A 57,671-nucleotide genomic window follows, 5' to 3' on the forward strand; every position below is an offset into this window, starting at 1 on the left:
GGAGGGAGGGAGGGAGGGAGGGAGGGAGGGAGGAAGGAAGAGATGTAGGAACGAAGGAAGAGAGGGAGGGAGGAAGAAAGGAAGAGCGAGGGCATCGGGGCAGAGGGAGGCGATCGGGGGAGGCGAGGCGCGAGTGCGGGTGGCGCGATAAGGCAGAATAAGACGTATGACTCTCGAGAGCGGCAGCATCACGATCGGCGTCATCGGAGGCGGCCAGCTCGCCCGCATGATGGTGCCCCCGGCGATCCACCTCGGGCTGCGCATCAGCGTGCTCGCCGAGGCCGAGGGATCGAGCGCGGCCCGCGCCGCCGACGCGATGGGCGATTACCGGGATCCCGAGACCGTCTACGCGTTCGCCGAGACCGTCGACGTGGTCACGTTCGATCACGAGCACGTGCCCGGCGAGATCCTGCGCGAACTCGAGCGGCGCGGCGTCGCCGTGCACCCCCGTCCCGACGCGCTGCAGTACGCGCAGGACAAGATCCTGATGCGCGAGAAACTCGGCGAGCTGGGTGTGCCCGTTCCCGCGTGGGCCGCGGTCGAGGACGAGGGCGAGCTGCAGGCATTCATCGACGCGCACGGCGGTCGCGCCGTCGTGAAGACCGCCCGCGGCGGCTACGACGGTAAGGGCGTGCGGGTCGTGAGCGACGCGGTCGAGGTGCGCGACTGGTTCACGGCGCTCGCCGAAGACGGGCGGGGCGGCCGGCTGCTCGTCGAGGAGCTCGTCGATTTCACCCGCGAGCTGTCGCAGCTGGTGGCGCGCAGGCCGGGCGGCGAGACCCGCACCTGGCCGGTCGTCGAGACGATCCAGCGCGACGGCGTCTGCACCGAGGTGCTCGCCCCCGCCCCGGTGCAGCGCCACGAGACGCTCGACGAGGCCGCGCGCATCGGCAGTGCGGTCGCCGAGGGCGTCGGCGTGACCGGTGTGCTCGCCGTCGAGATGTTCGAGACCCGCGACGGCCGTGTGCTCGTCAACGAGCTGGCGATGCGCCCCCACAACTCGGGCCACTTCTCGATCGAGGGATCCGTCACCAGCCAGTTCGAGCAGCATCTGCGCGCGGTGGCCGACCTGCCGCTCGGCGATACCTCGATGACAGCGCCCGCCGCGGTGATGGTCAACGTGCTCGGCGGCCCGGCGGATGGGCCGATGCCCGTGCGCTACGCCGAGGCGTTCGCGGCGCATCCGCGCGCGAAGATCCACAGCTACGACAAGCAGCCCCGGCCGGGCCGCAAGGTGGGCCACGTCACGGTGACCGGGGAGTCCCTCGACGCCGCGCTCGCCGAGGCGCGAGCCGCTGCGGCCGCGTTCGCCTGAGCCGGTTCCGCCCGCCCCGCGTCACGCCGTTCCCTCCCGAGGCGCCTTCGCTCACGGCGAGCCCGTCGAGCGGTGGATCGCCGGAGGATCGCGCAGCCGCGCTGGAAGCTGATTCGTTCGACGCTGGGTCCACCGCGCGACGGGCGGGCTCTCGGGCGACCTGGCAGAGCCTGCTGGATCCGGCGGGCGGGCCGCTTGCAGGCCGGGAGCCGGCTGATCCGGCGGAGCGGACAGGATAGGGCGGATCCGGCTGAGCGGGCAGGATGGGACGGGCCCGGCGGAGCGAGCAGGATCCGGCGGAGCCGGCAGCAGAACCCGGCGCGCCGCGGCGATACGATGGAACCCATGAGCGATACCTCGGCAGCGCCCCTCGTCGGCGTGATCATGGGCAGCGACAGCGACTACTCGGTCATGGGCGACGCGGTGCAGGTGCTGCGAGACTTCGGCGTCCCGAACGAGGTCGAGGTGGTGAGCGCTCACCGCACCCCCGACAAGATGGTGAATTACGCGCGCGAGGCGGCTGCCCGCGGCCTGCGGGTCATCATCGCCGGCGCCGGCGGTGCGGCGCACCTGCCCGGCATGGTGGCGTCGATGACGACGCTGCCGGTCGTCGGAGTTCCGGTGCCGCTCGCGAAACTCGACGGTCTCGACTCGCTGCTGTCGATCGTGCAGATGCCCGGCGGCATTCCCGTGGCCACGGTGAGCATCGGCGGGGCGAAGAACGCCGGGCTGCTCGCGGCCCGCATCCTCGGCGCGACCGATCCTGCGATCGCGCAGCAGCTCGCCGACTACGCGCAAGAGCTGACCGACATGGTCGAGACGAAGAACGCGGCGCTGCAGGCGCGCATCGCCTCCGAGTAGTCGGCGCGGGTGCGGAGATCGTGGCGCAGGGGTCGGACGCCGGAGCGTCTTCCGGCGACCGCGATCCCCGCGACGGCGACGGCCCCGCGAGTCCCTCCGACCCGCGAGCGGAGGTCGGCACGCCCCGCTACCGGCGGGCGCTGATCGCGCTGTTCTGCGCGGGCGTCGCGACGTTCGCGCAGATGTATTCCCCGCAGGGCATACTGCCGGATCTCGCGCAGGACTTCGGCGTCACCGCCGGGGAGTCGTCGTGGGCGGTGGGCGCCGCCACTATCGGAGTCGCACTCGGTGTGCTGCCCTGGGCGAGGCTCTCCGACCGGATCGGCCGCGTGCGCGCCATGCGCATCGCGATGTCCGCGGCGATGGTGGTGGGCCTTGTGACCCCCTTCATCCCGCATTTCGCGTGGTTCGTCGCGGCCCGCTTCGTCGAGGGGCTGCTGCTCGCCGGGCTCGCGGCGATCGCGGTCACCGCCATCGCCGAGACGGTGCACCCGCGAGCGCTCGGCACCGCGGTCGGCACCTACATCGCGGGCACGACGATCGGCGGCCTCGTCGGTCGCATCCTCGCCGCCACGGCGGCCGAGCCGAGCGACTGGCGGTGGGGGATGGGCGCCGTCGCACTGCTCGCCGCCGCGTCGACGCTCGTGTTCCTGGTGCGCATCCCGCCCACGGCGGTGCCGCCGAGGGGAGGCCTTCGGATCCTGCCCGCCACCCTCGCGAATCTGCGGACGCCCGGCGTCATGGTGCTCGTGGCCCAGGCGTTCCTGCTGATGGGCGGCTTCGTGGCCTCCTACAACTACCTCGCCTTCCGGCTGCAGCACGAGCCGTTCGGGCTCTCGCTGGCGCAGGCCTCGTGGATCTTCCTCGCCTATCTCGCCGGCGCGGCCTCGTCGCGCTGGGTGTGGTTTTCGAAGAGCTTTTAGAGCGGCTCATNCGGGCGACCCGCCGGATCCCGCCGACGGGCACCCTGCTCGGCTGCGCAGCCATCATGGTGGCGGGGCTCGCGCTGACGGTGGCCGCCTGGCTGCCCGCCGTGATCCTCGGACTCGTGCTCTTCACCGGCGCCTTCTTCGCGGCGCACACCGTCGCGAGCGGTCTCATCGACCGGCGGGCGGGGGCGGGGCGCAGTCTCGCGCCGCCGCTCTACAACCTCGGGTACTACGCCGGATCGAGTGTGCTCGGCTGGCTCGGCGGCGTCGCGTTCGGCGCGGGCGGCTGGTGGGCCACCGCGGGCTTCGTCGCCTCTGCGACGCTGCTGTCGGCGCTGATCGCGTGGCTCTACGCGCGCTCTCGCGGCGGCATCGCGGCCGTGGACGCGCGCTGAGCGAGTCTTCAGAGGTTGGCGTGGGTCTCCCACAGCTGCCACGCGGCGCTGCGCCAGCTGAAGCCGCGCCCGCGGTCGCAGGCGAGCACCGAGAGCTGCGCGAGCGCGTCGGTGTCGCGGAAGAGACGGCTGTACTCTGCGGCGAACGGCCCGGAGGCGTCGGCTGCGACGCCGGCGTCGAGCACCAGCTCGGCGGTGGCCTCCTGATCGGCGTGCAGCACCGGCACTCCGGCGCCGAGCGCGCCGAGCACGGTGTAACCCGTGCCCGAGTAGGTCTGGGGCTGCAGCAGCAGCGAGGCGCCGGCCAGGACGGCGCCCACGTCGGCGAGCTCGCGGGGGCGCACCACCACGACGCGGTCGCGCAGCTCGTCGGGCACGGCCGGCTCTCCGGCGCCGTTCTCGTCGCGATGCTCCTTCGACGGCGGTCGCGGGTCGAGGCCATCGAGCACGACGAGGTGGGGCAGCGAAGGATCGGTGCGCAGCGCGTCGAACAGCCACTCGAGGCGGCCGAACTCGCCGGGCATCGCGGTGGTGAGGGCGTAGCGCTCGGGCAGTTCGAGTGCCGTGCGGCGCTCAGCAGCGTCGTCGCCGGCGACGTACTCGGAGGGCGGGGCGAGGGGGAGCACCTGCACGCGCAGATGCTCTCCGTACTGCCGCTGGAGCACTCGGGCGGTGGCGTGGGTGGGCGTGAGCAGCACGTCGGCCAGCTTGACGGCGCGGCGGGCGAACGCGCGGAAGAGGCGCGCCTGCGCCCCGCCGAGCAGTGCGGGGGCCTCCCATGCGAGGCTGTGGGGGATGGTGACCGAGGTCTGCGAGCCGTCGTCTTCGCCGCGCGAGCGCAGCGGCAGCATCGGGGTGAGCGAGTGCACGAACTCGCCGTCGAGCGGTCGCGCGGTGGTGCCGCTCTGCCAGACGTAGGGGAGCACGCTCGCGCGCATGGGGAGCTGCTCGACGCGGATCACCGGCGAGCTGAACTCGGGCTTCTCGGTGCCCCGGGCGATGAGGTAGCGCGCACTGCAGCTGCGTGGCGCGGTCGCGGCGACCGCGTTCGCGAGATCGCGAGCGGCGGCGGTCTGGGCGGCGGCCTCCCAGTCGGGGAACGGCTCGGCGATGAGGGTGAGCATGGCCATGCGTTCTCCCCTCGGTGTAGCCGGTTCGCCGCCGTTCGGCGCGCGCCTGCGACACATTGTATTTGAGTGCTCCCCGGGAAAAGCCGGGAGAGCGTCGATGAGTTGCGCTTCAGGCGTCGCCGTAATCGAAATGTGACCTTCCCGGGTGCCTGACGGCTTCCCGCCGTTCCGGCCCAGTACCCTAGTGGGCATGCGAGTATTGCTGACCGGCGGCGCCGGATATATCGGGTCGCACACCGCCCTGGTGCTGGTGGAGCGGGGGCACGAGGTCGTCGTGCTCGACGATTTCTCGAACAGCAGCCCCGAGGCCGTGCGTCGTGTGGAGCAGCTCGCGGGGCGCGAGATTCCCGTCATCCAGGCGGATCTCGCCGATCGCGCGGCGGCCGCCGCTGCGCTCGACGGCGTCGACTTCGACGCCGTCATCCACTTCGCCGGGCTCAAAGCCGTCGGCGAGTCGGTGGCCCAGCCCACCCGCTACTACCGGGTGAACATCGACTCGACGCTCGTGCTGCTCGACCTGATGCGCGAGCGGGGGGTCGAGAAGCTGGTGTTCAGCTCGTCGGCCACCGTGTACGGCGATCCCGACGTGGCCCCCATCGACGAGTCGCACCGCGCGGGCGTGGGCCTCACCAACCCCTACGGGTGGTCGAAATTCATGAACGAGCAGATCATCCGGGACACCCACCGGGCCTGGCCCGAGCTGGGTGCGGTGCTGCTGCGCTACTTCAACCCGGTCGGCGCGCACCCCTCGGGGCGCATCGGCGAGGATCCGTCGGGCATCCCGAACAATCTCATGCCGTTCATCGCCCAGGTCGCCGTCGGCAAGCGCGAGCGCCTCAGCGTGTTCGGCGACGGCTACCCGACCCCCGACGGCACGGGCGTGCGCGACTACATCCACGTGATGGATCTCGCCGAGGGGCACGTGGCGGCGCTCGAGCGCATCGGCGCGGGCGTCGAGACCTACAACCTCGGCTCCGGCGTCGGGTCGAGCGTGCTCGAGGTGGTGCACGCGTTCGAGCAGGCCTCGGGCCGGCCGGTGCCGTACGAGGTGGCGCCGCCGCGACCGGGCGACGTCGCCGAGGTGGTGGCCGATCCCCGTCGCGCGAACGAGCGCCTCGGGTGGAGCACGACTCGCAGCCTCGCAGAGGCCTGCCGGGACGCGTGGGCGTGGCAGTCTGCGAATCCGGGCGGCTACGGCGCATGACCCTCGATCTCGAACGGCCGCTGCGCCACCCCGACGTCGCCGAGGGTCCGCTGATGAGCAAGCGGGCGCGGTGGCTCGTGGTGCTCGGGTTCCTGCTGCCGGGCAGCGCGCAGGTGCTCGCGGGCAATCGCAGGCTGGGGCGGCTCGGCCTCGTCGCCACGTTCCTGCTCATCGCGGGAGGCGTCGCGGCGCTGCTCGGCCTGATGCTGGCGCGGGTGCCGACGCTGTCGTTCTTCACGAACGGCGTCGTGCTGCTCGTGGTGCAGGTGCTGCTGTTCGCGTACGCGGTGCTGTGGCTGGTGCTCGGCTTCGACACGCTTCGGCTGACCCGGCTCGTGCGCGTGCCCGGCAACTGGCGGGTGCCGGTGGCGGCGCTCTCGGTGCTGCTCACGATCGTGCCGGTCGCCGGTGCGGCGTGGGCCGGCACGGCGGTGGGCGCCGGGCGGAGCCTGCTGGGCGACCTCTTCCAGGGCGCGCCGGCGGTCGAACCGGTCGACGGCCGCTACAACATCCTGCTGCTCGGCGCCGACGCGGGCGCCGACAGAGAGGGTCTGCGCCCCGACAGCATCTCGCTCGTGAGCGTCGACGCGAAGACGGGGCAGTCGGTGATCATCGGCCTGCCGCGCGAGCTCAAAGGCGCCCCGTTCCCCGAGACGTCGCCGCTCGCCGAGATCTACCCGTACGGCTATTGCGACGAGGTGAACAATTACGAGGTCGTCGACGGCGGCGGCTACTACTGCTTCACCACGGGCAATCTGAACTCGCTCATCACCGAGCTCGAGGATTCGGGATCGCCGTCGTACGACGGCATGTACGCGAGCGCGGTGTCGCAGGGCTCGTCGCCCGGCATCGAGGCCACGAAGGACGCGGTCACGGGGATCACCGGTTTGCAGGTGCAGTTCTACGTGCTCGTCAACATGGACGGCTTCTCGGCCATGATCGACGCCCTCGGCGGCGTGACGATGAACGTGCAGGAGCCGTTGCCCATCGGCGGGCAGATCGACGAGTACTCGGGCGAGCTCGTGAACGTCGACGCGTGGATCGAGCCGGGCGAGCAGCGGCTCGACGGCTACCACGCGCAGTGGTACGCCCGTTCGCGCTATGGCTCGGCGAACGGCGACTACGACCGCATGGCGCGACAGCGTGAACTGCAGGCCGCGATCCTCGCGCAGATGAACCCGGCGAACGTGCTGCTGCGCTTCCAGGAGGTGGCAGCGGCGGGCACGCAGCTCGTCGAGACCGACATCCCCGAGTCGATGCTGGGCCGCTTCGTCGACCTGGCGGCGAAGGCCCGCGAGCACACGCCGGTGAACGTGGAGCTCGTGCCGCCGGCCGTCGATCCCGAGCTGCCCGAGTACGGCATCATCCACCAGCTCGTCGCCGAGGGCGTGGCCGCGGCCTCGCCGCAGGAGGAGCCAGCGGAGTAGCGGGTGCTGGTCTGAGCCCGGCCGGTGCGGCCGGGTTCAGACGCCCGCGGCGAGCCGCCGCACGACCGCCGCGGCGGGTCCCTCCGCCGCGCGGCGGTAGCCCGTTCCCGCCCACAGGTGCAGGCGGTCGGTGTCGCCGGCGCGGCCCGCCGCCGCTCTCAGCTCGCGGGTGAGATGGTGCACGGCGGGGTACGCGTCCGGTGCGGCGCTCCCGTGGCGGTCGATGAATCCGTTGCGCAGCGCGCGGGCGGGACGGCCCGTGAACGCCCGAGTGACGACGGTTTCGGCGAAGGCCGGATCGGCGAGGGCCGCGCGGTGGGCCTGCGATGTGCCGGCCTCGTCGGTGCGCAGCAGCAGGGTGCCGACCGCGACGCCCTCGGCGCCCGCGGCGAGCAGGCGGCGCACGGCGTCCGGGCCGTGAACGCCTCCGGCGGCGACCACGGGTAACCCGCTCTCATGCGCCACGAGGCGCACGAGTTCTGCGGTGCCGACCTGCGAAGGGCTCCCGGAGGGGTCGAAGACGGCGCTGTGCCCCCCGGCGTCGGTGCCCTGCACGACCAGCCCGTCGACGCCGGCGGCGCGCGCGAGTTCGGCCTCGCCCGCAGACGTCACGCTCGCGAGCACCCGCGTGCCGACCCTCCGCAGTGCGGCGATGTCGGTCGCGTCGGGCAGGCCGAAGGTCAGCGAGACCGTCGGCACGGGGCGTTCGATCAGCAGTCTCAGCTTCTGATCCCAGTGATCGTCGTCGAGCACGGGTTCGGGATCCAGTTGCACGCCGTGGACCTCGGCCTCGCCGCGCAGCTCATCCGCGTAGGCGGCGAACGAGGCCCGATCGGGGATGAGACGCGACGGGACGAACAGGTTCACGCCGAAGCCGCCCACCCGGGGTCGCAGCTGCTCGATCTCGGTCGCGAGCGCTTCGGGAGCCTTGTAGCCGCCGGCGAGGAACGGGTACGCTCCCGCCGACCCGACCGCCTCGGCCAGCGCGACGGTCGTCGGCCCGCCGGCCATGGGTGCGGCCACGATCGGCAGTGGGGAATCCAGTAATCGCATCGCAGCTCCAACCCGCACGGGCGGTGCGGCGCACCGCCTCTGCTCACCATCATTCCACGCGCTCCCGGGAGCGCCCGAGGTCGATCCCGACGGGGCGGCGCCCCGCGCGAAGTGAACTCCGGGTGAACTCTCGTAAACGGGACGTAGACTCGTGACACTGTGACGAGAGAAGACCGTGATGCTGTTCTGTCGACGGCCGAGGCTCGAACCGGTGAGGCCCGGGCGGTGAAGCGCCGCCCGCGTCTCCTGTGGGGCGCGGCCATCGTGGGGTTCTGGCTGCTCCTGCTGATCGGCGCGGTGCTCGTCGGCGCGGCGCTCTGGGTGACGGGCACCTTCGGCCCCATCTCCGTCGATCAGCTGCTCATGAACCTGCCGGGCGGTGAGGGCGCGGGCGGCGACGGACTCGTCACGAGCGCGATCGTCTCGATCCTGCTCATTCCCTCGGGTGCGGTGCTCGTGCTCGCGCTGCTCGCGGAGAAGTCGCGGCGCGACCTGCGTCGCAGCGGGGTGCTGCGGGGTCGGCGCGGCTGGGTGCTGCGCGGGATCGCCGCGGTGCTGGTGGTCGCGGTGCCGGTGGGCGGTGCGGTCGCGTTCGGCTCGACCGTCGGCCTCGGGGCCTACGTGCAGTCCTATGCCCGCGAGGCGTCGGGGGAGGCGACGCTCGCCGACTACTACGTCGTGCCGCGCCACGGTCTGAGCGCGAGCGCCGCGGGCGGGCCCGGCATGCGCGCCGACGGAGGCGGATCCACCGACCCCCGCAACCTCATCGTCATCTACCTCGAGTCGGTCGAGAACTCCATGGCCGACGACGAGACCTTCGACAAGAACATGCTCGAGCCCGTGCAGCAGGCCGCCTCCGGCTGGGACTCGATCCCGAGCCTCGACCAGTACGAGGGGGGTGGCTGGACCATGGCGGGCATCGTGAGCACCCAGTGCGGCATCCCGCTGCGCTCGGGCGGCGCGCTCGGCGAGAACGTCGATCTCAACGAGCTGGGGTCCGAGGGCAACGAGGTCACGAGCTATCTGCCGAACGCCACGTGCCTGGGCGACGTGCTCGCCCGCGAGGGCTACCGCAACGTCTTCATGGGCGGAGCCGACGCCGACTTCGCCGGGAAGGGCGCCTTCTTCCGCAGCCACGGGTACGACGAGGTCCACGATCTGCAGGAGTGGCGCGCAGCGGGCGAGACCGAGATCCGCGACGACTGGGGGCTCTCCGATCGCCGCTTGTTCGAGCGCGCCCGCGAGGAGGTGACTCGCCTCCACGAGGGGAACCAGCCATTCAACCTCACGTTGCTCACGCTCGACACCCACGAGGGGCCCCGCGTCTACGACTACTGCAGCTGGGATACCGAAGAGGCCATGACCTCGATCACGTTCTGTTCGATGGAACAGGTCGCCGGTTTCGTCGACTACCTCGACGAGACAGGGGTGCTCGAGGACACGAGCGTCGTGCTGATGGGAGATCATCAGAAACTGCTGGCACCCGGGGCGAGCTTCTGGGACGCGCTGAAAGACCGCGAGGATCGCACGATCTTCAATCGGGTCTGGAGCCCGGACGGGGTGAGGTTCGCGCGCGACCAGATCGATCAGTTCAGCATGTACCCGACCCTCATCGAGCTGGCCGGCATCGATCTCGACGGACACCGGGCCGGGATCGGCGTCTCAGCCCTCGCCGACGCCGATGACGTGCCCCGGGGGTCGATGCTCGATCTGCAGGCGAGCGAGTACAGCGCCGTCGTGCAGTCGCGCGCGGCCGGCTTCTACCGCGAGCTGTGGGACTCCGCGCAGTAGACTGGGCGGGTTCGAATCCTCTGAAGGAGTGTGCGCATGCACGTGACGGCCGTGCTGGTCGCCTACAACCGACGCGAGCTGTTGCGGGAATCCCTCGAAGCGCTCGCGGCGCAGAGTCGACCCGTCGACCGCCTCGTCGTGGTCGACAACGCCTCGGATGACGGCTCGGCCGACGTGGCCGCCGAACTGCTCGAGCAGTGGGGCACGCGGGCCAGGCTGATCCCGCTCACCGAGAACACGGGGGGCGCGGGCGGGTTCGCGGCGGGAATCGCGGCGGCCGTCGCCGAGGACTGCATCGACTGGGTCTGGGTGATGGACGACGACACCGTGCCGGGGCCCGACGCGCTCGCCGGAGCGCTCGACGCGCACGAGCGCTACTGCGCCACCGGACAGGACGACCTCGCCGTCATGGGGTCTCGGGTCGTCTGGACCGACGGCGAAGACCACCCCATGAACACGCCGAAGCCCAAGATCCGAGCCTCGAACGACGAGCGCTCCCGCGCGGCAGAGGTCGGCTGCATGGAGATCCGATCGATCTCGTTCGTCTCGGCGTTCCTGCGCGCCGCGCGGGTGCGGGAGCAGGGGCTGCCCATCGCCGACTACTTCCTCTGGAACGACGACTTCGAATACTCGGCCCGACTGCTGCGCGGCGCGCGCGGGCTCTTCGTGCCGCGATCCGTGGTCACCCACAAGACGGCCAAGCGCGGCTCGAGCGACGCCGATCCGGGCCCCCGCTTCTACTACGAGGTGCGCAACAAGCTGTGGGTGTTCCGCCTCTCGAAGGCGCTCTACGGCTGGGAGAAGCTGCTGTACATCGCCGCGACTGCGCGGCGCTGGGTGCGCACCCTCCGGGCCTCCTCCGATCGTGCGCAGCTGGGCGACTGCCTGCGTCGCGGCTGGCGCGACGGCTGGCTGCGCTCCCCGCGCACGACGCGCGAGGTGCTGCGCGACACGGGCGTGCCGGTCGACGTGATGATCGAGGTCGAGCGCCTCTCGAAGTCGGCCCGGTAGGCGACCCGTGCACCAACGATCGTCGCAGGCCGCCTTCTCGCTGCTGCTGCCCGTGTACGCGGGGGACGACCCCGGTTTTCTGCGCCTCGCGTTCGAGAGCTCCGTGCAGGGGCAGAGCCTGCGACCCGCGGAAGCGGTGATCGTGCAGGACGGCCCCGTGCCCGACGCGCTCGCGCGGGAGATCGAGCGGATCGGCGCCGAAAGTCCCATCCCGGTGAACGTCGTGCTGCTGCCCGAGAACCGCGGCCTCACCGACGCGCTCAACGCCGGCCTCGCCGCGTGCGCCCAGCCCGTCGTGGCGCGGATGGACGCCGACGACGTCTCGCTGCCCGGGCGCTTCGAACGCCAGTGGGCGCTGCTGCAGCAGGGGTTCGACCTCGTCGGCACGGGAATGGTCGAGTTCGAGCACGATCCCGACCGGCCCGCCTCCACGCGCGTGCCGCCCGTCGGCTCCGAGCGCATCCGCGAGCACGCCCGCACCCACAACCCCTTCAACCACCCCACCATGATGTACCGCCTCGACGCCCTCGACCGTGTGGGCCGCTACCAGCCCTTCGGCAAGATGGAGGACTACTGGCTGGGGATCCGGCTGATCGACGACGGCGCCCGCGTCGAGAACATCGCCGACCCGCTGCTCGCGTACCGCGTGGGCTCGGGGGCCTTCGCGCGTCGCGGCGGCTGGGTCGAGGCGCGCACGGAGTGGCGACTGCAGCGGGAGCTGTTGCGCATGGGCTTCGTGACGCGCGGACAGTACCTGCGCAACGTGGTCATGAAGGGCGTCTACCGCCTCATGCCGGCCTCGGTGAAGCGCGTGCTCTTCCGCGGGCTGATCGGCCGGGGTCTGCCGGGGGATCGCACCGCGGGCTGATCGCCCGGCCGGGCCTCGGGCCGGACGCGCGGAGCTCAGACCACTGAGAACTCGGGGTCGGGCAGCGGTTCCTCCGATTCGTCGGCCGGCGCCTCCTCCTCGCCGGGCTGCGCGTCCTCCGCGGCCGGATCCGCGCCCGCGGACTCCCAGCTCAGCGCCTGAGCGATCGCCGCGAGCAGCCGCTCCTCGAGCGCGGCACGCATGGTCGCGGTGTAGGCGATCGTGAGGTGGTTGTCGTCGAGGTAGACGTTGACGTTGCCGATGACGGCCTTGCAGACATCGTCGGGGCAGATGAGGTCGGTCATGTCGACCGCCGCCACTCCCGCTCCCACGACGGCCTCGAGCGGGTTCACCGCGGCGAGCGCCTGCGAGCGCTGCACGTCGCACTCGTCCGCTTCGCGCGCCTGCTCGACGCAGACGTAGTTGTCGAAGGTGAATCGGGGGTTGTCGCGCAGCAGCACTGTCGCGATGCCCTGCTGCCGGAGGATCTCGAGGGTCTGGTCCTGCCCTTCGACGAACCGCTCCTGCTCGCCCGCGTCGAGCTCGGCATCCGGGTCGGTCGGCCACGCGGTGGTGCCGACCGAGATGACGAGGTCGGGTGAGAACTCGGTGAGGAACTCCATGAGTTCCACGTTCCACTGCAGGCACTCCTCGCCGAAGGCGGGATCGGCGTAGAGGTCGGCGCTGCGAAGGGTGAACTCGCAACCTCCCATGAGGGGCGAGACAAGACGCCACCCCTGCTCCTCGGCGATCTCGCTGAGGGGCACGAGCCACTGCTCGGGGTGGGAATTGCCGACCACCGCGATGGTCATCGACGGGTCTTCGAAGCCGTTCTCCGAGCACCGGTCGCGCATATTGTGGGAGAGGAAGGGCAGGTCCGGCGAGTTGCAGTTCTGCGGCAGGCCACCCCACTGCGCGTCGAGCTCGGTCGGCAGCGGGATGCGGGGCGCGCTGTCATCCCATTCACCGTTCCAGTCGGGCAGCAGCACCGCGGCGCCCGGGTTGCTGCGCAGCAGCTCGGCCTGCGACACGTCGGCGAGGTCGCGGGCCTGCTGGGCGGCGGAGTGCTGCAGCGCTGTGAGCGGCACCGCGACCAGCGCGACGGAGAGCAGGATCACGAGGAAGCCGCGCACGTCGCTGCGGTTCGCCCACTCGCTGCGTCTCACGCGCGCGTCGACGAGCCAGGTGAGCAGGCGGGCGAGCGCGATCGAGACGAGGATCAGCACGAGCCCGCCGACGAAGCCGAGCGGCTCACCGCGGCGGGCGATGAGGGTGAGCACGAGGATCGGCCAGTGCACGAGGTAGAGCGCGTAAGCGTCGCGTCCGAGTGCGAGCACGGGCTTCGTCTCGAGCAGCACCGAGGGGCCGAAACCTCGTTCGTCGGAGGCGCCGGCGAGGATGATGGCGGCGACCGCGAGCACCGGCCACAGGGCAAGATAGCCGGGGAATCCGCCCTGTACGTCGAGCACCATGCCGCAGGCGAGGAGGGCGACGAGGCCTCCCCAGCCGATGACCGCGCTGAGCACGCGGGGCAGGCTGATCCAGGGCAGCACGATGGCGAGGACGGACCCCGCGGCGAACTCCCACAGGCGAGCGCCGGTGTTGAAGTAGGCGCTCTCCTGATGCGCCTGCGTGGTGATGACGGAGTAGGCGAGGGATGCTGCGAAGAGGAGCAGGAAGCAGACCAGGGCGACCAGACGCACACTGCGGCGGCCCAGTGCCCACCGGATGAACGCGATCGCGGCGAACAGCAGGGGCCAGAGGAAGAAGACCTGGCCCTGCACGGAGAGCGACCAGAAATGCTGCAGGGGGCTGGCGAGCGATGTGTCGGCGTAGTAGTCGACCGACTCGGCCGCGAGCGCCCAGTTCTCGTAGTAGAACAGCGATGCCCAGGCGTGGCGCCAGAGGTCCTGGTGGCCGGAGGCCGGCAGCACGAACGAGCCGGCGACGACGGTCGCCGCGATGACGACGGACGCGGCGGGCAGCAGGCGCTTGAAGGTGCGGATCCACTGCCCGACGACTGCGAGGGGCCGGCCTGCCTCGAGACGGCGGATGAACGATCCGGTGAGGAAGAACGCCGAGATCATGAGGAAGGCGTCGACGCCGCCCGAGACGCGATCGAGCCAGACGTGGTAGACCACCACGAGCAGCACCGCGACGGCGCGCAGGCCGTCGATGTCCTTGCGATACCGCGGCGCGGAGGTGCCGCTCGCGGGTCGCGACCGGGGTGCCCGCTCCGCGACAGGTGTTCTCGGCGCCGACGGCGCGAGGGGTGGAGCAGGCATCATTCAAGTATTGCATCGGACGCGGCCGAGCGAACTGAACAGCGTCCAGAGAGCGGTCTTGCTCGACGTGTTCGAGCGGCGCCCCGCCCCGTCGGCCGGTCGACGAGAGTCGAGCGGTCTACACCACCCGGTCGACCTGCGGGTCGAAGCGGAAGCCCTCCCAGAGCTTCTTGATCATCTGCTTCTGCAGCCTGCGCTTCACCCGGCCGCGGCGCATGCCGACGACCACCTGCGCCGCGAACATGAAGAAGTGCGGCAGCGATTGGTGGTGCCGTCGATAGGACGCCTGATTGCGGATGCCGTAGGCGAACTTCCAGGCGTTCTTGTCGTCGATCATGCCGAAGTTGACGCCCTGATTCACGCCCATGTCGTGCACGGTGACGCTGTCGAGCACCTGCACCCCCGCGCACTCCTTCGAGAGTCGCAGGGTGTACTCGGCGTCGTCGAACCAGATGAAGTACTCCTTGTAGGGCAGCCCGTAGCGCTCGATCGCCCAGCGGGGGATGAGCACCGAGACGAACGAGCAGCTCGTCACCATGACCGAGTTCTGACCGATCGCGAGCAGCCGGCCCCAATCCCACGTGGGCACGGGGTTGTTCATCTCGCAGATGGTGCCGTCGATGTACTTGACGACCGAGCAGGCGAACGGCATCTGCTCGCCGAGCTCCGACGCCGCCGCGTCGAAGCCAGCGATGAGCTTCTCGAGGGCGTCGGGCTCGGGGTAGCCGTCGTCGTCCATGATCCAGACGAAATCGGCCCCGAGCTCGTAGCCCCGCCGCATGCCCGCCGAGAAGCCGCCGGCGCCGCCCGAGTTGGTGGGCAGCGACACGATCTCGAGATCCAGACTCGACTCGAGCGATGCGAGGTAGTCCCCGGTGCCATCGGTCGACGCATTGTCGACGATCACGAGCGACGAGGGCGCGTGCGACTGCGCCTCGATCGAGGCGATCACCGTCTTGAGCTTGTCGAGCCGATTGAACGTGACGACGACTGCGGCTACGCGTGCCATTGTGCGAGGGTCTCCTTCATCCATTGGTGTGCGCTCTGCAGGTCGCCGAACTCGGCCACGCGGTCGCGCTGCTCGGCCCATCGCAGCTCGCGCAGCTTCTCGCTCGCCGCGAGTCTCGACACCGCGCGGGCGGCGGCGGTGATGAACGGTCGAGCCGGGCGGGGCGCGAGCATCTCGCCCTGCACGATCGTGCGCTGGGATCCGACATCGGCCGAGAGCACCGGCACTCCGGCGGCGACGGCTTCGAAGGTGGTGAGGGTGAGGCCCTCGTTGATCGAGGTCACGACGAGCAGATCGGTGCGCCCGAGGGTGTCCGAGACCGGGGTGTCCTCGTAGCGCTGTTCGATGACCCCGCGCAGGCCGAACCGGTCGATGAGACCATCGACGATGTCGCGCATCTCGCCATCTCCGTGCATGATCGCGTGGAACGGCTCGCCCGTCTTCCGCAGGCGGTGCACGAGCATCAGGAACACATCGGGTCGTTTCTGGCGCGAGAGCCGCCCGACGAACGAGACCGTGAACGGTGCTCGGGGGTCCCGCGGTTCGAATCTGCTCGTGCCGTCGACCGTGAGCGTGGTGAGGGGCGCGAGCGCGATCTTGCCCTCGTCGATGCCCTGCACCTCGGTGAGCCAGCGCACGAGCTCGGGCGAGATGGCGTGGTGGGTGTCGATGAACGCGTCGTACTGCGCCGCGATGCCGGGGTAGCCGCCCCCCAGGTACTCGACGATGTGCAGCGAGTCGGCGACGGGCAGCTCGGGGCGGTGGCGCTTGATCCACGGCAGGCTGAGGTAGAGCCACTGGCAGTGGTGCAGCGATGCCCCGACGAAGCGGAAGTTCTCGAGCAGGGCGTGCGCGAGTGCGATGTCGAGCCGGTGGAGATGCTCGCGGAAGCTCAGCGCGACGACGACGCAGCCCTCGAGCTCGGGACGGGTGAGCCAGGGGTGCACGGAGTTCTGATCGGTCACCACGACGGGCAGCAGCCCGGCGTCCTTGGCGAGCTGGATCGACTCGACGGCCCAGCGCTCGGCGCCGCCGGTCTGCAACCAGTGCAGACCGAAGAGCACCGCGGCCGGGGCGTCGGCGGGAGGCGCGGCCGGCGCGTGGGGCCAGGCGTCGATGACGGGGGCGCTCTCCTCGGCGGATCGGCACTCGGGATAGCGGGGCAGCGGGCCCGAGATCGCCCGCTCGCGGCGGCGCATGATGGTCTCGCGCACGGTGTCGAGCACCACCGGTGCGCGGCGCTCGAGCTCCCGGTAGACGCGTCGGGGGATCGAGGCAGGGGCCGGCGGCTCGGTGGTGGCGGGGGTGGCGTCGCGGTGACCCAGCCGGATCCACCGAATCACCGGCCGGTCGGGCGGTGACGCCTGGATCGAGCCGACCGCGAGGCTGCGAGCGTGCACCGTCCGGTGCGGCTCGCCGTGCGCGATCGCGGTGCCGTCGACGGTCGACCCGTCGGTGAGCGCGGGCATCTGCGCGATCTCACCGATGCCGACGCGCAGCTCGAGGCGGGCGCCCGGGTTGCGCAGCGCGTGATAGTTCGCGGCGGCGACGAGCTGCGCGCGCTGCAGCTCGGTGAGTTCGGCCGCAGCGGCTTCGTCGGCTGCGGCGATATCGAAGAGCGGCGAGCGGTCGATCGTGTTCATTGACTCCACAGCTTAGCCGGAGTTGGCGGGGAGGCTGCCCGGCCGTCAGCCGCCGAGCCCGCATGAAGTGATCCGGAAGAGCTTCGCCTCGCCCTGCTGATCCACGAGCTCCGCTGCCGGATTGCCGTCGAGGTTCTCGATCCCCGGGTACTCATGGCGTCCGCTTTCGACCTCGCGCGTGCCGAAGTCGAGCACGAACCGCACGCCGGTGCGCTGCAGCGCGTCGCAGACCTGAGGGCTGTCGGGCTCGAACGCGAAGGAGTAGAGGATGAGTTCGGCGTCCTCGTCGGGAACCGACTTCTGATAGCTGAGCAGCACCGGGTAGCCGGCGAGCGCGTACGCGTAGGAGGTTCCCGTCCAGGGACTGCCGGCGATGACGGCACCGTCCGGGACGTGCTCCGGGAGGCGGGCGATGAGGGCGCGCTCGTCGTCGGAGAGCACGTTGTTGACGGGCACACGGCCCTCCTCGGCGCGACCGCCGAGGAGGCGTCGCTCGTCGGGCGGCATCGCGTCGATGTAGGCGGCCGATTGGCCGTCGTGCACGAGCCGCAGCAGGGGCACGAAAGCGGGATAGCCGGTGGTGAGCAGCACCGAACCCAGGCAGACGGCCGTGATGATGCCCGACCCCGCCCGGCCGAGTCGCGATCTGGTCAGCACGCCGCTCAGGCTGTCGACCGCGAAGACCGCGAGCGGGATCACGGTCACCACCAACTGTGCGCCCAGGCGGGGCACGTCGGCGAACCAGGCGTTGACGATGAGCCTGAGCGACTGGTCGGAGGCTCCCGCGGTGATGATGTACAGCGCGGCCGACACGATCCACATGAGGGCTGCCGCGAGACCCCATCGGTCGCGGCGCATCACGGCGAATACGATGCCGATGACCACGAGCGCGGCCATCGCGAGTGGCAGACCGGCCCCGAGGATCGACGACGTGAACGCTTGGAGCACCGCCTCGGGCAGCGAGGTCTGGGCGGGCCACCACCACGACGTGCGGAACCTGATGAAGATGTTGTAGCCCACGAGCAGGAACAGGATCAGCAGGGCGCCGCGCCGTGCCCGCTGCGCCACGGTCGCGCTGCGCCAGTTCGCGACGAAGGCGACCACGGCGATCACGGCGCAGAGCACCAGCAGGCTGGTGAACGCCGAGGGGTGCGATAACGCGACGGTGCCCGCTCCGAACAGGGCGAGCGCACCGAGCAGCCGCAGGGGGGCGATGCGTTCGCCTCGGATCAACCCGACGAATTGCAGGGCGGCGGCGACGGCCGCGGGCAGCACCGCCATGCCCAGGAAGAACGGGTAGAGAATGCCGTAGGCGAGGGTATTGAGCGGGAAAGCCGGGAAGGCCGCCGCGAGAACGCCGACGGCGATCGAGCTCGTCGGGGTCGTTCGCACGAGCTGTCGAGTGAGCAGCATGATGCTCGCGGGCCACACGAGCGCGACGACGACCATGTTGAAGGAGTTGATCGCCAGGGGGATGTCGGAGCCGCCGATGAGGGCGACGAGCGAGACCGCCGCGTGCCAGGCGCCGGGATAGTAGCTGCCGGTGTCAGCGGGATTCGAGTACGACGGCAGATGGAACGGCGATACGTTCGCGGTATCGAGGGCGTAGCGCAGAGCGCCGTGGTGGAAGACGGAGTCCCACGACTGGGAGACGGCGTTCGGGTCTCCGATGCCCACGCAGCCGATGAAGAGCAGACCCGCGCCGGCGAAGGCGAGCGACCCCGCCCCCCACCCCCACCGGGTCGTGCGCTCCTCGGGATCCGAGAACCGGGCGCGCAGCACCAGACGGCCGATGAGCACGATGAGTGCGCTGAAGACTGCTGCTCCGATCGCGGCCGTGCCGAGCGTCCACGGAAGTCCCGCCCACGGCATGGCGATGGCGAGGACAGCATAGGCGCCGATCGAGAAGACGGGTGCGAACGCCCAGCACCAGAGGCGCCGCAGGCCGAGAAAGTAGCCGGTGGCGAGACCTGGCAGGTAGAGCACGACCACGCTGGCGAGCATCAGCGGAATCGCGCCCAGCCACGACAGCATGTCCTAACGGCCCTCGGGTTCGATCTGCAGCGGCTTGAGGTCGTGCTGCGTGCTCCACCACTCGAGGTCGGCGGCGAGGGGGGATCCCTCGCCGAGTTCGAGTGCCTCGTCGAGCAGGAGATCCCCGTCCGCGTATCGCTGCTGCAGCAGAGCGACCTCGGCCTCGTCGATGCCGAAGCGCTGCATGCCGATCGTGTTGACGCCGCGCAGCCGCGCGGGGGAGCCGAAGGCCTTCGCGTAGGGCGGCACGTCGCGCGCGATGGGCGTGCCCATGCCCACCATGGCGCCTGCGCCGATGATGCGGCGCTGGTGGATCGACGCGTTCATGCCGATGTTGACGCGCGGGGCGATGAGGCAGTGGCCTCCGATGCTGACCCCGGCCGAGACGGTCGTGCCCTCGCCGATCAGCACGTCGTGGGCGATGTAGGCCCGAGCCAGGATCCAACTGCTCGCACCCACGGTGGTCTCGCGATAGCTGCCCTGGTGGATCACCGCGTTCTCGCGGATCACGGCTCCGCCGCCGATGCGCACTCCGGCGTGCTCGAGGTCGCCGGTCCAGGCGGTGTTCTGCCGCAGGTTCGACATCTCGGGGGGAGCGCCGATCTGGGCGCCCGGGCCGATCCAGGCCCCGTCCTCGATCGTCGCGGGGCCGAGGATGACGGCGCCCGGGCCGATCGACACGTTCGAACCGAGTTCGACGCCCTCGCCGACGTAGGCGAGCGGGCTGATCAGCGTTTGGCTCATCGGAGCATCTCCAGGTTCACGACCGTCATCGGAACGGCGCCGTGCCTCGCGAACGATGACGGCGCCGAGTACAGCCGGGAGTCGGTGCCGAGCGCCGAGCGGGGGTCCCGCGTTCCCGATGTCCTGCTGCTCATTGTAGAGGGGTGCGGTCCGAGACCGCTGGTGCGGCCCTGCCGCGGGCGACCAGACGCCTCTCATGGCCGATTTGGTAAACTCGGGCGGTTACCTGAACTCACGTCAGGGGGCGGAACGAGCGCGCAACGCGCTGAAGGAGGAAACGTGGCACTGAGCGCGGCAGAGGGGGCCGGAACGAACCAGAGCGGGTTCAACACCCCCGGACAGGGGCGCGGCCTGCTCGAGGTCTTCCGCTGGCGATACCTGCTGCGCCTGCTGGTGCGCAAGGAGACGTCGACCCGGTACCGCAACTCGGTGCTCGGGTGGGTGTGGTCCTATGTGCGCCCCGCGGCGCAGTTCATCATCTTCTACCTCGTCATGGGCGTGTTCCTGCAGATGGCGCGCGGCATCGAGAACTTCGCGATGTATCTCTTCTCGGGCATCATCGTGATCAACTTCTTCAGCGAGGGCTTCTCCAACGCCACGCGCTCCCTCGTCGACAACGCCCACCTCGTGCGCAAGATCTACATGCCCCGCGAGCTGTTCCCCGTCGCGGCGGTGATCGTGTCGTTCGTGCACTTCCTGCCACAGGCCGCCGTGCTGCTCGTGGTCGCCCTCATCTTCGGCTGGTTGCCGCTGCCGATGTACCTCGGCGCCGCAATCCTCGGCATCCTCATCGTCGGCCTCGCCGCCACGGGCCTCGGCCTCTTCTTCGGCTCCCTCAACGTGGCGTTCCGCGACGCGCAGAACTTCGTCGAGCTGATCCTGATGGTCGCGGTCTGGGCCTCGCCCGTGCTCTACTCCTGGCAGATGGTCGCATCGCAGGTGCCCGAGTGGCTGATGTGGATCTATCAGGTCAACCCGCTGACGGCGGGTGTGGAGCTCTTCCACCTCGCCTTCTGGGATCCGGTGACGGCGGGCGCCCACTCCCTGCCCGACAACTTCTGGACGACCGTGTGGATCGCCACCGCCATCACGGTGGCCGGCGTGCTGATCGGCCAGTGGGTGTTTCGTAAGATCGAGCCGCGCTTCGCGCAGGATCTGTGAGAGAACGACAGCATATGGAACAGCATCAGCCGGCGATCGTCGTCGACCACGTCAGCAAACACTTCTCGCTCAAGCACACGCACTCGATGAAGGAGGCGTTCATCGGGTGGACGAAGGGCAAGAAGCTGCGCTCCGACTTCACGGCCCTCAACGACCTGAGCTTCGATGTGGCCGAGGGGGAGTCGGTCGCGCTGCTCGGCTACAACGGCTCGGGCAAGTCGACGATGCTCAAGATCATGTCGGGCGTCATGCCCCCCGACGAGGGCACGGTGATGACGCGCGGCCGGGTCGCGGGACTCATCGAGGTGGGCGCCGGGTTCCACCCCGACCTCACCGGGCGCGAGAACGTGTACCTCAACGCCGCGATCCTCGGCATGAAGCAGCATGAGATCGACGCGATCTTCGAGCAGATCGTCGACTTCGCCGAGATCCGCGAGTTCCTCGACCAGGAGGTGAAGTACTACTCGTCCGGCATGTTCATGCGCCTCGCCTTCTCGGTGGCGATCCACGTGGAGTTGGACATCCTGCTGGTCGACGAAATCCTCTCGGTCGGCGACGCGCCGTTCCGCGAGAAGTGCCGCCTCAAGTTCCAGGAGATGATCGCGCAGAACAAGACCATGGTGGTGGTGAGCCACGACATGGAGATGGTGCGGGAGCTCTGCGGTCGCGGCATCGTGATCAAGCGGGGCAAGAAGCACTTCGACGGCCCGATCGAGCAGGCGATCGAGTACCTCGGCTCCGAGGACTACCAGCTGGCCGAGTAACCGGCGTCGCGCCGGTTCAGCGCTGGCCGACGGAACTCTCTCGGCGAGTTCGAAGCCGACGATCCCCGGCCGGGTCAGCCGCACTCCACGCGGTAGAGCGCGGCCTCTCCCTCGCGATCGACCTCGTGCAGGATCGGGTTCTGCGACACGTGGCGCAGGCCCGCGAACTGCTGCGAGTTCTCGGCGGCGTAGGTCGCGAAGTTCGGGTCGCCGAAGTCGAGCACGTAGTCGATGCCGAGCCGGTCGAGGTAGGTGCAGGCCGAGGGGCCCATATTGCGCAGGTCGGCAGCGATCGCGGCGGCGTCGGTGTCGTACTGAGCCGCCATGTGCGGGAAGAGCAGTGCGCGGCCGGAGAAGGCGTACGCATAGGCCGAACCGTTCCACGGGTCGCCCGCGATGCGCGCCCCCTCGGGTACCTCTCCGTCGAGGCGCTCGAGCAGCGCGAGTTCGTCCGAGGAGAGCATGTCCGGCTCGTCCTTATCGGGGGGACTCGTCGAGAAGAGCCCGCTCATCCAGCCGATCTGGCTGCCGATGTTGGCGCCGCGTGCGCCCGTCACGAGGATGGCCGCGACGGCGAGCAGCGCGATCAGCGGGTACCACGAGCCTCGGACCCGTGAGGGCAGCGGTGAGGGGAGCCGGGCCAGGCCGAGCCGCAGCGCGTCGAAGAGCAGCATGGCCGAGACGGCGGCGAGGGGCACCGCGGCCACCGGCAGCAGCGCGGCGAGCCGCGCCGCGTCGTTGTACCACGCCACGGTGAAGGCGTCGCGCAGCGGGCCGGTGAGGCCGATGGCGATCGCGTAGAGCAGCACGGTGAGACCGTACGACAGCACGATCCAGCGATGGCGCTTCCAGAGCAGCAGCAGCGCGGCACCGGCGAGCACGAAGAGCGAGACGAACCACGCCTTCGCCGGGATCAGCGGCGCGTTGGAGAGCGCACCGACGATCCCGGTCACCACCCCCCCGGCGTACCGCTTGTCGCTGTCGGTGTTCTGCACGACGATCCACATCGCGGCGATGACCGCGAAGGTGGCGAGCACTCCCGACCACCGGTACATGCGGGCGCGCAGCGGCAGCCCGCGGCGGCCGATGCGGGTGGCGTAGGCGACGATCAGCGGCAGTACGAGCACGGCGTAGCCGTAGACGCCGTTGGGCTGCGCGAACGCGGTCGCCCCCAGTGCTCCGAACGCGCCGACCCAGAGCGCGGCTCGGGGCGCGGGGTCGGTCTGCAGCGGTGGCCGCAACGCGAGGTGCGTGAAGCCGAGTGCGATGGGTACGAGCGCGTTGGCGAGCACGTTGGGATAGAGCACCCCCCACGAGAGCAGCAGGTAGGGGAACGCCGAGGAGGTCGCGGCGAAGATCCCCGCGAAGAGCAGCCCGGATCGGCGGCCCGCGAGGAATGGAGCTGAGAAGAAGAGCACTGCGACGGGCCACACCCACGCGGCGACGACGACGGTGACCGCGTTGGTCGCGAGGGGTACCGAGGTGCCGGTGAGGCCCGCCACGATGGCCACGATCGAGTGCCACAGGGTCGGGTAGACGGCGATGGTCTGGTGCGGCACCGCCATGTTCATGTGGAGCGGCGAGGCGTCGCCCGTCTGCATGATGAACGCCGCCGCGTTCAGATGGAACACGGCGTCGTAGGTCTGCGAGACGTTCTCGGGCGCCTGGATGGCGCGCACGATCTCGATGGAGATGATGCCGCCCGCGAGCAGCACGGGCAGCGCCACGAGCAGCCGGCCCCGCGAGAACGGGCGGCCGGTCGCGGGGGTCGGTAGCCAGCGCCGTACGACGAGCGAGACGACCGCGAGCGCCGCGGCGCACACGAGCACGGGCAGGAGGCCCCAGCGCACCCCCGCGAAGGGTGCGACGAGCGATGCCACGGCGATGATCGCGAGGGAGGCTGCGATGCCGCCCGCGACCAGCCCGAGCCCGCGCAGCCGCAGCGCGTAGGCCGTCGGCAGGCCGGGCAGGGTGACGAGGGCGGTGGCGAGCAGCAGTGACGGCACCACCGCCAGCCAGGCCGTCAACGCTGTTCCTCGCGCGTGCGCGCCTCGATGAGAGCCACCGCGCGCGCGAGCTCGGTGACCCTGGCGTCGCTGCGGGCCTTCGCCCGCACCGTGGCGACCGCGAAGATCAGCACCATGATGATGAAGACGTAGAGCAGCAGGTCGGTGCCGCGACCGATGCCGAAGAAGTTGGCGACGACGGTGAGGGCTGCCGGGAACAGGATCGCGAGGGCCGCCACGATCACGAACAGGATCGCGAAGATGCGCTTGAGGGCGAGCGATCGCTCGCCGGGGAGGAACTTGACTGCGAGTGCGGCGGCGATCACGACCGCGGCGATGAGCAGGAGCTGGAAGATCGTCATCGTCTTCTCCTAACGGATGATCAGGTCGATGAGGATGTTGACCGAGTTGAGCAGCGACTGGCCCTTGGCCTTCGAGTAGTCGCTGTAGATGACCTCGACCGGCTGCTCGGCGTAGGGCAGGCCCGTGCGGCCGAGCTGCACCACGATCTCGGTGCCGTGCGCCATGCGGTCCTGACGCAGCTTGATGCGGCGCAGCGCATCCTCGCGGATCACGCGCAGCCCGTTGTGCGCGTCGGTCAGGCGTGTGCGCGTGGTGAGGTTGGTCACCCAGACTGCGGTCTTCAGCACGATCTTCTTGAGCACACCCGGGTCCGTGCGGTCGTCGAGGAACCGGGATCCGAACACGATGGCGAGATCCTCGGCCCGCGCGCGCTCCAGCATCGCCTCCGCGTCTTCCACCCGATGCTGTCCGTCGGCGTCGAAGGTGACGACGAAGCGTGCGCCGCGCTCGAGCGCGTACTCGAAGCCGGTCTGCAGCGCGGCGCCCTGCCCCAGGTTGATGGGGTGCGTCACCAGGCTCGCTCCTGCCGCCTCGGCGATCGCCCCCGAGCCGTCGCGCGAGCCGTCGTCGATGCACACCACGTTCGGGAATACCGATCGGAGATCCCGAACCACCCCTCCGATGACCTGTGCCTCGTTGTAGAGCGGGATGACGACCCACGCATCGTCGTTGGCGGTGCGCGGGGCGCCTGAGGGGGCAGGGTTCATGCTGACCATTCTGGCAGACCCGCACGGGTTGCGCGCCGAGCTTGGGGGTCAGCCGTTGGCATGAACCCTCTGTCACGATTAGGCTGAATCAGAACGTTCAGCAATAACTTGAGGCTTTGATGCTTCGGGATGAGGGAGTACCGATGCGAGCCCAGAGCAAATGGCGCGGATTGCGCGCAGCATCGATCGCGGTGTTCGCCGCCGCGGCCTTCGTGATGTCGCTGCTCGTGCCGAGTCTCGCGGATACCCCCGCGCAGGCGAATCCGTCGGCGGGTTTCGAAGCGGGGAACATCATCGACGACGCGCTCTTCTACGACGGCACCGCATGGAGCGCCGGCCAGATCCAGTCCTTCCTCGACCAGCGAGTCCCCCGCTGCACGATCGGCGATGCCGGCCGCGAGGCCTATGCTCCCTACGGCAACACGACGATCGCGGGCGCGTGTCTCAAAGGCTCCCTGTGGACCACCGCGCCCCGCCCGGCCGACTCCTACTGCAGAGCGATGGCCGGCGCCACGAACGAGAGCGCGGCGAGCTACATCGCCCGCGTCGGCGCTGCCTGCGGTATCAGCCCCAAGGTGCTGCTCGTGATGCTCGAGAAGGAGCAGAGCCTCGTCACCGACACCTGGCCGACCTTCCGGCAGTACGACTTCGCGATGGGGGCCTACTGCCCGGACAGCGGGCCGGGAGGCTCGGCGAACTGCGATCCCGGTCGCGCCGGCTTTCCGAACCAGCTCTACAACGGCGCACGCCTGCTGAAGATCTACAAGGCGTTCCCCAACAGCTACAACTACAAGCCGTTCCAGTCGAACCGCATCCAGTGGCACCCGAATGCGGGTTGCGGCACCTCCGATGTCTGGATCGAGAACTGGGCCACGGCGGCACTCTACATCTACACTCCCTACCGCCCGAACCAGGCGGCGCTCAATGCTGGCTGGGGTACCGGCGATGCGTGCTCGAGCTACGGCAACCGAAATTTCTACAACTTCTACACGACGTGGTTCGGCAGCACCCACGGCATCACGGTCGATGAGACGTTCGTGAACTTCTACAACGAGGCCGGCGGCGTCGGCGGCCTCTACGGGCGCCCGCTCGCTGCCGCGACTCACGTCGGCATCGGCAAGATGCAGGAGTTCGCGGGTGGCACGCTCTACTGGAACCCCTACGCGGGCATCGGGTCGGTGAACGGTGCGATCCGAACCCTCTACAACCAGATGGGCGGAGCGTGGAGTGCGCTCGGATACCCGATGGGGCGGGAGGGGTATGCTCACGGCGGGGCGGTCCAACAGTTCGAGCGCGGCACGGCCTATTGGACCGCGCGCACGGGCGCGTCCGCAGTGACCGGCACGATCCGGGGCCTCTATACCCAGAACGGCGGCCCCGCCGGAGCGTTCGGCTTTCCGAAGGGTGTCGAGAAGACGCAGTCGGGTGGTCTGCGGCAGGAGTTCGAGGGCGCGACGGCCTATTGGTCGCCCCGCACCACGGCTGCGGCGGTGAGCGGTGATATCCGCACGATGTATCACGCTGCTCGTGGCGCGAACAGCGAGATGGGTTTCCCGAAGAGCATGGCGCGTGCGCAGTCGGGCGGTCTGCGNATCCGCACGATGTATCACGCTGCTCGTGGCGCGAACAGCGAGATGGGTTTCCCGAAGAGCATGGCGCGTGCGCAGTCGGGCGGTCTGCGACAGGAGTTCGAGGGTGCGACCGCGTACTGGTCGTCGCGCACCGGAGCTGCGGCGGTGAGCGGCGACATCCGCGCCATGTACCACGCCGAGCGGGGCGCGAACAGTGAAATGGGCTTCCCGAAGCAGGCTGCGCGGTCGCAGTCGGGCGGTCTGCGGCAGGAGTTCGAGGGCGCGACGGCCTATTGGTCGCCCCGCACCAAGTCGGCTGCGGCGGTGAGCGGTGATATCCGCACGATGTATCACGCTGCTCGTGGCGCGAACAGCGAGATGGGTTTCCCGAAGAGCATGGCGCGTGCGCAGTCGGGCGGTCTGCGNGCTGCGGCGGTGAGCGGTGATATCCGCACGATGTATCACGCTGCTCGTGGCGCGAACAGCGAGATGGGTTTCCCGAAGAGCATGGCGCGTGCGCAGTCGGGCGGTCTGCGGCAGGAGTTCGAGGGTGCGACCGCGTACTGGTCGCCGCGTACGAACGTGGCCGCAGCTGTGAGCGGCGATATCCGGGCCCTGTATCACAGTCTCTATGGCGCGAACGGCTCGCTCGGCTTCCCACTCGGGCCCGTGACCGAGCAGAACGGCACGCGCACCCAGCGCTTCGAGGGCGGTTCCATCGTGTGGACCGCGCAGCGCGGTGCCGAGGTGCAGGCGAGTGCCGGTCGACTGCTGATGAGCGAACCGCTGCCCGACGCCGCATCCCCCGAGACCGAGCCGGGGACGGAATCCGAGCCGCCCGCCGAGCTCGACGAGCAGCCCGCTCCGGAGACGGAGGACGCTGCGCGTACCGAGGACGAGACGCCGCTCTCGAATGAGGCTCCCGCCGCCGCCGCAGAGTAAGATGGAGCTCGGTTACTCGGGCGGCAGGAGAGGAGACGCGGAGGAGCGTGCGTGTTGCAATTGCCAGTCGTATCTTCAACCCGGAGCCGAGCGCTGCTTCCTTCCGGCTTGAAGCGCTAGCAAGGGCCTTCGCCGATCATGGGCACGACGTCACCGTTTTCACCAGCACGATTCCGCGCGAGCGACGAGGCGAAGCGGCCTCTTTCGCTCAGCGCACCGCGTGGATGCGGGTGCGCCGCTTCCCCGTCGTGAGAAACCGGTCAGGCTACGTGCGCGGGTATGTCCCATATCTGAGCTTCGACATCCCGCTCTTCTTCCGGCTGCTCTGCAGCAGGCGCTTCGACGTCATCATTACCGAACCGCCACCTACGACGGGTGCGGTGGTGCGCCTCGTCGCGGGCCTGCGCCGGGTGCCGTACATGTACTACGCCGCAGACATCTGGGCGGACGCCGCCCAGCAGACCGCGTCTGCCGCGTTCGTGGTGCGCGCCGTGCGCATCGTCGAGCGGTGGGCGCTGCGCGGTGCGAGCGCAGTGCTGTCGGTGTCCGATGGCGTGACGGCGCGACTCGCGGCCCTCGGTGCGAGCGATCGTGCGCTCACCATCGGCAACGGCATTGACGTCGAAGCGTTCAACTTCACCGGTGAGACGGAGTCTGATGAAGATCCGCTGTTCGTCTACGCGGGCACCAGCTCGGAGTGGCACGGCTCCGGCATTTTCGTCGAGGCCTTCGCCGAGGTGCTCCGCGAACTCCCGGAGGCGAGGCTGCTCTTCATCGGAGGCGGCTCGGAGAGGGATGAGTTGGAGCAGAAGGCCCGACGCATTGGGATCGAGGGCTCGGTCGACTTCCGACCCTCGGTGGCCCCCGCTCAGCTCGCAGAGATCCTCAGGCGATCGACCGCGTCCCTGGCCAGCCAGCGCCCCGAGGTCGGCTACGATTACGCATTCCCGACGAAGCTCTACGCCTCTGCGGCGTGCGGGACGCCGCTGATCTTCGCCGGCAGCGGACCTGCGGTCGAGTTCGTCGCGAGCGAGGTCGACGGGACCCCGATCGGGCGGGCCGCCGCATACACGCCGGCGGCTGTCTCCGAGAGCATGATCGAGACCGTGCGGCACGCCGCTTCGCGGGATCGCCGACTCGCGGTAGCGAAGTGGGCGCGCAATCAGGTCGCGATCAGCCGACCCGCCGAGTTGGCGGTGCGTCGTGCCGAGGAACTGCTGAGCTAGCTGCGTCCCACCACGGCGCGCTCGATCGCATCGAGCATCAGCCGACTCTGCGCCTCTCGCGTGAAGAGCGTGGTCGCCTCGTTCTCGACAGGGGCCGACACCCGGCCGGTGCGCTGCTTCTCCTGCGCGTGCAGCCAGAGATACTCCGCGATCTGCTCCGGGTCGTTGCTGGTCATACCGAGACCGTGGTCGCGGATGAGCAGGGCCGGGGCCCCGCTCTCGTAACCGGTCATCAGGATCGGGCGCCGGGCGCCGATGTACTCGAAGATCTTGCCGGTGTACACCCCGACAGCGCCGGGATCGTTCCAAAGCAGTAAGAGGAGCAGATCCGAATTCGCCTGGATGGCGAGCGACTCCTCGTGTGTGACCTTGCCTCGATAGTGCACGACCTTCTCGAGACCGAGCTCGGCGGAGGCTCTGAAGACCGGTCCCGGTGGCGGACCGTAGAACTCGACCTCGATCTGCGCCTCGGGGTGCGCGTCGAGCAGCTTGCGCACTCCTTCGAGGAAGGGGCGCGGGTCGCTGCGCCGGGGGGTCACCCAGCCGCAGTAGGTGACGCGCAGCTCCCGGCCGCTTGGGTCGTAGGGCAGCTGCTCGAAATCCTTTGGATCGAAGCCGTTGGTGACGACCTGAGCCGGAAGGCGGTACCGCTCGCGGAGTTCCTCGACGAGGGGTTCGCTGACGCTGCTGAGCAGTACGGCGTTCTTCACCAGACGCTTCTCCGCGATCCCATCGATCTTGCGGCGCAGGCTGCCGAAGGGGTAGTAGGTGCTCATCGACAGCAAATCTCGGTAATCGACGACGAGTGGCGCTCGGAAGTGGCGCGCCAGCCGCGAACCCGCGATGAGCGAGCTGAACGGCCCGACGCTGGCCACCACCACGTCGGGGGCCCACTCCCAGCGCTTGGCGAGAGCGACGGCCTGCCGACCCCATTTCCTGAACAGGTCCGGCCACACCAGCGCGAGCGCGCGCGTGTAGGCCTCGCTTGCCAAGCGGTAGAGGAGCGATGCTCTCGCCTTCGACGCGGTCGACGCGGACGGGGCTGCGCGCGGAGTCCCCGCGCGGTAAACGCTCAGCAGAGGATCGGAGGGCTCGGCGAGGCCCGTCGCCGACGACTGCTGGGTGAGTACCCGCACCTCGTGACCCGCGCGCGCCCAGTGCTCGGCGAACTTCGCGATGCGCACCGCTGCGATCTTGTTCTCGGGCGGGAAGAACGGGCAGACGAGGAGGATGCGCAAGACGGGCCTTCCAGTGTGAGAGGGGGCAGCGGGGCGGAGACCGAGTTCCTATAGTAGCCCGGCCAGTTCGGCCTGACGTTTGAAGGCCGGAAGCTGTCCGACGACCTCCTCGAATGTGCCGCTCGCGAGGATTCGGCCCTCGTCGAGGTAGCAGACCTGATCGTACTCGCGGATCGTGGCGAGGCGATGTGCGACGGTGATGAAGGTGATGCTGCCCTGCAGGCTGTGCATGGATTCGACGACGCGGTTCTCAGTCGCGGTGTCGAGCGAGCTGGTGGCCTCGTCCATCACCATGACCAGAGGATCGGAGTAGAGCGCTCGCGCGATACCGAGACGCTGCTGCTGGCCCCCCGAGATCGAGACGCCCCGCTCACCGATCGGCTCCTCGATTCCGCGGTCGCTGGCGAGTTCCGCCACCTGGGCACGTTCGAGCGCCTGCATCACGAGCTGCGGCTCGTAGTCGTCCTCCCAGGTGAGGGCGACGTTCTGCGCGATCGACCCGTTGAAGAGGGCGACGCGCTGGGGCACGTACCCCACGCGATGACGCCACTGCTGCAGCACGCTGTCGAGGGGGAGCCCGTCGATGGCGACCGAACCCGAGGTGGGGGTGCTGAGCCCGAGCAGGATGTCGATCAGCGTCGACTTGCCGGCTCCCGACGGACCCACGATCGCGAGCGTCGAGCCGATGGGAATGCGGAGGTTGAGTCGATCCAGCACGTCGCGATCGCTGCCCGGATAGCGGAAGCTGACGTCGCGGAGTTCGAGCGCCCCCATGCGCTCGGGCAGCAGGGCCGTGTCTGGAACGGTGCGCTCCACCCTGTCCGAGTCCGGGTCGCGGGTGAGTTCCTTGATCACGTCGTTCGCGTAGACCTCGTTGGCAGACGCGCTGGTGACACTCGCCTGCACGGCGTTCATCGCCGGGATCATGCGGAAGCCAGCGGCGGCGAACAGCGAGATCGCCACAGCGGTCTCCGGGAGCCCTCCGCGAAGATATGCTGATCCGCCGACGACCAGGAAGCCTCCGATGAGGGTGGCCTCGAAGACGTACTTCGGGATGACACCGAGGAAGGCCATGTTCGCGCGCGAGCGCGTGACGATCTCACGGTTCTTCTCGATGACCCGGCCGGCCTCGTCGAGCTTGCCGCGCAGTGTCACCTCCTTGAGCGCGTCGACCATCTCGGTCATGATCGTCGCGACGCGGTACGCATAGTTGCGCCCGCGGGTCCCCTCGACCTTCGCGCGGCGCGAGACGATGAGTTGCATCGCTCCCGACACCGCCGAGAGATAGACGAAGGCGATGAGCGCGGTCCAGGGCTGAGCGACCACGAGCACCACCAGCACGGCTACGAACGTGAAGGCGTTGCCGGGCACTTGAGACAGGGGCAGGATGAAGCCCCGGTTGGCGGCGCCCATCGACCCGTCGACGATGCGGGTCACCTCGGCGGTGCTGAGCCTGGAACGCCGTTCCCAGCTCGAGTGCGCGTAGCGGTCGAAGAGCCGCGTGCCGAGATCGAGTTCGTAGCGGGCGAATCGTCGTGTGGCGCGCCAGTGCAGCAGCATCGCGCAGGCGCTCTTGCCGATGAAGAGTACGCAGATGAGGGCGACGATCCACGGCGTCGCGGTGTCCGGGAGCTCTCCGATGTAGGGCAGGGAGAGGGGGCTGTTCGACGCCAGTGCGGTCGCCGTGACCACGATGAGCGCGAGTGCGGCCGTGTCGAGGATCGCGAGAAGGCCGGTGAAGATCGAATACCAGATGTAGAACGGCCGGGCATCAGGGGGGAGGACGCGGAAGAGGCCTCTGAGCGTGCTCAGGATCGTCTTCATCGCAGCCTCAATTCCTCATGATGTGAACTCCGAACAACAATACAAGTTGGTCACTGTGTCCTTGAGGTGTGCTGATCGAGCCACTCGGCGAGAACCGCTCCGCTTCGCGAGCCGCCGTGGAAGCGACGCACGAATTCCGGTCCGGCCGCGGCGATCCCGAGGGCGCGGGTCGGGTCCTCGACGATGCCCAGGAGAACCTCCGCGAGCGATTCCGGCGTCGCTTCCACGATCGGCAGTTCCTCCCCGGTGAGCTCCCGGGTTCTCCGCCGCACCTCCTCGGAGATGTGCGCGACGACGATCCTTCCAGCTGCGAGGCCTTCGCACGCGGCTACGCCGTAGTTCCCGGTTCTGAACGAATCGAGCACGACGTCCGTGTTCCGGTAGACATCGGGCATGGCGGAGTGCGGAATCCCGCGGACGACCTGGTAGTCGATGATCTTCTCCGCGTGCAGCCGTTGGAGGGATTCCTCGATGAGGTCCGTCCCTTTGATCCCGGTGCTCGGGGCATGTGCGACGCGTAGGGGGAGGCCCGCCGAGAGCGGCGGATCGCCGGCCTGCCAGACATCGGCCTCGATGACCACCGGCAGCCAGTTCGATCCCTCGACTTCGGACAGTAGGCCCACCGTTGAAACATAGACGGGGAGGCCGGTGCGCTCGACGAGTTCGCGGCTGCGATCCGCCATACCGCGGCATCGGTCCCGCAGTTCGCGGTCGACTGCGAACGGAGAGTGCCGTTCCTTCTGCGCGTGGATGTCGGGGTCTCGGATGTCGCTGCCATGGAACAGTAGAGCGCAGGACACTCCGGTGCGTCCCAGTTCTTCGAGTTGACGTGCCGCGTCGGAGTCGTACAGCCCGCCCAGGAACGGTCTTGCGGATTCCAGCAGAAGGCCCGTGTATCCCTGCAGCGCCCGCAGCTGGCGATGCTGCCATCTGCGGGAGAGTCTGCTGTAGACGCTCGGAACCGTCTGGTCTGCCGGATACTCGAAGGAATCCTGACCGTAACGGATTTTCATGCTCGTCGCGCGGGTCTGCGGGCGGGCGGACTCGAGCGCCCTCGCCCAGCTGTCCGCCTGACCGGCGTAGTTCGTCGGCCCGATGAAGACCCGATCCGCGTCTCCGCCCGAGGGGGCGATGGTGGGGAAGCGGTCTCCGTGCAGTCGCGCGTTCAGCAGACGGGCGGCTGCGCCGAGTACCTGTCGCGGGGTACGAGCCTCCACTGGGCCTCCTGTCCCGGCTGGGCGGCGTCGGATCCGGCGCTCGGCGCACAAGCCGTCTGATGGATTACTATTTTAGATCCGGTTGCCTCCGAGGACGGCGCATGCAAGGCCGGAGCGTGAGGAGAGTGCATCGATCATGGCAGCGCACGGCGATCGGGCTGCGAAGCAGCCCGAGAGGACGCTGGTCTTCTTCACGAATCTCTTCCCCTACACACCGGGTGAGGAATTCATCGAGGCGGAGATCGGCTTCCTCGCGGACTCGTTCGACCGAGTGGTCGTCGTGCCGGTGGCGCCCTACCAGAACCCTGGCGAGGTGCGTGAGCTGCCAGAGGGCACGTTCCTCTTCACCCCCGCCGCCCTCAACCCGCAGACCACGAACCTCATGAGGGTGGCCGCGTTCGGCTTGCGTCACCCCCTGACCACGGCTGCAGCGGTCGCGCGTGCGCTGCGTCGCCTCCCCCGCCTGCGCCGGTGCCTGGAGGACTTCAAGCTCGACCTCTTCTCATGCATGGTGATCGAGAGCGTGCTCCCGCAGCTGACCGAGACGCTCGAAGGGCGGCAGCACTGCGTTTTCTACAGCTACTGGATGCACGCCCCGGCGCGGAGCGCACTGCAGCTGCGCCGCAGGCTGAGGCGCCCCGGCATTCCCGTGGTCACGAGGGCGCACGGCTACGATGTCTACTCCGAGCGTAAGGCGATCGACTACCTCCCGCAGCGCGAGCTGCTCTTCGCGGGGGTCGAGCACGTGTTCACCGCATCCGAGCACGGCCGCGACTATCTGCGCGCCCGGTATCCCCGTTTCGCGGGGAAGATCGACACCAGCCATCTCGGAGTGACCCCCGCAGCCGCGCCCCACAATGCCGCGCGGGACGAGCGGCACATCGTCACCTGCGCCTACCTGAGGGAGGTCAAGCGGATCCCGCTGCTCATCGACGGCATCGCCGAGCTGCAGCGACGGGGCATGCAGGTGCGCTGGACCCACCTCGGCGGCGGGGAGGGCTCGCACGCCGATGCCGTGCGAGCGAAGGCAGCGACACAGCTAGCCCCGGGGTCTTTCGAATTCGTAGGAAACCTGTCGAACGACGGGGTGCGGGCATGGCACGCAGCGCACCCCGCCAGCGTATTCGTGAATGTGTCAGAGTCGGAAGGGGTGCCGGTCTCGATCATGGAGGCCCTCGCGCAGGGACTGCCGGTCGTCGCAACCGATGTGGGAGGCAACAGCGAGCTCATCGACGTGGCGGGGGGCATGTTCGACGGTCTGCTCCCGTCGAACGCGACGGCGGAGGACATCGCCGATCGAATCGAGACGCTGCTCGACGCCCCCCAGGAGCAGTACCGCGCCTATGCCGCTGCGAGCTTCAGCCACTGGCAGCGCAACTGGTCGAGTGAGAAGAACTACGGCGACTTCGCGCGGTACCTGCAGGCCCTTGCCGCACGAGGCTGAGCGTGCCGCAGCTATCCAAAAGGGCATGCCGTTAGACTTGTGCCGTGAAAATCGCTGTCGTCGCCACCGGAAAAATCGGCCTCCCCCTCGCCGTGCAGTACGCATCCATGGGGCATCAGGTCGTCGGCATCGACGTGAACCGGGATCTCGTCGACTGCATCAACAGCGGTGCGGAGCCCTTCCCGGGCGAGGCGGGGCTGGCGGAGAAGCTCGCCGAGCTCGTTCCCGCCGGCAGCCTGCGGGCGACTACCGACTACGCCGAGGGCATTCCCGACGCCGACGCCGTCGTGCTCGTCGTGCCCCTGCTGGTCGATGAGCAGACGGGCGAGCCCGACTTCGGCTGGATGGACGCGGCCACGCGCTCGCTGGCCGAGCACCTCACTCCCGACACACTGATCTCCTACGAGACCACGCTGCCCGTGGGCACGACCCGCGATCGCTGGAAGCCGCTCATCGAGCAGGTATCGGGTCTCACCGAGGGCACCGACTTCCACCTCGTGTTCTCGCCCGAGCGCGTGCGCACGGGGCGCGTGTTCGCCGATCTCAAGAAGTATCCGAAGCTCGTCGGCGGCCTGAACGAAGCCGGCACCGCTCGCGCGATCGAGTTCTACAACTCGGTGCTCACCTTCAACGAGCGCGACGACCTGCCCCGGCCGAACGGCGTCTGGGACCTCGGCACCGCGGAAGCCGCCGAGATGTCGAAGCTCGCCGAGACCACCTATCGCGACGTCAACATCGGTCTCGCGAACCAGTTCGCGCGCTTCGCGGACAAAGCGGGCATCGACGTCTACCGGGTCATCGAGGCCTGCAACTCCCAGCCCTACAGCCACATCCACGGCCCGGGCATCGCCGTGGGCGGGCACTGCATTCCCGTCTACCCGCGGCTCTACCTCTCGACCGACCCCGACGCCGACATCGTGCGCACCGCTCGCGACTACAACGAGACGATGCCCGCGTACGTGGTCGAGCGGGTCGAGCAGACCATCGGCGACCTCGACGGCCAGCGAGTGGTCGTGCTCGGCGCCTCCTACCGCGGCGGCGTCAAGGAGACGGCCGTCTCAGGCGTCTTCCCCACCGTCGAGGAACTGCGCCGACGCGGTGCCGTCGTCACGGTGCACGATCCGCTGTTCAGCGGCGAGGAGCTGGAACGTTACGGCTTCGCCGCCCACACCCTCGGCGATCCGGTCGATATCGCCATCCTCCAGGCGGATCACACCGATTACCTCGAGCTCGGTCCGGCTGATTTCCCGGAGATCAAGCTCTTCGCGGACGGCCGCAACGTCACCGACCCCGCCAGATGGACGGGTGTGCCCCGGCTGGTCATCGGCGCCTGACACGCCTGCCGGAGTAGGATCGACGGGAACGCCCAGCACGGCGACCCTGCCTGAGAAGAGAGAGTAAGGATCTTTCGATGACGGATTTCATTCCCGCAGCCAAGCCGATCGTCGGCGATGAGGAGCGCGAGGCCGTCGACCGAGTGCTGCGCTCCGGCATGATCGCCCAGGGCCCTGAGGTCGCGGCGTTCGAGCAGGAGTTCTCGGCGCACTTCACGGGAGGCCGCGAGGTCGTCGCGGTGAACTCCGGCACGAGCGGCCAGCACCTGGGGCTGCTCGCGGCGGGCGTCGGCCCCGGCGACGAGGTTATCGTGCCGTCCTTCACCTTCGCCGCGACGGGCAACTCGGTCGCGCTCACGGGTGCCACGCCGGTCTTCGTGGACATCGAGCCCGACTACTTCACCCTCGATCCCGAGGCCGTGCGCGCCGCCATCACGCCGCGCACGAGGGGCATCATGCCCGTGCACCTCTACGGACACCCCTTCCTCGTCGACCAGATCGAGGCCATCGCCCAGCAGCACGGTCTCGCGATCTACGAGGACGCGGCCCAGGCGCACGGCGCCTCCTGGAACGGCCGCCAGGTCGGCACCCTCGGCGACTTCGCGATGTTCAGCCTCTATCCGACGAAGAACATGACGTCGGGCGAGGGCGGCATGGTCTCGTGCGCGAACGGCGACATCGCCCGCAACGTGCGGCTGCTGCGCAACCAGGGCATGGAGAAGCAGTATGAGAACGAAGTCATCGGCTTCAACGCCCGCATGACCGACATCCACGCCGCGATCGGCCGCGTGCAGCTCACCAAGGTCGACGGCTGGACCGCTCAGCGCCAGCGCAACGCCGCAGCGCTCAACGAGGGCCTCGCGGGCCTCTCGGGCGTGCAGACCCCGAAGGTCGCCGAGGGCGCCGTGCACGTCTACCACCAGTACACCGTGCGCCTCGACGCCGCGGAACGCGATCGTATCCATGTCGCCCTCAAAGAGGAGCACGGTGTGGGCTCGGGCGTGTACTACCCGATCCCGAACCACCGCCTGCCCTCGTTGACGAAGTTCGCACCGGGGCTCGAGCTGCCCGAGACCGAGCGCGCCGCGCGCGAGGTGCTCTCGCTGCCCGTGCACCCCTCGCTCGCCGAGGGCGACATCGAGCGCATCGTCGCGGCGGTCACCGCCGTGGTGAACGCCGGCGCCTGATCCTCACCGCATGAAAGAGATCTGGCGCGTTCTCAGGCAGCTGCTGCCCCTGCTCCCCGCAGGCGCGCAGCGCTACTTCGTCGGCTACATCGTGGCCACGAGCCTGATCACCGCCCTCGACGCGATCGGCATGTCGCTGCTCGCGATCGTGATCGGGCCGGCGATCGCGGGCACCACCATCAAACTGCCGGTGGTGGGTGAGCTGCAGCCCGAGGCCGCACCGCTGTTCGTGCTCATCTCATTGGGTCTGATGCTGCTGAAGTCGGTGCTCAACGTCGTGCTGCAGTGGTTCGCCACGCGCAAGTTCGCGAAGTACGAACTCGAGATCGGCGACCGGCTCTTCCGCGCGTACATCGGCTCGAGCTGGGAGGAGCGCTCGAAGCGCTCGATCGCCGAGATCACCCGTATCGCCGACGCGGGCATCGCCAACGCCATGGCCGGATTCGTGCTGCCCATCATGCGCATCCCGAGCTCGTTCTTCACCTTCGTGCTGGTGCTGGGCGTGCTCGTGGTCGCAGACCCGGCGACCTCGGTGATCGCCTTCGTCTACCTCTCGCTGGTGATGCTCGTCGTGCACTTCGTGGTCACGAAACGCGCGCTCGAGGCCGGCGAGGTGAACCTGATGTACAGCTATCGGGTGGCGAACCTCATGACCGAGATGATCGAGGCGCTCAAAGAGCTCAGCCTGCGCAACCGCCTGGGCGAGGTCGCCGACCTCGTCACCGCGAACCGCAGGCACAGTACGAGGGCGCGCGCGAACGGCTCCTTCCTCGGCGTGCTGCCCGGCTTCGCCTACGAGGCCGCACTGCTCGGCGGCATCGCGCTCATCGGCGGCTTCTCATACTTCCAGGGCGGCATGCAGGCCGCCCTCGCGTCGGTGGCCCTGTTCGCCACCACCGGTTTCCGCCTGATCCCCGCGCTCACGGGTGTGCAGGGCGGAATCGTGCAGGCCACCGCGAGCATGCCGGGGGCGAAGGACGTGGTGGGCGACCTCATCGCGGCCGAGCGCGATATGAAGACCTCTCAGACCCCGGCGGACACCGCCGAGCTCTCGCAGAGCCCGAGGCTGCTGAGCCTCAACGATGTGCGTTTCCGTTACCCGGGCGCCGCGGTCGACGTGATCCGCGGCATGACCCTCGACATCCCGCTCGGCAGCTCCGTGGGCATCGTCGGCCCGTCCGGCGCCGGCAAGTCGACGCTCATCGACCTGCTGCTCGGCCTCAGTCAGGCGACGTCCGGCGATATCGAGCTCGATGGCGAGCCTCTGCAGTCGGTGCTGCGCCAGTGGCGCGGCCGCGTCGGCTACGTGCCGCAGCGGGTGGCGCTCTTCGACGGCACCATCGCCCAGAACGTGGCTCTCACCTGGACCGACGATGAGATCGATCGCGAGCGCGTCGCGTACGCCCTCGAGCGCGCCCAGCTCGGCTCGCTCATCGCCGACCGCACCGGCGGCATCGACGAGCGCATCGGTGAGCGGGGCGTCTCGCTCTCGGGAGGCCAGCAGCAGCGGCTCGGGATCGCCCGCGCCCTGTACACCGACCCGCTGGTGCTGGTGCTCGACGAGGCGACGAGTTCGCTCGACACCAAGACCGAGGACGAGGTGACCCGGGCGATCAAGGAGCTGCAGGGCGAGGTGACGCTCATCTCGGTCGCGCATCGGCTCTCGACGATCAAGGACTACGACCGGGTCTGCTACCTCGACGACGGGGTGATCGTGGCGCACGGCACGTTCGCCGAGGTCGCGCGTCAGCACCCCGCTTTCGGCGAGCAGGTCGCTCTGGCGGGTCTCGCCGGCGAGGTGCGTTAGCCGCGTCGGTCCCCGAGGGAAGCGCGGCCCGCGCCGATCAGGCCGCGGGTGCGCTGTTCATGATGCGAAAGCCCGCGAACAGCGTGCGAAACGGGCCCTGCTGATGCAGCGCCTTGAACGGGTTGCGCGGCATGAGAGTGGGGATCGAGAGGTACTTGAGCCGTGCCTCCAGCAGCTCGACGATGCGTTCGGGCGTGGCGCCGGCGGAGCGCACCTCATCGATCACAGCGCGATCCGCGAGGGAGAGGAGTGACGCGACGCCCGGGGCGAGCGCTTCGAAGCGGTCGACGAGCGCCACCAGATCGGCTCGGTTCTCGGCGATCTGCTCGGCGGTGCGGGTGCGCACGAGCACCGCGTCGAAGAGGTGGATGCGGATCAGCTTCGCCACGATGGCGCGGCGCACCGCATTCTTCGCGGTGCGGAACCACTCGAACGACTCGACCTCGTCGAGGAATCGGAAGTCCTCCGACACCGCGCGCGGTGCCGAGGTGACGCGGTCCTCGGCGTCGGCGTTGACGATGTAAGCGGGTCCGTGCAGGTCGTAGGCGAGGCGATCGGCCGTGAACCACACCGTGAGCGAGTAGGCGAGGTCTTCGCCGGACGGCAGCCCCTCGGTGAGGCGAAGCCCGCCGAAGCGCTGACGTTCGATGAGCCCGAGAGGTGCGCTGCGGTACGGAAGGCGGTCCTTGAGCGGGTCGAGGCCCTCCGTGCGGCGGCCGTTGCGCACGGGCGGATAGGGGTCGATGCGACCGTCGGGCAGCTGGATTCGTGCGAGTACCATCTGCGCGCCGGTGCGACGGGCGAGGGCCAGCCACGAATCGATGGCGCCGGGGGCGAGTTCGTCGTCGGAGCCCATCACCGAGATGTAGGGCGCGGTGGAGTTCGCGAAGCCGTGGTTCATGGGGCCGGCGGGGGAGGGGATGCCGTCTGCGAGGTGCAGCAGGCGCAGACGGGGGTCGTCGGCGTAGCCGCCGAGGTTCTCGCGAATGACCTCGGGATCGATGTTGTGGGCGACTACGTTGACGCGCACGGGAGCCTCGGTATGGTCGAGCACCGATGCCGCCGCGCGTGCGATGGGCCGGGTGCGCGAGTGCACGGCGATGGTGAGGTCGACGAGGGGTTCGGGCATGCCTTCGATGGTAGCGCGAGGGCCGCGCCTGCGCGCTTCGGGTACAGTTAGCACGGTCTGAATTCAGTACAACACACGCGGGAGAACCTGTGACGCTCGGCAACCCGGCGATACTCGAACGCAGAATGCCGAGGCTCGACGCGCTCACCGGCCTGCGCTGGTGGGCGGCCTTCGCGGTGTTCTTCTTCCACATGCGGGTCTTCGCGCCCCTGCCGGGACCGATCTCGACGGTCTTCAACCAGGGCTACTTCGGCGTGACGTTCTTCTTCGTGCTCTCCGGGTTCGTGCTGACGTGGTCGCTGCGCCCGGGAGTACCGCTGAGCACCTTCTACTGGCGGCGCTTCGCGCGCATCTGGCCGGCGCACATCGTTGCGCTGCTCTTCGCCGTACCCGTCTTCTACACCCTCGGCACGATCCCGGAGGGCAGCTTCCTGAAACCGCTCGACGTCGGGGTGCTGCTGCTCTCGGTGCTGGTGATCCAGGGCTGGTGGGCCAACCCGGCAATCCTCTTCTCGGGCAATCCAGCAGCCTGGACGCTCACGGTCGAGTTCTTCTTCTACGCGCTGCATCCGTTCCTCTCGAAGGTCCTGCTGCCCCTCGCGAAGCGCGGCGCGCTCGTCGTCGGAAGCGTCGCCGTGGCCTGGGCGTTCGCGTATCGGCTCGGCGTCACGCTCTGGCCCGAGTCCTGGCTGGCGGTCGTTCCGATGCCGGTGACGCGTCTGCCCGAGTTCGTGCTGGGCATGGCGATCGCCTGGGCGATCCGAGCGGGCTGGCGGCCCCGGGTGCACCCGGTGGTCGGGGTGGGGGTGCTCCTCGCGCTCGTGCTGGGGATGGCCGTCGGCGAGGCGCTCGGCGTGCTGCTGCCGCTGCGTGTCTTCGGCAACGAGTTCATCACGGTGGGTGTGGGGCTCGCGATCGTGTCGCTCACGGGCCGTGCGCTCGATGGGAAGCGCTCGGGTTTCGAGAGCCGCTGGCAGGTGAAGCTCGGGGAGTGGTCGTTCGCCTTCTACCTCGTGCACGCGACGGTGATCTACCTCGCCCTGCGGGTGTTCGGCTATCAGGAGCCGAGCTGGCGCAACGTCGTCTGGTTCGCCGTGCTGTTCGCCGTGGATCTGCTGCTCGCGTGGGCGCTCTACCGCTTCATCGAGCACCCGGTCGAGCGTCGTATGCGCCGGTGGAAGGACGCGCGCGACGCGAAGGCCCGGGCGGCTTGTTAGGCTAGCCCCATGGAAAAAGACGCACTGCTCGAGCTCGTTGCCGAGATCCTCGAGGTCGAAGAGGCTTCGGCGACGGAGACGCTCGAGGCCCAGGGGTGGGACTCCCTCGCCAATCTGGCGTTCATCGCCGAGATCGATGAGCGCCTCGGCGTGCAGATCGATGCCGACGAGCTCGCCAAGGCCGTGACCGTCGACGACCTGCAGGCGCTGATCACGGCCCAGTCGTGATCGACTTCCTCCAGTTGCGCGATCGCGCGCTGCTGATCACCGGCGCGTCCTCGGGCATCGGCCGGGCCACCGCGGTGCTCGCCAGCCGCGCGGGGGCCCGCGTGGTGCTCGTGGCCCGTCGCCGAGACGCCCTGGAGGAGACCGCGAGCATGCTCGACGGCGACGGGCATCACCTGCTGCCCTTCGACCTCTCGGAGCACGCCGGCTACGCGGGGCTCATGCGAGAGGCCGTCGAGGCGGTCGGACCGCTCGGCGGCCTGCTGCACGCGGCCGGCGCGCACGCGACCACGCCGTTGCGCGCGACCTCCGCGAAGCAGATCGCCTCCCTCTTCGAGACGAACGTCACGAGCAGCGTGCTGCTCACCAAGGCGTTCCGAGGCCCGAAGGTGCGGGCAGAGCGCGCCAGCGTCGTGCTGATGTCGTCAGCGGTGGGCCTCGTCGGCGAGGCCGGCGTGAGCGTCTACGCCGCGACGAAGGCCGCCGTGTCGTCGCTCGGCCGCTCGCTCTCGCTGGAGCTCGCGCCCGAGCGCATCAGGGTGAACAGCGTCGCGGCCGGCATCGTCGAGACCGCGCTCACCGAGGAGCTGCGCCGCAAGGTGGGGCAGACCGCGTGGCAGAGCATCGAGGCCGAGCATCCGATGGGGATCGGTTCGGCCGACGACGTGGCGAACGCGGTGCTGTTCCTGCTCTCGGACGCCTCGCGGTGGGTCACCGGCACCACCCTGGTGGTCGACGGCGGCTACACCGCCCACTGATCCTCTGCTCCGAGCGGGCACGCGGATCGCGCGGCGGCTCCGTGCCGGGAGGTAGGATCTGAAGCATGCAGGCACGTATCACCGCGGTCGATTACCACCTTCCCGAGCGGGTCCTCTCCAACGAGGATCTCTCGGCCGAGTTCCCCGAGTGGAGTGTCGAGAAGATCTCGGCGAAGACGGGCATCGACCGCCGGCACATCGCCGGCGACGACGAGTTCTCCTCCGACCTCGCGATCGCCGCGGGGCGCAAGCTGCTGAGCGCGCACGGCATCGATCCCCAATCGATCGACTACCTCATCGTCTGCACCCAGAGCCCCGATTTCTATCTGCCGACGACGGCCTGCATCGTGCACGAGGGGCTCGGTCTGCGCAGCAGCGCCGGCGCCGCCGACCTGAACCTGGGCTGCTCGGGATACATCTACGCGCTGGGCCAGGCCAAGGGCCTCATCGAGTCGGGGCAGGTCTCGAACGTGCTGATCGTCACGGCCGACACGTACACGAAGTTCGTGAACCCCAGCGATAAGAGCGTGCGCACCATCTTCGGCGACGGAGCTGCGGCGACGCTCGTGACGGCTCAAGAGAGTGACGCGTCGGGGATCACGGCCATCACCTACGGCACCGACGGCTCGGGGGCCGGCAAGCTCGTGGTGCCCCACGGCGGCATGCGGCAGGGCGCCGACATCGAGGCGAAGTCCCCGGCCGCCGAGCGCGGGCTCGAGAGTAACGGCTACGACCTCTACATGGACGGCCCCGAGATCTTCAACTTCACGCTGCGCGTGGTGCCCGAGTCGGTCGACACGATCCTCGCCAAGGCCGAGCTCGGCCTCGACGACATCGATCTCTTCGTCTTCCACCAGGCGAACGCCTTCATGCTCGAGCACCTGCGCAAGAAGCTCAAGGTGCCCGAGGAGAAGTTCTTCGTCTCGCTCGCCGAGTCGGGAAACACGGTGTCGTCGACGATCCCCATCGCTCTGACCGATGCGGTTCGGGCGGGCGAGTTGAAGCCGGGCATGCGGGTGATGCTGCTCGGGTTCGGCGTGGGCCTGTCGTGGGGCGGTCTCGTGCTGAACTGGTAGGAACGCGACGGCAGAGACGCAGGCAGCTCAGGCCCCGATCCAGCGCTCGACCAGCGCGCGGGCGCTCTCGGCCCCGGAGTGCACGGCGGAGACGTACCGACGGCCGGCCTCCGCGATCTCGCGCGCCCGAGCGGGGTCGGCGGCCAGCTCTTCGACGACCGTGCGGAGCGTATCGGGGGTGGCCTCAACGATCGGCAGCTCGAGACCCGTCTGCCGGGTGATGAACTCGCGCGCGAGAGGCATGACATGGCCCACGACCACTCGGCCGGAGGCCATGGCCTCGCAGGCCGCGACGCCGTAGGATCCGGCCCGGAACTGGTCGATGACGATGTCGGCGGAGGCGAAGACGGATGGCATCTGTGCGGCGGGCGTCGACGTGACCAGACGGTAGTCGACGAGGCCCGACGCGATGAGGGGCTCGAGCGCCGGTTCGATGTAGTCGGAGCCCTTGCCGAACGGGTCGCTCGAGGCGTGCACGACGCTCACGCGATCGCGCGCGAAGACGGGTGGGGTCTCGCCGCCGAAGCGCACGAGATCGACGATGACGGGGCACCAGGAGGCGTCGGGCACGTCGGCGCTGAGATCCGGCGTCGAGACGAAGACCGGGCCGCCGAGCTCCGTGAGGAGCGCGAGGTTCGCCCGGGCCTCCGACCGGAAGAAGTCGGTGCGGGGATCGTCGGGGAACAGCGACCAGGGGGTGAGGGCGGCGTGGCGATCGGGATCGCGGATGTCATTGCCGTGACAGATATATGCCACAGAGACTCCGGCGGCCTCGAGCGCCGCCACCTCGGCGCGCAGGTCATGGCCGAAGCGACGCCCGAACATCGGTCGTTCGGCCTCGACGAGCACGTGGGTGAACCGTTGCGCCGCCTCCCACTCGAGCTCGCCCCACTCGGCGGAGGAGTTGAATGCGGCGATGGGCACCGGGGTGTCGGCCTCGAAGGCGTAATCGCCGGGGAGCGAGATGGCCATGTTGCGGGCGCCGACCCGGTCGTCGGCGGCCTCGAGCGCCCTCGCCCAGAGGTACCCCTGACCCGCGTAGTTGGTGGGGGCGATGTACACGCGCACGTCGGCCTCGGGTGCGGTCGTGTTGGGTGCGTCGCCCCCTCCGAGCAGGCGACCGGTCATGCGCCCCATGAACCCGTCGGGGTTGCGGGCCGCCGACTCCATGAGGCGCTGCGCCCAGGAGGGCAGCTTCGAGCGGTGCTTGATCGCCCAGGCGGCCGCCCTCGAGAAGAAGGAGCTCATCGCCGCTGGTCTCGCCCGCTGTCGCGGGCGGTGTCGGCGATGACCCCGGCGACCTGCGCGGCGACCGAGCTCATCGAGTGGTGCTCGGCGGTCCACTCGGCGAGCGCGCGCCGACGCTCGGCCGGCAGCGGGTGGTCGGCGGCCTTCCGCATCGCGTCTGCGATCGCCTCGATCTCGTAGTCGACCGCGCAGCCGACCTCGATCTGCTCGGCGGCCTGGTCGATGAAGGAGCCCGTGGGCCCCGGGCCGGCGAAGATCACCGGGCAGCCGACCGCGAGCGAGGAGTAGATCTTCGAGGTGAACGCGTAGCGGTAGCCGGGTTCGGGGAACTGCGTGGAGAGGCTCGCCACCGCTCGGGCGAACTCCGGCTGCAGCTCTGCCGCGGGGATCGGGCTCACGAAGTCGACCGAGTGCTCGACGCCGAGAATTCGGGCCTGATGCCGCATCTCGTCCTGACCGGTGCCGTTGCCGATGAAGCGCAGACGGTAGCCGGCGTGGGTCTCGGAGAAGCGGGCGAACGCGCTGATGAGGATCGATGCGCCGTGCAACTCGGTGTACGTGCCCGCGTAGAGGAATACGGGCTCGGTCGGCGCCTCGACGTACCGGAAGATCAGCGTGTCGGCGCCGAAACCGGAGACCGTGGTGGGAGTCCGCACCCCGAGCGAGCGCACACGATCGGCGACGCCCTGCGAGATGGTCACGAGCGCGCGCGCTCCTCGCAGCGCGAAGCGCTCGACGCGGCGCAGGACTCGCACCACGAGCGGGGAGGTCTGCATGTAGGCCGCGGCGTCAGCCCAGATATCAGCCGCATCGTAGACATAGGGGATGCGTCGGATCGCGCAGACGAGCCGCACCACCGCACCCGTGGTGGGCGGAGGCTCGACGAAGACGACAGCGGGGCGCCGAGCGAACAGCAGTCGGAAGAGGAGGGGAACGTCGAAGCTCATGTACTGCACGTATCCGCGTACGTAGCCGCTGCGGTCGCGCATGACGGGGAAGGTGCGGATGCGCTCGCCGCGGGAGCCGTCGCCCTGCCCGGGCAGGGGCTTGGCGGTGAGCACCTCTACTTCGACGCCCTGCTCGCGCAGGGCGTCGGCGACGCAGCCGAGGAACAGAGAGGCGGCGGCGGGCTCGGGCCGGTAGATGCGGGAGACGATGACGACGCGCACTATGCCTCCAGGAAGTTCTGCATGAGCACGTCGCGGGAGAACCCGCCGCTGTGCAGCCGTCTGACGAACTCGGGGCCCCTTCGCGCGATCTCGCGGTAGTGTTCACGACGAGCCACGATGTCGCGCAGCGTCGCCTCGACGCACTCGACGGTCGTCTCGTGGATCGGCAGCGGCATCCCGGCGTGGCGTTCGACCTCACCGCGCACCTGATCGCTCACGTGCGCGAGCACGATGCGACCCGACGCCATCACCTCGCAAGCGGCTACGCCGTAGTCGCCCGATCGGAACTGGTCGAGCACCACGTCGGCGTCGGCGAACACCGCGGGCATCTCGTGGTTCGGCACTCCCTGCAGCTCGACGTACTCGATGAGCCCCTCGTCGTGGAGCTTCTGGGCGACCGGGGCCACGTACGTGGTGCCCTTGGGGATCGGGTTGGTCGGGGCGTGCACGACCTTGATGCGCTCGCGCTCGAGCAGCGGCGCGTCGTTCGCCCAGCGCTCGGGGTCGATGATGACGCCGAGGAAGTGGGCTTCGGGAAGGTCGAGGAGCAGGCCAGCGGTCGAGACGAATACCGGCGCGCCGGTGTCTGCGATGAGCCGCAGGTTCTCGGCGACGACGGGTTCGACGAGCCGGGGGTCGACCCACTCGGAGTCGCGGAAGTACGACCACTCGTCGAGTTCGGCGTGTCGGGATGGGAGGCGCACGTCGGTGCCGTGGCCGACGAAGGCGACCTTCAGCCCGGCCTCCCGCATGCGCGCGATCTGACGGCGCATGTCGCCCGAGAACATGCCGCCGAGAACGGGATAGCAGGCTTCGATGAGCACGTGGGTGTAGTGCTCGGCGAGTGTGTCAATCATGGCCCGCTGCCAGGCTCGGGAGTGCTCGGTCGTGCGCCACGAGACGGTGTAGTCGGCGGGATAGTGCAGCACGTTGTTGCCGTCGTGCACGTAGTTGCGCGAGGAGACCTCGCCGCTCGTCTCCACCGCGCGGCCCCACTGGTAGCCCTGGCCCGCGTAGTTCACGGGGCCGATGAAGAGCCGCACCGGTTTGCCCTCGTCGGGCAGGGGAGGCGGGGGAGGCGTGACGCCCTTGAGCCGATCGACGGTCGACGCGATCGCGTCCTGCCCGAACTTCGGAACGAGCTTCCAGAGGCGCTCAGCTGCCGGATGCATCGAACCCCTCCTTCCGAGCCGAACGTGAGACCCAGTGCTGCTGCAGCACACGGGCCGAATAGCGCCCGTCGTGCACCGCGCTTACGAACTCGACGCTGCGAGCGCGTTCGCGTGAGAGATCGGGAGCCGCGATGAGACGACGCAACACGACTTCAAGCGTACCCACACTCGCCTCGATCACCGGCAATTGCAGGCCGGTCGCCGCGAGAATGTCGGCCCTCACGCGCTCGAAGACCTGGCCGACCACCACGCAACCCGCGGCCATCGCCTCGCAGGCGGCCACCCCGTACGAGCCCGTGCGGAACTGGTCGAGCACCACGTCGGCCTCGGCGAACCTCGCGGGCATCTCGGTCGAGGGCACGCCCTGGATGAGATCGAGCTCGATCAGCCCCTCGGCCTGCAACTGCTCGAGCATCGGCATGATGAGCGGAGTGCCCTTGTATGCTGCGACCGATGGTGCGTGAGCGACGCGCAGCGGTGCTCCCGCGGGGCGCTCCTCCCGAGCGTCGGCGGCCCACCGCTGCGGATCGACCACGACCGGGCACCAGAACGCGTCGGGCAGATCGCTTCGCAGATCCGGCGTCGAGACGAAGACCGGACGACCGCTGCGTTCGAGGAGCGCGATGTTGCGAGCCGCGAGCTGCTCGGCGCGAGGCACGTATACCGCCGGATCGTCGTAGTAGGAGAGGGGATGCTCGCGCATGTGTCGCGACGGCAGCCGAGCGTCCGTGCCATGAGCCAGGTAGGCCACGTCGACGCTGTGGTCGATCAGCGCCTGCGCTTGGACTTCGACGGATCGGCCCATCAGCCGCCCGAACGGCGGTTCCTCGGCCTCGATGAGCACGTGGGTGCCGCGCGTCGCAGCCTCGAACTGCCGCCGCTGCCAGTCGGGGTCGTTGTGGTAGGTGCCGACCGGCACGAGCAGGTCGGCCTCGAAGTCGAACCCGCCGGGCACGTCGAACGCCATGTTTCGGGCCGAGATGCCGGTGTCGGCGGCCTCGAGCGCCCTCGCCCAGGCGAACGCCTGGCCCGAGTAGTTGACCGGCGCGATCAGCAGACGCGTCGGTTTCTCGGCGAACGACGTCGTGGGCACACTGCCTCGAGGAGCCGGGCGGCCGAGGCGGCGCGCCGCAAGCCTCCCGAGCGGGCTCATGGGTGCATCGGCGATGAGATCGATCAGCCGATTGATCCACGAGGGCAGGCGGTTGCGATTCACAGCTCTGGGTGACCCGCTCGGCTCACGAATGTCATGCCGTCGATTCTATCCCGGCTCCCGGTCTCGTTCTCCCGTATCATGGTGCGCGGTCTCCACCCTTCGCCCACTCATCTCCTCGGCCCGCCCGGCTGATCCGACTCGAAAGATGATCCGTCCATGGAATCCGCAGCACCCAAGATCTTCGACTACTCCCTGAAGTCGTACTCCGACGCTCTCAAGGACTACGTCGACACCGGCTACGCGGTCACGTCGTTCCAAAAGTACCTCGCAGACCCGCAAGAGCGTCACATGGTGCTGCGACACGACATCGACAACACGATCGAGCAGGCGCTGCGCGTCGCGCGCGTCGATGCCGAGGCCGGCGTGAGCTCCACCTTCTTCCTGCGGGTGCACGCTCGCGGCTACAACCTGCTGAGCCTTCCGTCGCTGCAGATCGTGCAGGAGATGGAGCAGCTGGGGCACGAGGTGCAACTGCACCTCGAGGGCGGGCTCTGCGACTGGCTCGGCAGCGACAACCTCGACTGGGCCGATCGGCAGCGCGCCGTCTTCGAAGCGGCGGTCGGGCGCCCCCTCGGCGGCTTCAGCTCGCACGAGCCCGCTCGCATGGGCGGGCTCGAGTTCGCCAACGGCCTGCTCGAGCGCTGGAGCGACAGCGTCGCCTATCACGCGTACGAGGAGCGGTTCATGACGCCGAGCATGAAGTACCTGAGCGACTCGAGCGGGCGCTGGCGCGAGGGGCACTTCGGCGAGTGGGTCGGCAAGGAACCGCTCATGCAGGTGCTCACCCACCCGTTCTGGTGGTTCGAGAAGGTGCCCGCCGAGAACTACTGATCCGGTGACGACGGCCCGCGGACATCGGTCCACGGGCCGTCGTGCATGCGCCGAGCGCTACTTCTTGTTGTCGCCGAGGCGCTTGGCGGGGTTGCCCACCCGCACCTCGTTCTCGGGCACCGACTTGACGGCGACGGCTCCGATGCCGAGCAGCGAGTCCTTGCCGAGGGTGAGCCCCTGGATCACCGACGCGTTCGGTCCGATCCACACCTCGTCCTCGATCACCACGCTGCCCGAGATCTCGGCGCAGGCCGTGATGATGACGTTCCTGCCGATACGGCAGTTGTGGGCGATGTGCACGTGGTCGTCGATCTTCGTGTAGTCGCCGACGACGGTCGGAGCGATGGTGCCCGAGCACACCGTGGTGAAATTGCCGATCTCGGTGTGCGCGCCGAGCCGCACCGAGCCGATGTGCGGCACGTGGAAGTTGTTGCCGTCGGCGTCCTTCTCGATGCCGAAGCCCTCCTCGCCGATGACGGCGTGGCTCTTGACGAGCGAGTGCTCGCCGATCACCACGCCCCGGCCGATCACCACGTGGTCGCGCACCTCCGCGTGGGCCTCGATCACGGCGCCCTCGCGCACCACCGTGTATTCGCCGATGTGCGCCGACTCATGGACGCGAGCCGTGGGGTGCACTCGCGCGGTATCGGCGACTCCGGCCGCGGCCTTCGGGGCGAAGTGCCGCGCGACCGCCTGCCCGAACGCCGCCCGGGGGTTCTCCACGAGTATGAGGGAGCCGGTGGCGCCCTCCGGGAGTTCGGTGCCGAGCGGGGCGAGGACCACGGCGCCCGCCAGCGATGCGCGCTCGAACGCCTCGGCGAATCGCGCAGTGTCTCCCACGAAGGTGAGCTGCCGCGCCTCGGCGTCGAGCAGGGGAGCGGGCGCCGAGACGACGGCGTTCGCGCCGACGAGTTCCGCGGCGAAATCCGAAGCGATGTCCTGTGCCATGAGTGCGGTCATGCGAGAACTGTACCGCGCAGAGGTCTGGAGCGGACGGGTGCGAACGTAAACTGGGATGGGACTCCGCCCCTCGGATACCATGGGCGGACGCAGCACAGGCATATGGAGGAGTCAGCATGGCGCAGCCGAACATCGTTCTTTTCGGAGCGGGAACGATGGGGCGCAACCACGCGCGCATCGTCTCATCGTCTGCGCGGGCCAACCTCGTCGGCATCGTCGACCCCTTCGAGCAGAACGGTCGCGCGGCGACCGAGCAGTACGGCGGGGAGTGGTTCCCCGCTGCCGAAGAAGCGCTGAAGAAGGCCGACGCCGTGGTGGTGGCCGCCTCCACCGAGTACCACTACGACATCGCGAAAGAGATCCTCGACGCCGGTCTCCCGGTGCTCATCGAGAAGCCGATCTGCCCCTCGCTCGAGCAGACCGAGGAGATCCTCGGCATGGCCGAGCAGCGCGGTGTGCCCGTGCAGTGCGGGTTCCTCGAGCGTTTCAACGCCGGCGTGCTCGCGGCGCGGAAGCTCATCGACGAGCCCGTCTACGTGCGAGCCGAGCGCCACTCGCCGCACTGGGCCCGCATCAAGACGGGCGTCGCCTGGGACATGCTGGTGCACGACGCCGACCTCATCTCGAACCTCTACGGCGCGGCGTCGCCCGAATCTGTGAGCGCCGAGCTCGGCTACTTCCATCCCGATTCGCTCGAGGGCGCCGAAGACGTCATCGACATGACGCTGCGCTTCCCCGGGGGAGGCATCGCTTCGGCATCGGCCAGCCGCATCGGGCAGCGGAAGGTGCGCCGCATGCTCGTGCAGTCGCTCGACTCGATGGTCGAGGTCGACCTCCTGCTGCGCAGCGTCACCAAGTACCGCCACACCAACATCGAGAGCACCGACGACAAGGTCGGTTTCAAGCAGATGACCGAGATGGAGGTGCCCGAGGTCTCGGGTCTCGAGCCGCTCGCCGCGCAGTTCGAGCACTTCATCGACCTCGTCGAGGGGCGCATCGACGCCGATGCGGAGCGACGCAGCATCCTCCCGGCGCACCGCATCATCGCTGCAGCGCTCGACGGGCGGTGACACCGGGGAGTTCCCCGTTAGCCGTCGCATAGACTGTTCGGCATGGATCTTCTGGTTGTCGGCTCTGGTTTCTTCGGTCTCACCATCGCTGAGCGTGCGGCGTCCGCGGGCAAGAAGGTGGTCGTGATCGATCGCCGCTCCCACATCGGCGGCAACGCCTACTCCGAGGCGGAGCCCGAGACCGGCATCGAGGTGCACCGCTACGGCGCCCACCTCTTCCACACGTCGAACGAGACGGTGTGGGAGTACGTGAACCGCTTCACGAAGTTCACCGGCTACCAGCACAAGGTGTACTCCAACTTCAAGGGCGAGGTCTACCCGCTGCCCATCAACCTCGGCACCATCAACCAGTTCTTCCGCGCCGCTTACGGGCCCGATGAGGCGCGCGCCCTCATCGCGCAGCAGGCCGAGGAGTTCGACACGAAGCAGGCCAAGAACCTGGAGGAGAAGGGCATCTCGCTGATCGGGCGCCCGCTCTACGAGGCGTTCATCCGCGACTACACCGCGAAGCAGTGGCAGACGCCCACCACCGAGCTGCCCGCCGAGGTGATCTCGCGCCTGCCCGTGCGCTACACCTACGACAACCGCTACTTCAACGACACCCACGAGGGGTTGCCCGTCGACGGCTACACCGCCTGGCTCGAGAACATGGCCGATCACCCGAACATCGAGGTGCGGCTCGACACCGACTTCTTCGACGAGTCGCAGCCGCTCAACAAGAAGGCCCTGGTCGGCACGGTGCCGATCGTCTACACCGGGCCGGTCGACCGCTACTTCGACTACGCCGAGGGCGAGCTCTCCTGGCGCACGCTCGACTTCGAGCAGGAGGTGCTGCCGACGGGCGACTTCCAGGGCACCAGCGTCATGAACTACGCCGGGTCGGACGTGCCCTATACGCGCATCCACGAGTTCCGACACTTCCATCCCGAGCGCGACTACCCGGCCGACAAGACCGTCGTCATGCGGGAGTACTCCCGCTTCGCCACCCGCGACGACGAGCCCTACTACCCGGTCAACACGCCTGAAGACCGCGACCGCCTGCTCAAGTACCGCGAGCTCTCCGACCGCGAGGACCGGGTGCTGTTCGGCGGCCGCCTCGGCACCTACCAGTACCTCGACATGCACATGGCCATCGGGTCCGCGCTCTCGATGTTCAACAACAAGCTCTCCGAACTGCTGTAGTCGCCGTCGCCGGCCCTGCACCTCGAAGCGAATCAGAAAGTCACATGCCTCAGATCTCCGTACTCATCCCCATCTTCAACGTCGAGAAGTACCTGCGCGAGTGCCTCGACAGCGTGGTGAACCAGACGTTCCGCGACCTCGAGATCATCTGCATCAACGACGGCTCGACCGACGGCTCGCTCGCCATCATCGAGGAGTACGCGAGGCGGGATCCCCGCATCGTGATCATCGACAAGGCCAACTCGGGCTACGGTGACTCGATGAACCACGGCCTCGACCGGGCCACGGGCGAGTACATCGCCATCGTCGAGTCCGACGACTGGGTGGAGCTCGACATGTTCGAGGAGCTGCACGATCTCGCGACCGAGCACGGCGTCGAGGTCGTGAAGAGCAACTACTTCACCTACTACGCCGACCCCGAGCGCAAGGCGCTGAGCGACGAGAAGATCGAGCTGGTGCGGGCTCACGAGGTGGGGAGGGTGATCGACCCCTCCAAGAACATCGACATCTTCTTCCAGCAGCCCGCCATCTGGTCGGCGATCTACCGTCGCGACTTCCTCGTCGCGAACGGCATCCGCTTCCTGCCCACTCCCGGCGCCTCGTACCAGGACACGAGCTTCGCGTTCAAGGTGTGGAGCTCGGCGCACCGGGTCGTCTACACCTCCGACGCCTTCCTCCACTACCGTCGCGACAACGAGGCCTCCTCCGTGAACAACGCGGGCAAGGTCTTCTGCGTCTCCGACGAGTACGCCGAGATCGAGCGCTTCGCCGCGGAGCGCGACCTCTCGACCGAGATCTGGCGCATCCTCCGCCTGAGCAAGTGGGGGGCCTACGCCTGGAACATCGATCGGTTGCAGGCAGACCTCGCTCCCGACTTCATCGCGCTCGCCTCCGAGCAGTTCAAGGCAGACCTCGAGTCGGGCCGCTTCAACTTCGAGTTCTGCGACGTCAACCAGGCCCGCGAGATCTCCGAGATCATCGAGCACCCCGAGCGCGTGATCGAGCGCAAGCAGGCGCAGGACGCCGCGAAGGTCTCGGTGGTGATGCCGTTCTTCAACGTCGAGGAGTACCTGCGCAAGTGCATCGACTCGGTGCTCGGCCAGACGCTCTCGGAGGTCGAGCTGATCCTCGTCGACGACGGTTCGGTCGACGCGTCGTCCGACATCGCCGAGGAGTACTTCCGCAACGACCCGCGGGTGCGTCTCGTCAGTCTCAGGAACAGCGGCCAGGCCATCGCCCGCAACCGCGGCATGGAGCTCGCCCACGCCGACTACATCGCCTTCATCGACGGCGACGACTACTACGAGCCCGACTCGCTCGAGAAGATGCGCGACGCCCTCGTCGAACACGACGTCGACTTCGTGGTGGGCAGCATCCGCCCCGTGTTCGAGCCGGGCATCCGCAGCGCGATGGAGAAGTTCCAGGACCAGCACTACTACGAGGTGCGCCGGTCGGGCCTGCAGCAGGTCACGAGCGAACTGCTGCTCGACCTCGACGCGTCGGTCTGCAACAAGATGTTCGTTCGCGAGTCGGTCGAGAACCGGGGCATCGAATTCCCCGAGGGCCTGCGGTTTGAAGACGCCTACTTCGTGAACGCCTACGGCTTCACGAGCAGCACGGCGTTCTTCCTCGAGCCCGAGGACTACGTCTACAACTACGTGCGCCGCGCGGGCAGCACGATGTCGACGACCTTCGGGCGCTCCAACACCGCGAAGGATCACCTGACCGTCGCCTTCCGGCTGTTCGAACTGCTCGAGAAGCACGAGCTGACCGAGAAGTACGGTGTGTACTACATGCGCATGCTCGACCAGTATGCCACCTTCGCCTTTCAGCACTCGGAGGAGCGCGACCACGCCGAGATCTGGCGCAAGCTGCGCTACTTCATCGACACCCATCGCGAGCAGCTCGCTCAGATGGACGCCTACGCGCTGCGCAATCTCGAGCACCGGGTCTACCGCGGGGTGCTGGGCCGGCTCAACAAGACCCCGGGGCTGCGCCGCATCGTCTTCCGCGCCGGCCGCACGGTGCAGAACTCGCTGGCGGGCATCATGCCGAAGCTGTCGGTCACCCATCGCGCGCGTCAGAACATCCACGCCGACATCACGCTGCTGCGGCAGCAGGTCGCGGGTTCGACCGCGGCGCTCTCGGCACAGCTGAACTCGCAGCGCCGGCGCATCGCGGAGATCGCCGATCAGGTCGACCAGCTGGTCGGGGATCGCCAGAAGGCCGATCGCGCGAAGAGCACGAAGGGCGCGAAGAGCACGAGCAAGAAATAGCGTGCCGGGGCCTCCGGGAGGCGAGGCCGGGCGACTGGAGGCCCGCCTGCGGCTGCGAGGGAGCGCCGTCCGTCGCCGCTCACTCCACGTCGAGGCCGCTGCCGGCCCGCCACACCGCGACCGTGAGCATCGGGGCTGCCGCGGCGATCTCGCGCAGCAGCTCGAACTCCACGCGATCCGCATTGCGGCGGTGCTCCCGCGCGTCGGGGCCGCCCGAGCGTGCCGCGAGCCTGGCCAGACCGAACTCGGCCAGCTGGCCGCGATCCTCGAGCATCTCGTCGCGCAGCGCCAGCACCACGAGGTCGTCGACCTCGGGCACCTCGGCGTACGCGGTCGCCGGATCCTCGCCGTCGCGCACGCGATGCTCCATCATCGTGTCGCGTTCGACCCGCGCGTCGGCCCGCAGCTGCAGCAGGCGCTCCGTGGTCATGTTCACGGTGTCACCGCCGATGTGAGGAGATCGTCGGCACCTCGACGCCGCCGGTCTCGCGGGGGATCGGCACCCGTCGCCACGGCAGCGCGGTCGGTTCGGCGTCCTGAGACGGCAGCTCGAAGTCGAAGCGCGATTTGACCGCCAGCAGCACGAGCAGCACCCAGTTGCCCTCGATCAGCAGCCGGCTCTCGGTGAGCGACTGCACGAGGAGTGCGACCATCACGAGGAACGGCCACAGCGCGCTCGTCGCGTAGGGCAGCGGCGGCCCGAAACCGCGGCGCGGCGGATCCACGGCGCGGAACCACACGCGCCAGACCGTGAGCACCACGAGCGGAGCGAAGGCGAGCAGCCCCACGATGCCGAGCTGCAGCCACACGTCGAGCCACGCGTTGTGCGCGCTCATCACGGGCAGGCCGGCCTTCTCGTCGAGCGACTTGAACGGCTCGGCCCAGGGCGCCCAGTAGCTGACCCAGCCCCAGCCGAACCAGGGCCGCTGCTCGGCGAGCCCGATCACGGCCTCCCACGTCTCGAGGCGGCCGGTCATGTCGCCGCTCTTGCCGAGCAGCCCGAAGACGAAGTCGCGCGCGAACAGCACGGCCGCGGTGGCGGCGACGATGAGTGCGCCGCCGGTCGCGTAGAGCGGCACCCGTCGCTCCGGCCCCAGCCGGCGGGCCCACAGCGCGAGCGCGAGGGCGACGCACACGGCCGCGAGCGCGACCCAGACCGTCGCGCCCCGCGTCAGCAGCAGGGTCGCCGCCGACAGGAGCACCCAGAACCAGCCCGTGAAGGGGCGCACGAGGCCCGCACGCAGCTGGATCCCGAACACGATCAGCCCCAGCAGTGCCAGGAAGCCGAGCAGCACCGAGCTGGCGACGAGGCCCTGGATCGGGCCGCCCGCGAACAGCAGGTCACGGCTCCAGTAGAGCAGCTTCGAGGGTGTGCCCTCGTCGGGCACCTCGACGAACACCAGGAAGTTCTGGAACACCGGCTCGCGGATCAGCAGCGACACCCCGAGCTCGAACACCAGCGACAACCCGATGAGGTATCGCAGCGCCGTGCCGAGTGTGCGCAGCACCTCGTGCCACGTGAGCACGAACGCGAGCACGACCGCCAGCAGCGTCGTCGCGAGCTGGGCGAGCACGCCGAGCACGCTCTCGAGCCGGTACTGCGACCACGCGATCGACAGCGCGGCGAGGGCGAGGAACCAGTAGAGCGGGGAGGGGAGCCGGTACCAGCGGAAGCGGGCGGGCCTCTCGCGCACGAACAGCACGACCCCCACGACGGTGAGCGCCAGCGCGAGGGCGAGGAACCCCCACCAGCCCACCACGTTGCGCACCCCGTTGCTGCCGAGGGTGAGCACGAACACGCCGATCGCGTACGCGCTCACACCGAGTCGGGTTCTGCTCTGCGCCATAGTCGGTATGGTAGAGCATTGGACCTCCGCGACCTCTAAGGAGTGGCGTGCTGATCTTCATCGAGAACACCCCGCGCGCATACGCGTGGGGGTCGAAGGATGCCCTGCCCGACATGCTCGGCCTCGCGCCCACCGGGGAGCCCCAGGCAGAGCTCTGGCTCGGCACCCACCCGGGCAGTCCCGCGCACGTCGCGAAGGCCTCCGCCGGCGCCCGCACCCTCATCGACCTCGTCGAGAGCGATCCGGATCGCTACGGCGTGGACGGCGGGCCGCTGCCCTTCCTGCTCAAGGTGCTCGCGATCGGGGCGCCGCTCTCCCTGCAGGTGCACCCCGATCTCGCACAGGCCGCGGCGGGCTTCGCCGCCGAGGAGGCCGCCGGGGTGCCGAGAGACGCGCCGCACCGCAACTACGGCGACCCCAACCACAAGCCCGAACTGCTCGTCGCCCTGAGCGAGGTGACCGCGCTCAGCGGCTTCCGCCCGCTCGCGGCCGCGAGACGGGAGCTGCTGCTGCTCGCGTCGGCCGCGCGGCAGGCGGGGGAGATCGAGGGCGCCTCGGCGCTCGAACGGGTCGAGGCGCGACTGCGGGGCCCGGATCCCGAGGCGCTGCGGCGGGAGTTCCTCGAGTGGGTGTTCAGCGGCGACCCCGTCGTAGCGCGGGCCCTCGACGCGATCGCGGCGGCGGTGCCCCGGATCGATCCCGACGGGGAGCCCCGAGGGTCTGCCGAGACCGATCCCGCGTCGTCGGTGCGCGAGCCCGAGCGGCAGTTCGACGCGGCGCGCGCCGCCGCGCTGCGCGACCTCGTCGGATCCCACCCGGGCGATCCCGGGGTGCTCGTGTCGCTGCTGCTGCACCTCGTGCGGCTCGACCCGGGCGACGCCGTCTACCTGCGCGCCCGTCAGCTGCACGCCTACCTGAGCGGCATCGCGGTCGAGGTGATGGCGTCCTCCGACAACGTGCTGCGCGCCGGTCTCACTCCGAAGCACATCGACATCGCCGAGCTCTGCCGCATCGTCGACACCGGCGAGATCGCCGAGCCACGCTTCCCGGGCGAGCGCGTGGCGCGCGGGCTCGTGGCCTGGCGCCCCGACGTGCCCGACTTCGCGCTGCTGCGCGCCAGGCTCTGCGATCCGGAGCAGAGCGCGAGCGGCGCGGCCCCGGCCGACAGCGCGCCGTCCGTCGACGTGTCCGCGAAGTGCCCGCTCGTGCTCATGGTCACGTCGGGGCGTGTGCGCGTCGAGCGCCGGGCCGAGGGCGAGCACGGGCTCGCCGAGGTGGCCTCCGCCCGCCGCGGGCAGTCGCTCTACGTGTCGGCGGGCGACCCGATCCGGCTCACCGGTCACGGCGAGGTGTTCCTCGCGACCACCGGCGGCTGAGGGTCTCGGCCGCGCGCGGGTAAGCTGTTGGTCGTGTCGAATCCCCGGTCCAGCAGCGAACAGCCATCCACCGCAGCAGCGACGAGCGCCGCGGACAGGCTCGGCGGTCTCGGCAAGGTGCTGATCGCCGTCTACCTCGTGCTGGCCATCGCGGCGACCTTCCGATCGGTCTACCAGATCATCACGAAGTTCGACGAGGCGCCGCTCGCCTACTCCCTGTCGGCCGTCGCCGGCGTGGTCTACATCGTCGCGACGATCGCCCTCATCAAGCGCCGTGGCGTCTGGCGCGCGGTCGCGTGGTGCGCGCTCGTGTTCGAGCTCTGCGGGGTGCTCATCGTCGGCACGCTCAGCCTCACGGCCCCCCAGCTCTTCGCCCACCCCTCCGTCTGGTCGCAGTACGGCATCGGCTACGTCTTCATCCCGCTCGTG

General features: G+C 69.1%; 47 protein-coding genes (1 of these 47 running past the window's edge). 26 read left to right on the forward strand and 21 right to left on the reverse strand.

Features of this window, described 5'->3' with window-relative positions; all coding sequences use genetic code 11:
• Positions 1-166 precede the first annotated feature (166 nt).
• The 3 genes from H490_RS25875 (at position 167) to H490_RS31745 (ending at position 3,099) form a co-directional block, all read left to right on the forward strand.
• Entirely contained in the window at positions 167-1,315 is a 1,149-nt protein-coding gene (locus tag H490_RS25875; protein WP_017884389.1) for a 5-(carboxyamino)imidazole ribonucleotide synthase, read from the forward strand.
• Positions 1,316-1,660: 345 nt separating this feature from the next.
• Positions 1,661-2,176 (forward strand): 5-(carboxyamino)imidazole ribonucleotide mutase, encoded by a 516-nt coding sequence (gene purE, locus H490_RS25880; RefSeq protein ID WP_017884390.1) that lies wholly within the window; start codon positions 1,661-1,663, stop codon positions 2,174-2,176.
• 20 nt (positions 2,177-2,196) lie between these two features.
• Positions 2,197-3,099, forward strand: a complete 903-nt coding sequence (locus tag H490_RS31745) for an MFS transporter (protein ID WP_051066180.1) — start codon at positions 2,197-2,199, stop codon at positions 3,097-3,099.
• 409 nt (positions 3,100-3,508) lie between these two features.
• On the opposite strand, the gene H490_RS25890 is transcribed toward H490_RS31745, so the two are convergent.
• Positions 3,509-4,630 carry a hypothetical protein gene (locus H490_RS25890; protein WP_017884391.1) on the reverse strand — a complete coding sequence of 374 codons (1,122 nt, stop codon included), beginning with the start codon at positions 4,628-4,630 and terminating at the stop codon, positions 3,509-3,511.
• Between the two features lie 190 nt (positions 4,631-4,820).
• Between H490_RS25890 and galE the strand changes: the two genes are divergently transcribed.
• Both galE and H490_RS25900 read left to right on the forward strand, forming a co-directional pair.
• Entirely contained in the window at positions 4,821-5,834 is a 1,014-nt protein-coding gene (galE, locus tag H490_RS25895; protein ID WP_031290097.1) for a UDP-glucose 4-epimerase GalE, read from the forward strand.
• A complete protein-coding gene (locus H490_RS25900; RefSeq protein WP_017884393.1) occupies positions 5,831-7,261 on the forward strand; it encodes an LCP family protein in 1,431 nt (476 codons plus the stop codon). Before galE ends, H490_RS25900 begins: the two co-directional genes overlap by 4 nt.
• A gap of 36 nt (positions 7,262-7,297) precedes the next feature.
• On the opposite strand, the gene H490_RS25905 is transcribed toward H490_RS25900, so the two are convergent.
• A complete protein-coding gene (locus H490_RS25905) occupies positions 7,298-8,284 on the reverse strand; it encodes a nitronate monooxygenase (RefSeq protein ID WP_238560337.1) in 987 nt (328 codons plus the stop codon).
• Between the two features lie 189 nt (positions 8,285-8,473).
• Between H490_RS25905 and H490_RS25910 the strand changes: the two genes are divergently transcribed.
• Genes H490_RS25910 through H490_RS25920 form a run of 3 tightly spaced genes read left to right on the forward strand, consistent with a single transcriptional unit; the run spans position 8,474 to position 11,984 of the window.
• Positions 8,474-10,105 carry an LTA synthase family protein gene (locus H490_RS25910; protein WP_152424262.1) on the forward strand — a complete coding sequence of 544 codons (1,632 nt, stop codon included), beginning with the start codon at positions 8,474-8,476 and terminating at the stop codon, positions 10,103-10,105.
• A 36-nt stretch (positions 10,106-10,141) separates the two neighbouring features.
• Complete coding sequence (locus tag H490_RS25915) at positions 10,142-11,116, forward strand: glycosyltransferase (protein ID WP_017884396.1); 975 nt, start codon at positions 10,142-10,144, stop codon at positions 11,114-11,116.
• A 7-nt stretch (positions 11,117-11,123) separates the two neighbouring features.
• Positions 11,124-11,984 carry a glycosyltransferase gene (locus H490_RS25920; RefSeq protein WP_017884397.1) on the forward strand — a complete coding sequence of 287 codons (861 nt, stop codon included), beginning with the start codon at positions 11,124-11,126 and terminating at the stop codon, positions 11,982-11,984.
• A 35-nt stretch (positions 11,985-12,019) separates the two neighbouring features.
• On the opposite strand, the gene H490_RS25925 is transcribed toward H490_RS25920, so the two are convergent.
• The 5 genes from H490_RS25925 to H490_RS32870 all read right to left on the reverse strand — a co-directional run bounded on the left by H490_RS25925 (position 12,020) and on the right by H490_RS32870 (position 19,699).
• Positions 12,020-14,269: an acyltransferase family protein gene (locus tag H490_RS25925; RefSeq protein ID WP_017884398.1), complete on the reverse strand. Its 2,250-nt coding sequence runs from the start codon at positions 14,267-14,269 to the stop codon at positions 12,020-12,022.
• A gap of 118 nt (positions 14,270-14,387) precedes the next feature.
• Positions 14,388-15,278 carry a glycosyltransferase family 2 protein gene (locus H490_RS25930; protein ID WP_017884399.1) on the reverse strand — a complete coding sequence of 297 codons (891 nt, stop codon included), beginning with the start codon at positions 15,276-15,278 and terminating at the stop codon, positions 14,388-14,390.
• Complete coding sequence (locus tag H490_RS25935; protein WP_017884400.1) at positions 15,266-16,921, reverse strand: glycosyltransferase; 1,656 nt, start codon at positions 16,919-16,921, stop codon at positions 15,266-15,268. Before H490_RS25935 ends, H490_RS25930 begins: the two co-directional genes overlap by 13 nt.
• A gap of 45 nt (positions 16,922-16,966) precedes the next feature.
• On the reverse strand, positions 16,967-18,955 hold the full coding sequence (locus H490_RS25940; RefSeq protein WP_017884401.1) for a DUF6541 family protein: 1,989 nt from the start codon (positions 18,953-18,955) through the stop codon (positions 16,967-16,969).
• A gap of 3 nt (positions 18,956-18,958) precedes the next feature.
• Complete coding sequence (locus H490_RS32870) at positions 18,959-19,699, reverse strand: hypothetical protein (RefSeq protein ID WP_017884402.1); 741 nt, start codon at positions 19,697-19,699, stop codon at positions 18,959-18,961.
• Positions 19,700-19,978: 279 nt separating this feature from the next.
• Between H490_RS32870 and H490_RS25950 the strand changes: the two genes are divergently transcribed.
• The gene (locus tag H490_RS25950; protein ID WP_017884403.1) at positions 19,979-20,860 is read left to right on the forward strand and encodes an ABC transporter permease; all 882 of its coding nucleotides are present in this window, start codon (positions 19,979-19,981) and stop codon (positions 20,858-20,860) included.
• 14 nt (positions 20,861-20,874) lie between these two features.
• Complete coding sequence (locus tag H490_RS25955) at positions 20,875-21,624, forward strand: ABC transporter ATP-binding protein (RefSeq protein ID WP_017884404.1); 750 nt, start codon at positions 20,875-20,877, stop codon at positions 21,622-21,624.
• Positions 21,625-21,698: 74 nt separating this feature from the next.
• On the opposite strand, the gene H490_RS25960 is transcribed toward H490_RS25955, so the two are convergent.
• From H490_RS25960 to H490_RS25970, 3 genes are read right to left on the reverse strand one after another with little or no spacing between them, the layout of a single operon-like run.
• A complete protein-coding gene (locus H490_RS25960) occupies positions 21,699-23,651 on the reverse strand; it encodes a DUF6541 family protein (RefSeq protein ID WP_017884405.1) in 1,953 nt (650 codons plus the stop codon).
• Positions 23,648-23,992 carry a DUF2304 domain-containing protein gene (locus H490_RS25965; protein ID WP_017884406.1) on the reverse strand — a complete coding sequence of 115 codons (345 nt, stop codon included), beginning with the start codon at positions 23,990-23,992 and terminating at the stop codon, positions 23,648-23,650. The genes H490_RS25960 and H490_RS25965 overlap by 4 nt, the downstream gene beginning before the upstream one ends.
• Positions 23,993-24,001: 9 nt before the next feature.
• The gene (locus tag H490_RS25970; protein WP_017884407.1) at positions 24,002-24,700 is read right to left on the reverse strand and encodes a glycosyltransferase family 2 protein; all 699 of its coding nucleotides are present in this window, start codon (positions 24,698-24,700) and stop codon (positions 24,002-24,004) included.
• A 143-nt stretch (positions 24,701-24,843) separates the two neighbouring features.
• Here H490_RS25970 and H490_RS31150 point away from each other — a divergent pair, with 143 nt between their 5' ends.
• Together H490_RS31150 and H490_RS25975 are read left to right on the forward strand one after the other, a co-directional pair.
• Positions 24,844-27,213 (forward strand): hypothetical protein, encoded by a 2,370-nt coding sequence (locus tag H490_RS31150; RefSeq protein ID WP_193743406.1) that lies wholly within the window; start codon positions 24,844-24,846, stop codon positions 27,211-27,213.
• A 47-nt stretch (positions 27,214-27,260) separates the two neighbouring features.
• Positions 27,261-28,439, forward strand: a complete 1,179-nt coding sequence (locus H490_RS25975; protein WP_041205414.1) for a glycosyltransferase family 4 protein — start codon at positions 27,261-27,263, stop codon at positions 28,437-28,439.
• Here H490_RS25975 and H490_RS25980 read toward each other — a convergent pair.
• The 3 genes from H490_RS25980 to H490_RS25990 are packed head-to-tail and all read right to left on the reverse strand — an operon-like array spanning position 28,436 to position 32,514.
• Entirely contained in the window at positions 28,436-29,677 is a 1,242-nt protein-coding gene (locus tag H490_RS25980) for a glycosyltransferase (protein WP_017884410.1), read from the reverse strand. The genes H490_RS25975 and H490_RS25980 overlap by 4 nt on opposite strands.
• Positions 29,678-29,725: 48 nt before the next feature.
• Entirely contained in the window at positions 29,726-31,501 is a 1,776-nt protein-coding gene (locus tag H490_RS25985) for an ABC transporter ATP-binding protein (protein WP_017884411.1), read from the reverse strand.
• 50 nt (positions 31,502-31,551) lie between these two features.
• Positions 31,552-32,514: a hypothetical protein gene (locus H490_RS25990; RefSeq protein ID WP_152424264.1), complete on the reverse strand. Its 963-nt coding sequence runs from the start codon at positions 32,512-32,514 to the stop codon at positions 31,552-31,554.
• Between the two features lie 340 nt (positions 32,515-32,854).
• Here H490_RS25990 and H490_RS25995 point away from each other — a divergent pair, with 340 nt between their 5' ends.
• The 4 genes from H490_RS25995 (at position 32,855) to H490_RS26010 (ending at position 38,490) form a co-directional block, all read left to right on the forward strand.
• Positions 32,855-34,162 (forward strand): glycosyltransferase, encoded by a 1,308-nt coding sequence (locus H490_RS25995; protein ID WP_017884413.1) that lies wholly within the window; start codon positions 32,855-32,857, stop codon positions 34,160-34,162.
• A 44-nt stretch (positions 34,163-34,206) separates the two neighbouring features.
• Positions 34,207-35,496, forward strand: coding sequence for a nucleotide sugar dehydrogenase (locus H490_RS26000; protein WP_031290103.1), 1,290 nt, complete (start codon positions 34,207-34,209; stop codon positions 35,494-35,496).
• A 77-nt stretch (positions 35,497-35,573) separates the two neighbouring features.
• Positions 35,574-36,683, forward strand: a complete 1,110-nt coding sequence (locus H490_RS26005) for a DegT/DnrJ/EryC1/StrS family aminotransferase (protein ID WP_017884415.1) — start codon at positions 35,574-35,576, stop codon at positions 36,681-36,683.
• Positions 36,684-36,693: 10 nt separating this feature from the next.
• Positions 36,694-38,490 (forward strand): ABC transporter ATP-binding protein, encoded by a 1,797-nt coding sequence (locus H490_RS26010; RefSeq protein WP_017884416.1) that lies wholly within the window; start codon positions 36,694-36,696, stop codon positions 38,488-38,490.
• 37 nt (positions 38,491-38,527) lie between these two features.
• On the opposite strand, the gene H490_RS26015 is transcribed toward H490_RS26010, so the two are convergent.
• The gene (locus H490_RS26015; RefSeq protein WP_017884417.1) at positions 38,528-39,619 is read right to left on the reverse strand and encodes a glycosyltransferase; all 1,092 of its coding nucleotides are present in this window, start codon (positions 39,617-39,619) and stop codon (positions 38,528-38,530) included.
• Between the two features lie 125 nt (positions 39,620-39,744).
• Between H490_RS26015 and H490_RS26020 the strand changes: the two genes are divergently transcribed.
• The 4 genes from H490_RS26020 (at position 39,745) to H490_RS26035 (ending at position 42,895) form a co-directional block, all read left to right on the forward strand.
• A complete protein-coding gene (locus H490_RS26020) occupies positions 39,745-40,836 on the forward strand; it encodes an acyltransferase family protein (protein ID WP_017884418.1) in 1,092 nt (363 codons plus the stop codon).
• Between the two features lie 9 nt (positions 40,837-40,845).
• A complete protein-coding gene (locus H490_RS26025; protein ID WP_017884419.1) occupies positions 40,846-41,064 on the forward strand; it encodes an acyl carrier protein in 219 nt (72 codons plus the stop codon).
• A complete protein-coding gene (locus H490_RS26030; RefSeq protein WP_017884420.1) occupies positions 41,061-41,819 on the forward strand; it encodes an SDR family NAD(P)-dependent oxidoreductase in 759 nt (252 codons plus the stop codon). Before H490_RS26025 ends, H490_RS26030 begins: the two co-directional genes overlap by 4 nt.
• 65 nt (positions 41,820-41,884) lie before the next feature.
• Positions 41,885-42,895: a 3-oxoacyl-ACP synthase III family protein gene (locus tag H490_RS26035; RefSeq protein ID WP_017884421.1), complete on the forward strand. Its 1,011-nt coding sequence runs from the start codon at positions 41,885-41,887 to the stop codon at positions 42,893-42,895.
• A gap of 27 nt (positions 42,896-42,922) precedes the next feature.
• Here H490_RS26035 and H490_RS26040 read toward each other — a convergent pair whose 3' ends face one another.
• From H490_RS26040 to H490_RS26055, 4 genes are read right to left on the reverse strand one after another with little or no spacing between them, the layout of a single operon-like run.
• Positions 42,923-44,143, reverse strand: coding sequence for a glycosyltransferase family protein (locus tag H490_RS26040; RefSeq protein ID WP_031290104.1), 1,221 nt, complete (start codon positions 44,141-44,143; stop codon positions 42,923-42,925).
• Positions 44,140-45,312: a glycosyltransferase gene (locus H490_RS26045; protein WP_017884422.1), complete on the reverse strand. Its 1,173-nt coding sequence runs from the start codon at positions 45,310-45,312 to the stop codon at positions 44,140-44,142. The genes H490_RS26040 and H490_RS26045 overlap by 4 nt, the downstream gene beginning before the upstream one ends.
• Positions 45,312-46,484 carry a glycosyltransferase gene (locus tag H490_RS26050; RefSeq protein WP_031290106.1) on the reverse strand — a complete coding sequence of 391 codons (1,173 nt, stop codon included), beginning with the start codon at positions 46,482-46,484 and terminating at the stop codon, positions 45,312-45,314. Before H490_RS26050 ends, H490_RS26045 begins: the two co-directional genes overlap by 1 nt.
• Positions 46,468-47,700 carry a hypothetical protein gene (locus H490_RS26055; protein ID WP_031290107.1) on the reverse strand — a complete coding sequence of 411 codons (1,233 nt, stop codon included), beginning with the start codon at positions 47,698-47,700 and terminating at the stop codon, positions 46,468-46,470. The genes H490_RS26050 and H490_RS26055 overlap by 17 nt, the downstream gene beginning before the upstream one ends.
• A gap of 156 nt (positions 47,701-47,856) precedes the next feature.
• Here H490_RS26055 and H490_RS26060 point away from each other — a divergent pair, with 156 nt between their 5' ends.
• Positions 47,857-48,531, forward strand: coding sequence for a hypothetical protein (locus tag H490_RS26060; RefSeq protein WP_017884423.1), 675 nt, complete (start codon positions 47,857-47,859; stop codon positions 48,529-48,531).
• A gap of 57 nt (positions 48,532-48,588) precedes the next feature.
• On the opposite strand, the gene H490_RS26065 is transcribed toward H490_RS26060, so the two are convergent.
• Positions 48,589-49,491, reverse strand: coding sequence for an LpxD N-terminal domain-containing protein (locus H490_RS26065; protein ID WP_152424265.1), 903 nt, complete (start codon positions 49,489-49,491; stop codon positions 48,589-48,591).
• A gap of 116 nt (positions 49,492-49,607) precedes the next feature.
• Between H490_RS26065 and H490_RS26070 the strand changes: the two genes are divergently transcribed.
• From H490_RS26070 to H490_RS31155, 3 genes are read left to right on the forward strand one after another with little or no spacing between them, the layout of a single operon-like run.
• Positions 49,608-50,561, forward strand: coding sequence for a Gfo/Idh/MocA family protein (locus H490_RS26070; RefSeq protein WP_017884425.1), 954 nt, complete (start codon positions 49,608-49,610; stop codon positions 50,559-50,561).
• Positions 50,562-50,603: 42 nt separating this feature from the next.
• On the forward strand, positions 50,604-51,743 hold the full coding sequence (glf, locus tag H490_RS26075) for a UDP-galactopyranose mutase (RefSeq protein WP_017884426.1): 1,140 nt from the start codon (positions 50,604-50,606) through the stop codon (positions 51,741-51,743).
• A 44-nt stretch (positions 51,744-51,787) separates the two neighbouring features.
• Positions 51,788-54,019 (forward strand): glycosyltransferase family 2 protein, encoded by a 2,232-nt coding sequence (locus tag H490_RS31155; RefSeq protein WP_017884427.1) that lies wholly within the window; start codon positions 51,788-51,790, stop codon positions 54,017-54,019.
• 79 nt (positions 54,020-54,098) lie between these two features.
• Here H490_RS31155 and H490_RS26080 read toward each other — a convergent pair whose 3' ends face one another.
• Together H490_RS26080 and H490_RS26085 are read right to left on the reverse strand one after the other, a co-directional pair.
• Positions 54,099-54,449: a hypothetical protein gene (locus H490_RS26080; protein ID WP_017884428.1), complete on the reverse strand. Its 351-nt coding sequence runs from the start codon at positions 54,447-54,449 to the stop codon at positions 54,099-54,101.
• A 10-nt stretch (positions 54,450-54,459) separates the two neighbouring features.
• Positions 54,460-55,866 (reverse strand): O-antigen ligase family protein, encoded by a 1,407-nt coding sequence (locus H490_RS26085; protein ID WP_017884429.1) that lies wholly within the window; start codon positions 55,864-55,866, stop codon positions 54,460-54,462.
• 47 nt (positions 55,867-55,913) lie between these two features.
• Here H490_RS26085 and manA point away from each other — a divergent pair, with 47 nt between their 5' ends.
• Positions 55,914-57,242 carry a mannose-6-phosphate isomerase, class I gene (gene manA / locus H490_RS26090; RefSeq protein ID WP_017884430.1) on the forward strand — a complete coding sequence of 443 codons (1,329 nt, stop codon included), beginning with the start codon at positions 55,914-55,916 and terminating at the stop codon, positions 57,240-57,242.
• 117 nt (positions 57,243-57,359) lie between these two features.
• Positions 57,360-57,671, forward strand: partial view of a hypothetical protein gene (locus tag H490_RS26095; protein ID WP_017884431.1) — the 5' portion only. It continues 87 nt past the right edge of the window; the window shows 312 of its 399 coding nt (coding positions 1-312); its start codon is at positions 57,360-57,362; the stop codon falls past the right edge of the window.

Source organism: Leucobacter sp. UCD-THU, assembly GCF_000349545.1.
Lineage (GTDB): Bacteria > Actinomycetota > Actinomycetes > Actinomycetales > Microbacteriaceae > Leucobacter > Leucobacter muris.

Coding starts and splice junctions, on each gene's coding strand:
- H490_RS26040 (WP_031290104.1), bottom strand. CDS start 44,143: ATGAGCTCCTTCTTCTCGAGGGCGGCCGCCTGGGCGATCAAGCACCGC.
- H490_RS25890 (WP_017884391.1), bottom strand. CDS start 4,630: ATGGCCATGCTCACCCTCATCGCCGAGCCGTTCCCCGACTGGGAGGCC.
- H490_RS26050 (WP_031290106.1), bottom strand. CDS start 46,484: ATGCATCCGGCAGCTGAGCGCCTCTGGAAGCTCGTTCCGAAGTTCGGG.
- purE (WP_017884390.1), top strand. CDS start 1,661: ATGAGCGATACCTCGGCAGCGCCCCTCGTCGGCGTGATCATGGGCAGC.
- H490_RS25930 (WP_017884399.1), bottom strand. CDS start 15,278: ATGGCACGCGTAGCCGCAGTCGTCGTCACGTTCAATCGGCTCGACAAG.
- H490_RS26085 (WP_017884429.1), bottom strand. CDS start 55,866: ATGGCGCAGAGCAGAACCCGACTCGGTGTGAGCGCGTACGCGATCGGC.
- H490_RS26035 (WP_017884421.1), top strand. CDS start 41,885: ATGCAGGCACGTATCACCGCGGTCGATTACCACCTTCCCGAGCGGGTC.
- glf (WP_017884426.1), top strand. CDS start 50,604: ATGGATCTTCTGGTTGTCGGCTCTGGTTTCTTCGGTCTCACCATCGCT.
- H490_RS25970 (WP_017884407.1), bottom strand. CDS start 24,700: ATGAACCCTGCCCCCTCAGGCGCCCCGCGCACCGCCAACGACGATGCG.
- H490_RS26060 (WP_017884423.1), top strand. CDS start 47,857: ATGGAATCCGCAGCACCCAAGATCTTCGACTACTCCCTGAAGTCGTAC.
- H490_RS26080 (WP_017884428.1), bottom strand. CDS start 54,449: ATGACCACGGAGCGCCTGCTGCAGCTGCGGGCCGACGCGCGGGTCGAA.
- H490_RS25915 (WP_017884396.1), top strand. CDS start 10,142: ATGCACGTGACGGCCGTGCTGGTCGCCTACAACCGACGCGAGCTGTTG.
- H490_RS25875 (WP_017884389.1), top strand. CDS start 167: ATGACTCTCGAGAGCGGCAGCATCACGATCGGCGTCATCGGAGGCGGC.
- H490_RS26005 (WP_017884415.1), top strand. CDS start 35,574: ATGACGGATTTCATTCCCGCAGCCAAGCCGATCGTCGGCGATGAGGAG.
- H490_RS26070 (WP_017884425.1), top strand. CDS start 49,608: ATGGCGCAGCCGAACATCGTTCTTTTCGGAGCGGGAACGATGGGGCGC.
- H490_RS25925 (WP_017884398.1), bottom strand. CDS start 14,269: ATGCCTGCTCCACCCCTCGCGCCGTCGGCGCCGAGAACACCTGTCGCG.
- H490_RS32870 (WP_017884402.1), bottom strand. CDS start 19,699: ATGAGCCAAACGCTGATCAGCCCGCTCGCCTACGTCGGCGAGGGCGTC.
- H490_RS25995 (WP_017884413.1), top strand. CDS start 32,855: ATGGCAGCGCACGGCGATCGGGCTGCGAAGCAGCCCGAGAGGACGCTG.
- H490_RS26015 (WP_017884417.1), bottom strand. CDS start 39,619: ATGCCCGAACCCCTCGTCGACCTCACCATCGCCGTGCACTCGCGCACC.
- H490_RS25990 (WP_152424264.1), bottom strand. CDS start 32,514: ATGAAAATCCGTTACGGTCAGGATTCCTTCGAGTATCCGGCAGACCAG.
- H490_RS25965 (WP_017884406.1), bottom strand. CDS start 23,992: ATGACGATCTTCCAGCTCCTGCTCATCGCCGCGGTCGTGATCGCCGCC.
- H490_RS26025 (WP_017884419.1), top strand. CDS start 40,846: ATGGAAAAAGACGCACTGCTCGAGCTCGTTGCCGAGATCCTCGAGGTC.
- H490_RS25900 (WP_017884393.1), top strand. CDS start 5,831: ATGACCCTCGATCTCGAACGGCCGCTGCGCCACCCCGACGTCGCCGAG.
- H490_RS26020 (WP_017884418.1), top strand. CDS start 39,745: ATGCCGAGGCTCGACGCGCTCACCGGCCTGCGCTGGTGGGCGGCCTTC.
- H490_RS26065 (WP_152424265.1), bottom strand. CDS start 49,491: ATGACCGCACTCATGGCACAGGACATCGCTTCGGATTTCGCCGCGGAA.
- H490_RS25940 (WP_017884401.1), bottom strand. CDS start 18,955: ATGCTGTCGTGGCTGGGCGCGATTCCGCTGATGCTCGCCAGCGTGGTC.
- H490_RS31155 (WP_017884427.1), top strand. CDS start 51,788: ATGCCTCAGATCTCCGTACTCATCCCCATCTTCAACGTCGAGAAGTAC.
- galE (WP_031290097.1), top strand. CDS start 4,821: ATGCGAGTATTGCTGACCGGCGGCGCCGGATATATCGGGTCGCACACC.
- H490_RS25955 (WP_017884404.1), top strand. CDS start 20,875: ATGGAACAGCATCAGCCGGCGATCGTCGTCGACCACGTCAGCAAACAC.
- H490_RS25935 (WP_017884400.1), bottom strand. CDS start 16,921: ATGAACACGATCGACCGCTCGCCGCTCTTCGATATCGCCGCAGCCGAC.
- H490_RS26010 (WP_017884416.1), top strand. CDS start 36,694: ATGAAAGAGATCTGGCGCGTTCTCAGGCAGCTGCTGCCCCTGCTCCCC.
- H490_RS25985 (WP_017884411.1), bottom strand. CDS start 31,501: ATGAAGACGATCCTGAGCACGCTCAGAGGCCTCTTCCGCGTCCTCCCC.